This window comes from Enterobacter cloacae complex sp. P2B (assembly GCF_014895985.1).
Classification (GTDB): Bacteria; Pseudomonadota; Gammaproteobacteria; order Enterobacterales; family Enterobacteriaceae; genus Enterobacter; species Enterobacter bugandensis.
This window is the reverse complement of record NZ_JADBQQ010000003.1, coordinates 113865-168115: the sequence shown is the minus strand read 5'-3', so window position 1 is coordinate 168115 and position 54251 is coordinate 113865. Positions and strand designations below refer to the sequence as shown.

Genomic DNA, 54251 nt, shown 5'->3' with positions numbered 1-54251 from the left:
CTTTAGCGCGGTGGTCCCAGCTGACCGCATGCCGAACTCAGAAGTGAAACGCCGTAGCGCCGATGGTAGTGTGGGGTCTCCCCATGTGAGAGTAGGGAACTGCCAGGCATCAAATAAGTGAAGAGGCCATCCGAAAGGATGGCCTTTTTGCGTTTCTGCGCTGCACAAACTAATCCCCCAACGCCCTGCTTATACGGTAAACTACCTGCGTTTTTGCATCAGGATAGCGTCTATGAACCACTCCCTTAAGCCCTGGAATACCTTTGGCATTCAACGTAATGCTAATCAAATTGTACGTGCCGATACTGCACAGCAGCTGCTGGATGCATGGCAAAGCGCAACAGAAAATAACGAACCCGTACTGATTCTGGGCGAAGGAAGCAATGTCCTGTTTCTCGACGATTTCGCGGGAACGGTGATCGTTAACCGCATCATGGGCATTGGTGTGGAACAGCATGCCGATAGCTGGCATCTGCACGTGGGGGCCGGAGAAAACTGGCATCAGCTGGTGCAATTTACCCTCGAAAAAGGGATGCCGGGTCTGGAAAACCTGGCGCTTATACCAGGCTGCGCCGGATCGTCACCCATCCAAAACATCGGTGCCTACGGCATCGAACTGAAACATGTCTGTGAATATGTCGACTGCATCGAACTGGCGACCGGAACGGCTAAGCGCTTAACGGCAGAACAGTGTCGGTTTGGCTATCGTGACAGTATCTTCAAGCATGAATATCAGGATCGCTACGTGATTGTCGCCGTGGGCCTGCGTCTGCCAAAGAACTGGCAGCCGGTGCTGACCTATGGCGATTTAACGCGTCTCGATCCGGCAACCGTCACTCCCCGCGACGTATTTGACTCAGTTTGCCATATGCGAATGACCAAACTTCCCGATCCGAAAGTAAATGGAAATGCAGGAAGCTTCTTCAAAAATCCGGTTATTAGCAGCGAAAATGCAAAAGCCTTTCTTGAAGGATGGCCCACTGCGCCACATTATCCTCAGGCAGATGGCAGCGTGAAGCTGGCCGCTGGCTGGCTGATCGATCAATGCCAGTTAAAAGGCACGTCCGTAGGTGGCGCTGCCGTTCACCAGCAGCAGGCTCTGGTACTGATTAATCAATGCGATGCGACCAGCGATGATGTTGTCCAGCTGGCGCATTATGTTCGTCAACGTGTGGGCGAAAAGTTTAGCGTCTGGCTGGAGCCAGAAGTCCGCTTCATTGGCCGCACAGGTGAAGTGAATGCCGTGGAGACCATTGCGTGAAGGACAATACCATTCCGTTAACCCTGATTAGCATCCTTGCTGACGGGGAGTTTCACTCTGGCGAACAGCTGGGCGAGCAGCTGGGCATGAGCCGTGCCGGCATTAACAAGCATATCCAGACGCTTCGCGACTGGGGCGTCGATGTGTTCACGGTGCCGGGAAAAGGCTACAGCCTGCCGGAGCCAATTCAATTGCTGAATGAAGACGTCATCCGCAGCCAGCTTGGACACGGCAACGTTGCGGTGCTGCCGGTGATTGATTCGACGAACCAGTACCTTATGGATCGGCTGAGCGAACTCTCATCCGGCGATGCCTGTGTTGCTGAATACCAGCAGGCCGGTCGTGGCCGTCGCGGTCGCAAATGGTTCTCGCCATTTGGCGCCAATCTCTATCTGTCCATGTACTGGCGTCTGGAGCAGGGGCCTGCCGCAGCCATTGGCCTGAGTCTGGTCATTGGTATCGTCATGGCGGAAGTGCTGCACGATCTGGGTGCCGATCGGGTCCGCGTTAAGTGGCCAAACGATCTGTACCTTAACGATCGTAAACTTGCCGGTATTCTGGTCGAACTGACGGGTAAAACCGGTGATGCGGCGCAAATTGTTATTGGCGCGGGCCTCAATATGGTGATGCGTACTGTCCAGGATGACGTGGTGAATCAGGCCTGGACCAATCTCCAGGAGGCGGGGATCGTCATCGATCGTAACACCCTTGCCGTGCGCATGATTAAAGAGCTGCGCAGCTCACTCACGCTTTTTGAACAGGAAGGCCTGGCACCGTTCCTGTCTCGTTGGGAAAAGCTGGATAACTTCATCAACCGTCCGGTGAAGCTGCTGATTGGTGATAAAGAGATTTACGGCATTTCCCGCGGTATTGACGCACAGGGCGCGCTGCTTCTGGAGCAGGATGGCGCGATCAAGCCCTGGGTGGGCGGTGAGATTTCCCTGCGAAGCGCCGAATAACCGGATGGAGTAAACGATGCGAAAATCCGTCTGCGCTACCCTGGCATTTAACGATGGGGCAGCCTTCCGGAGAGCCCGAAATCACCTCTAAAGACGACGACTATTCGGCAAGTCTGAAAATGCGGATGTGGATTTCAGCGCAATAATGACGCACTGACTACCCCCTCTCCCCTGTGGGAAGAGGGGGAAATCAGTTACTGCGGATACGGTACCCAGTCCCCGCCGTTCAGGCGAACGTACGGTTTGTTCTGATACTGAATCACTACCGCGTTGGCGTTCTCGGAGACTTCAGCCGTTTGCGGCAGGTTGCTGGTGAGCTGATCCCAGTTAACGCTATCTTCCACAAACAGCTTCCCGTCAACGGCGCGGGCAACCAGTTCTGAAATCGCCAGATAGCTGCTTGGCTGGGTAATCTCAATTGGTGCGCCCTGGTGCGGTGCCTTCATACCAAAGAATTTAATGCCTGCAGGCACGTTGGTAATGGACGGGCTTGGGATATCGCGCAGACCGGATACCTGCATTCTGTCGCCTTTCAGCGCGCCACCGTGCTCAGGTACCACGACCACCATCACTTTACGGCCAGATTTTTCCAGCTCCGTGAAGAACGCGTCCAGCTCGTCGAAGAATTTCTGCGCCCGCACTTTGTAATCCGCCGTTTTACTCACCCCCGGGAAGTGGTTACCGTCGTGAAGCGGCAGGGTGTTATAGAACGTTGCACTGCGCGGATTACTGTCTTTTTCGATGGTCTGCAGCCAGCGCTGCAGCACGGCGGTATCGTCATAAACCGGCGAGCCATCGAAGCCCAGCAGCGTAACGGGAAGACCGGTTTGATCCATCAGTGGCGCCTGCATGCCACCCTGTTCACGTACCTCTTTCAGGAAGTTACCGAACTGACCGTTATGCCCCAGCATCAGGTGCTGCGTAAAGCCCAGCTTCGCGAGATTATCGAACAAATAACACTGGTTGCCAGCGGGTTGATACAGGTTTTTATGCGATGCCTGACCGCAGCTTGCTCGCAGCAGGCGGATTGCCGCCGGGCCGCTGTATGAGGTGGCAGAGTTAAAATCTTTAAACTGGATGTCGAAATGGGACCACAGCGGGTGAGACATCAAACCGGCGGCATCCACGTCGGCCCAGGAGAGGGAACAGATGTTAATCACCAGCAGCTCAAACGGCTGCGCATCGGCTGGCAGCGCATCCGGGAATTTCGTCTGTCGCTTATCTTCAGCGGTATAGAAGCTGGAGAGCCAGGCATTAAGATTGGTGGAGGTCGGCGGTGCAGTCTGCGTTGGAATATCGCCCACCACCGGCGTATCGCCTGCCGTTGTAACGGTAGCCGCTGCGCTTCCTCCCGTCGTGGTCACCGTTGTCGTCGGCTGGCCGGCAGGCCACAGCGAAAAGCTTGGCCCCGCCAGCGTCAGCACGTTAAGCCAGATCATAATGGCGACGACAAACACCGTGACGCGGATCCACTGAGACAGGAACAGCCAGGCAACCAGCAGGACAAAGACGGCGCCAATCATCTGCCAGTTAATGAAACGCTCAGCCAGGTCAAGCATATAGTCTGCGCTGAAGCCCGCGACCTGCGATCCCTGGCTCATTATGCTTTCCGGACCAGGCAGCCAGGTATCGTGCCAGAACAGCGCAAAGCCGATGGGGATGGCCACCCAATGGCGTAAACGATGCAGCCTGATGTTCGGCAGAGGCATCAGCAGGAAGGCCATAAACACCAGGTTAAGCAGGGGATGGAAATTCAGATAACCTGCCCAAAGCAGGCCAAACTTCACCAGAAAGTAGAAGTTCCAGCCGGAAAGGCCGCGCCAGTATTGCCAGAGCGGCGAGGGTGACGAAGCGGTATAGGAAGAATTAGTCATGTTTACGGTCTGCCTTGACGTGTGATGCCCGTGTCAGTGTTCCGGCTGGTTTTACATAGCGAGGTTTTACAAACATCACTCTGGCCGTATCACGGATACGGCGTATGGAATGGCGTGCATAGTAGCCAAGCGGGAAAAAGATCAGCGCGCAGAATACGACCAGTTGGATGATATCGCTGATATTCATGATGGTGCGTTCTCCCCGTTCTCAGTTAATAAGCGAAGGGGTTCCGGAACCCGACGCCAGACATGTCCGTCATGTCTGGCATTGAGGAGCGGTTTAACATCGCTCGTGATTGCGAGCGGTTTAACCCATTGTTCAGGCTGGAGAGCGCGCATTTGCACCAGCTCTGCGCTGATAGCATTATCTTCGAACCAAATCATACGGTTCGAGAAAATATCCCCGGTAGGCAGGGGGAAGATGTGGTTAAGCGCGGTATCAAGATCGTTGACCCGGCAAAACGACAAAAACAGCACCAGGCGATTGTCGCCAATGGTCATGATGTCCCCTGTACGGTTCGGGCGACACAGGGTGAGCGCCTGCTCAACGCGAATGCCCGGGACCGGCCGCAGGGCAACCATAACCCCTTTCCCGTCCGCCGGAAGTAACGTGTTGCTCATCATGTTGCCGACGGCATCGCAGAACGTATCCCATTTCTGGTAGCCACGCAGCTTCATCGGCTGGGTCATGGAGAGCAGCGTGGAGATATCTTCCGGTACATGGCGACTGAACTGCTGACCCTGAACGCTTTCAATAAGCGTCAGGCAGCGTGACAGTGGCGCATTCCAGGGGATAACCATATTTGCCCCGCAGCCCAGAAGCAGACGCTCATCGGTAGCGCGCAGGCTGGTATTATTTTCGCGTACCACAATTTTTAACGCGCTGCCGCGCTGGCGGCGCAGGGTGTGAATTTGTCTCGCCAGCGTTTCAATCTGATTATTCTGCATCAACGAGAAAACGAGGGTGGCTGCCTGGGTGGTGCGGGCTTCATGAAAAAGCGCTTCGTTAGACTCAAACAGTGACCAGTTTTCCGAAAGCGCGGGCGCGCCCTCTAAAACCGCAATATGGCTCAGGATGCGCTTTTCATCGCTGCGCGGCTGCACCACGGTTTCTTCCTGCTGTGCCAGGTGCCATTTCCCCTCAATATGTTTAAGAGTCAGCTGTTGCCTGGCGCTCACGCCCTTTTCATTGCACCAGAAGGCAATATCGTAGAGATAGCTGCCTGCCTGGTCACGAAGACTTGCCAGCCCGAACAGGGAGCGATATTCGCCCATCAAAAGTGAGAACAGCTTGTCGTTATTACTGCCGGGGTTGACGACCAATAGCGTGCAATTTTGAAACTTTGCCCATTTATTGATTTTTTCCAGCCACGACAGCAGTTTTTCCGCAGGAATATTTTGCAGTATGTTATTTGCACATTTAAGAATCACTAAATAGTGATCCGGATCTATAGAGCACTGAACGTCGCGGGACAAAAAGTATAGACTATCCGCTTCCGCTGACATAGAAAACAAACGTACTTTCTGGGGGCCGCTGTCGCTTTCCAGCGTAATTATTTTCTTCGGCTCTTCGCCCATGCTAATGACGGCCACGCGGGAATCCTTATCCTGAGCGGCAATTGTCTGGTTTACCAGGCTGATAGCGTCTTCATTACGATCCGTATTAATCCACCAGACTCCACCGACTGGCATGTGGCTCAATTCGTCCCATAATGACTGGATGCCAATAGAAAATATGGAGTCCACGATGTCCCTCTTTTCGTCTAATTTGCCTGTATCTCAGTTTACTAGCGAAAGCGTAGAAATAAACCTAACATTGAAATTAAAGAACATCAGATTTAGCATGTAAATGAAATTTGTCAGGGCAGGATGCCCCGCAACTTCCGAGCGTGCGATTTTCCTCAAAGGGATGGAATAAGAATGGATAATAACGAACCTGCAACCCCAGTCGACTCGACTCTGGGTTACACATTCCAAAACGATTTTCTGGCGCTGGCGCAGGCCTTTTCTCTACCTGAAATAGATTACACCGATATTTCCCAGCGGGAACAGTTGGCTGCTGCTATTAAACGCTGGCCGTTATTAGCTGAATTCGCCCATCAACATTAAGGGAGCCATTGATGGCCATACTCGGATTACAGGGCGTCCGTGGCGGTGTGGGTACCACATCTGTTACCGCGGCGCTGGCGTGGTCATTACAGCTTTTAGGTGAATCGGTGCTTGTGATTGACGCCTGCGCCGATAATTTGCTGCGTATGTCGTTCAACGTCGATTTCACTCGCGAAGAGGGCTGGGCCCGCGCGCTGCTTGATGACAAAGACTGGCGGGATGCGGGGCTACGCTATACCTCCCAGCTGGATTTACTGCCTTTTGGCCAACTGACCACCACAGAACGCGAGAATGAAGCCGCCTATCAGCGTCTGTTTTCGCAGTTCACGCTTGCGCTGCAGAGCCTGAAAGAAAAGGGGTACTACCAGTGGATCCTGCTGGATCTGCCGCACGGCGCCGGAACGCTGACCCGGCAGCTCATCGCCCAGTGCGATCATGTACTTTCCGTGGTGAACGTCGATGCGAACTGCCATATTCGCCTGCATCAGCAGGGGCTGCCTCAGAACGCACATCTCCTGATTAACGATTTACGTATCGGTAGCCAAATCCAGGACGACCTCTATCAGGTGTGGCTGCAAAGCCAGCGCCGCCTGCTTCCCATTGTGATTCATCGGGATGAGGGGATGGCGGAATGCCTCGCCTCCAAGCAGCCGCTGGGCGAATACCGCAGCGACTCGTTGGCAGCAGAAGAGATCCTGACGCTGGCGAACTGGTGTCTGCTGAACTTCGCCAGCAAGGCGGAGCCTGCCGGGAGTTCGGTATGAGTCGACTCGCCAGCTGGCTTCTCATCCCGCCGGTCAGTTCGCGTTTGAGCGATCATTACCGGCACTTTCGCCGGCATGGTGCTCTGGCATTCAGCGCCGCGCTCGGCTGTTTCTGGCTGATTCTGGCCTGGACGTTCATTCCACTCGAGCACCCGCGCTGGCAGCGCATCCGTGCGCGTCACGGCGAATTATACCCACACATTAACCCCGACCGACCACGGCCTTTGGACCCGGCGCGCTATCTTATTCAGGCCGTCTGGCTGGCAATATCGTCATCCCGAACGGAGAAAATAACGCCGCACTGGCGCAGCTATTCCCGCGTACAGCAGTTACGTGAACGCTATCACCAGTGGCTGGATAAACTGCCCGCTAGCGTCAGCGATAAGACCAGCCATCTGGATAACCATAAAGAGCTTGGGCATCTCCAACCAGGCTTGCGGCGTTTTATTCTCGGCGTGATTGTCGTGTTCTCGCTCATTCTGGCGCTGGTTTGTATTACGCAACCTTTCAACCCCCTGGCGCAGTTCATCTTCCTGATCCTGCTGTGGGGCGTTGCGTTGCTGGTTCGTCGTATTCCGGGCCGTTTCTCGGCGCTGATGCTGATTGTGCTGTCGCTGACAGTTTCCTGCCGCTACATCTGGTGGCGTTACACCTCAACGCTGAACTGGGACGACCCGGTCAGCCTGGTGTGCGGTCTGGTGCTGCTGTTTGCTGAGACCTACGCGTGGATTGTGCTGGTGCTAGGCTATTTCCAGGTGATCTGGCCGCTCAACCGCCAGCCGGTTCCGCTGCCTAAAGACACCACGCAGTGGCCGACCGTCGATCTCTTCGTCCCGACCTACAACGAAGACCTGAGCGTGGTTAAAAACACCATCTATGCCGCGCTGGGCATCGACTGGCCGAAAGATAAGCTCAAAGTCTGGATCCTGGATGACGGCAACCGTCCGGCGTTTCGCCAGTTTGCGGAGGAGGTCGGCGTCGAATACATCGCCCGCCCGACTCACGAGCACGCGAAGGCCGGGAATATCAACAACGCCCTGAAGTATGCCTCCGGGGAGTTCGTCTCGATTTTTGACTGTGACCACGTGCCGACGCGCTCGTTCCTGCAGATGACCATGGGCTGGTTCCTGAAAGAGAAAGAGCTGGCGATGATGCAGACGCCGCACCACTTCTTCTCGCCGGACCCGTTTGAACGTAACCTTGGCCGCTTCCGCAAAACCCCGAACGAAGGCACGCTGTTCTATGGGCTGGTGCAGGACGGGAACGACATGTGGGATGCCACCTTCTTCTGCGGCTCCTGCGCGGTTATCCGCCGTAAGCCGCTGGATGAAATTGGCGGAATAGCCGTTGAAACGGTAACGGAAGATGCGCATACCTCGCTGCGCCTGCACCGCCGCGGCTATACCTCTGCGTATATGCGTATCCCTCAGGCCGCTGGTCTGGCGACGGAATCACTCTCCGCGCACATTGGTCAGCGTATTCGCTGGGCGCGCGGCATGGTGCAGATTTTCCGCCTCGATAACCCGCTGATAGGCAAAGGGCTCAAGCTGGCGCAACGTCTCTGCTACGTCAACGCCATGTTCCACTTCTTGTCCGGCATCCCGCGGCTGATCTTCCTGACCGCGCCGCTGGCGTTCCTGCTCCTTCACGCCTATATCATTTACGCCCCCGCGCTGATGATTGCGCTGTTCGTTCTGCCGCACATGATCCACGCGAGCCTGACGAACTCGAAGATTCAGGGCAAATACCGGCACTCCTTCTGGAGTGAAATCTACGAAACGGTGCTGGCGTGGTACATCGCGCCGCCGACGATGGTCGCGCTGATTAACCCGCACAAAGGGAAATTCAACGTCACCGCGAAGGGCGGTCTGGTGGAAGAAGAGTACGTCGACTGGGTGATCTCCCGCCCGTATATCTTCCTCGTGCTGCTGAATATTGTCGGCGTGATCGCCGGTATCTGGCGCTACTTCTACGGCCCGGAAAACGAAATCCTGACCGTCTTTGTAAGTATGGCCTGGGTGTTCTACAACCTGATTATCCTCGGCGGCGCGGTGGCGGTGTCGGTAGAGAGTAAACAGGTTCGTCGCGCGCATCGCGTTGAAATCTGCATGCCTGCGGCAATCGCCCGTGAAGATGGTCACCTCTTCTCCTGCACGGTGCACGACTTCTCTGACGGTGGCCTGGGGATCAAAATCAACGGCCAGGCGAAAGTGCTGGAAGGGCAGAAGGTTAACCTGCTGCTTAAGCGCGGTCAGCAGGAGTATGTCTTCCCGACGCAGGTTGTGCGTGTGGCAGGCAGTGAAGTGGGTCTGCAGCTGATGCCGTTGACCAAAAAGCAACACATTGATTTTGTGCAGTGTACGTTTGCCCGTGCGGATACATGGGCTCTCTGGCAGGACAGCTTCCCGGAAGATAAACCTCTGGAAAGCCTGCTGGATATTCTGAAGCTGGGGTTCCGTGGCTATCGTCACCTTGCAGAATTTGCCCCGTCGTCGGTGAAATTAATTTTCCGGTCACTTACTTCGCTGGTTTCCTGGGTCGTGTCGTTCATTCCTCGTCGTCCCGAGCGGGATGAGACGAAGCAGGCGGACCCGGTTATGGCTCAACAATGATGATAACGCGATGAAAACAAAACTTTCCTGGTTATGTGCAGTGGCAGTGGGAGTGAGTGCACTTCCCGCAACAATGGCTAACGCAGCACCCGGTAACGCAGCGGCGACGCCTGCGCCGACGGTCCCTGTCGTCGCGCAGGCAACCGATCCGGTTGTTACGGCGGCACCCGGTCAAACAGAAAACATCATTCCGAACCAGCCAACGGAGGGGAACACCCTGCCGGTCGAGAATCCGGTCATCGGGCAGGTGATGCCGGGCGTGCGGGGGGCTAACGCGCCCGTTGTCGCGGATAATGTGCCGTCGCGGGACGTGAAGCTGACCTTCGCGCAAATCGCGCCGCCGCCGGGCAGCATGGTGCTGCGCGGCGTCAACCCTAACGGCAGCATTGAATTTGGTATGCGCAGCGATGAGGTTGTTTCAAATGCGGTACTGAACCTTGAATACACCCCGTCGCCATCCCTGCTGCCGACGCAGTCTCAGCTGAAGGTCTACCTGAACGATGAACTGATGGACGTTCTGCCGGTGACCAAAGAGCAGCTGGGTAAGAAAACACAGGCGCAGGTGCCGATTAACCCGCTCTTCATCACCGACTTTAACCGTATCCGTCTGGAGTTTGTTGGTCACTACCGCGATGTCTGCGAAAACCCCGCCAGCAACACGCTGTGGCTGGACGTCGGGCGTAACTCCTCGCTGCAGATGACCTACCAGCCGCTGGCGCTGAAAAACGATCTGTCGGCGTTCCCGGTTCCGTTCTTCGACCCGCGTGATAACCGTCCGCTCACGCTGCCGATGGTGTTTGCATCGTCCCCTGACGTGACCGAGCAGCTGGCGGCGACCATTGTGGCCTCCTGGTTTGGCTCCCGCTCCGGCTGGCGCGGTCAGAACTTCCCGGTGATGTATGACAAAATGCCGGACAGGAACGCGATTGTCTTTGCAACCAACGCGAAGCGTCCGGGCTTCCTGCGCGACCACCCGGAAGTCAAAGCGCCAACCATTGAGATGGTAAGCCACCCGGATAACCCGTACGTGAAGCTGCTGGTGGTCTTTGGTCGTGATGATAAAGATCTGGTCCAGGCCGCGAAGGCGATTGCTCAGGGCAACGTCCTTTTCCGCGGCAACAGCGTGGTGGTGGACGAAGTTAAGCCGCTGCTGGCGCGTAAACCTTATGACGCGCCAAACTGGGTGCGTACCGACCGCGCCGTGACGTTTGGTGAACTGAAAACCTATGAAGAGCAGCTGCAGGCCTCCGGCCTTGAGCCATCGCCGATTAGCCTGTCGCTGAACCTGCCGCCGGATCTGTACCTGCTGCGCACCAACGGCATTGATATCAATCTCAACTACCGCTATACCGCGCCGGCGACGAAAGACAGCTCGCGCATGGATATCAGCCTGAACAACCAGTTCCTGCAATCGTTCAGCCTGCAAAGTACCCAGGACACCAACCGTCTGATGCTCCGCCTGCCGGTGCTGCAGGGGCTGCTGGACGGAAAAACGGACGTCTCTATTCCGGCGCTGAAGCTTGGCGCGATCAACCAGCTGCGTTTTGATTTCCAGTACATGAACCCGATGCCTGGCGGTTCGGTGGATAACTGCATCACCTTCCAGCCGGTACAAAACCACGTTGTGATCGGCGATGAGTCGACCATCGACTTCTCGAAGTACTACCATTTCCTGGCGATGCCGGATCTGCGTGCCTTTGCTAACGCGGGCTTCCCGTTCAGCCGCATGGCCGATCTCTCTGAATCCATTGTGGTGATGCCAAAAGCGCCAAACGAAGGTCAGGTGACGACCCTGCTCGACACCATGGCAACCGTAGGCGCGCAAACCGGATTACCGGCAGTTAACGTCACGTTGACGGACGATGGCAGTCAGATTCAGAACAAAGATGCGGATATCATGGTGATCGGCACCATCCCGGACAAGCTGAAGGATGAAAAACGTATCGACCTGCTGGTGAAAGCCACCGAGTCGTGGGTTAACACGCCGCTTCGCCAGACCGAGTTCCCAAGCATTATGCCGGACGTGAACGACCGTAAGGCCAGCGCGCAGACGGCCGTAACCTCTCAGGGGGCGATGGCTGCGGTGGTGGGCTTCCAGTCTCCTTACAACGATCAGCGTAGCGTGATAGCCCTGCTGGCGGACAGCCCGCGCGGCTATGAACTGCTGAATACCGCGATGAACGACAGCGGCAAACGTGCCGCGATGTTTGGTTCTGTGTCGGTGATCCGCGAGTCCGGCGTCAACAGCCTGCGCGTGGGTGATGTGTATTACGTCGGCCATCTGCCGTGGTTCGAGCGCCTGTGGTATGCGCTGTCGAACCATCCGGTTCTGCTCGCCATCCTGGCTGCAGTCAGCGTGGTCTTGCTGGCATGGGTGCTGTGGCGTCTGCTGCGCATCATCAGCCGTCGTCGCCTTAACCCGGATGAGTAAGACGTGATGAAAGCCTTTCGCTGGTGTGTAGTCGCAGCGTTGATGCTGGCGGCGATCCCTCTTCGCGCCGCCTGTACCTGGCCTGCCTGGGAACAGTTTAAAAAGGATTACATCAGCGAAGGCGGGCGCGTCATCGATCCGAGCGACACGCGCAAAATTACAACGTCGGAAGGGCAAAGCTATGCGTTGTTCTTTGCCCTGGCCGCTAACGATCGCAAGGCGTTTGACCAGCTGCTGGCGTGGACGCGCGATAACCTCGCCAGCGGCAATCTCAACGATCGTCTGCCCGCCTGGCTCTGGGGACAGAAAGACAAAGAAAACTGGGGGGTGATTGATACCAACTCCGCCTCAGATGCCGATGTCTGGATTGCCTGGTCGCTGCTCGAAGCGGGCCGGTTATGGAAAGACCCGGACTATACCCAAACGGGCAAGGCACTGCTAAAACACATTGCCAGCGAGGAAGTGGTGAAAGTGCCGGGCCTCGGCTCAATGCTGCTTCCCGGTAAAGTCGGTTTTGCCGAAGAAAACGCCTGGCGCTTTAACCCCAGCTACCTTCCTCCACAGTTAGCGAGCTATTTCACCCGCTACGGTGCCCCGTGGACCACGCTGCGTGAAACCAATCTGCGGCTGCTGCTGGAAAGTGCGCCGAAGGGATTCTCGCCGAACTGGGTGCAGTATCAGAAAAACAAAGGCTGGCAGCTACAGCAGGATAAAACGCTGGAAGGGGGCTATGACGCCATCCGTGTCTATCTTTGGGTGGGCATGATGAGCGATAAAGATCCTCAAAAAGCCCGGCTGCTGACGCGCTTCCAGCCGATGGCGGCAAAGACAATTAAACAGGGCGTGCCGCCGGAGAAAGTGGATGTGGCGACGGGGAAACACACCGGCAATGGCCCGGTCGGGTTCTCTGCCGCGATGCTGCCGTTTTTACAGCAGCGCGATGCCCAGGCGGTTCAGCGCCAGCGCGTGGCAGATCATTTTCCCGATAACAATGCCTACTACAGCTATGTATTGACTCTTTTTGGTCAGGGATGGGATCAGCATCGTTTTCGCTTCACCGCTAAGGGTGAATTAATACCGGATTGGGGCCAGGAATGCGCAAGTTCACAGTAAATCTACTCACTCTATCGCTTGGGCTGGCACTGATGCCGCTGGCGCAGGCCGTTAACTCTCCGCAGCAGAAACAGCTGCTGGAGCAGGTTCGGCTGGGCGAATCGACCCATCGCGAGGATTTGGTTCGTCAGTCGCTCTACCGTCTTGAGCTGATCGATCCGAACAACCCTGACGTCATTGCCGCCCGCTTTCGCTACCTGCTGCGCCAGGGCGATAACGCCGGAGCGCAAAAAGAGCTGGACCGCCTGAAGGGGATCGCCCCTGACTCCGGCGCGTACCAGTCCTCACGCAATACCATGCTGCTTTCCACCCCGGATGGTCGCCAGCAGCTTCAGCAGGCGCGCTTACTCGCTACGACAGGGCACACGCAGGAGGCGATTGCCGCCTATAACAAGCTCTTTGACGGCAACCCGCCGGGCGGCGACGTGGCGACGGAATACTGGAATGTGGTGGCGAAAGATCCTGCCCGTCGCGCTTCGGCCATCAACCAACTGAAAAAAATAAACAGCAGCAGCCCCGGGAATACCCAGCTCCAGACGACGCTGGCCCAGCTTCTGTTCCAGAGCGGACGCCGTGATGAAGGCTTTGCGGTGCTGCAGGAGATGGCTAAATCCACCGGCGGCCGCGGCCAGGCCTCTGACATGTGGTATGAGCAGATCAAAGACCAGCCTGCCAGCAGCGCCAGCGTCACCGCACTGCAAAAATACCTGACCGTCTTCAGCGACGGCGATAGCGTCGCGGCGGCGCGCGCCCAGCTTGAGGCGCAGCAAAAGCAGCTCGCTGACCCGGCGTTCCGCGCGAAAGCGGAAGGGCTGGCGGCGGTGGATGCCGGGCAGGGGAGTAAGGCGGTGGCGGAGCTGCAAAAAGCCGTCAGCGCCAACCATGCCGACAGTGAAGCGGTGGGGGCTTTGGGGCAGGCCTATTCCCAGAAAGGCGACCGCGCCCGCGCGGTGGCACAGTTTGAAAAAGCGATTGCCCTCGATCCGCAGAGCGATAACCGCGGGAAATGGGACAGCTTGCTGAAGGTTAACCGCTACTGGCTGCTGATCCAGCAGGGGGATGCGGCGCTGAAGGCGAATAACCCGGCGCAGGCGGAGCGTTACTATCAGCAGGCGCGCAACGTCGACAATACCGACAGCTATGCGGTGCTGGGGCTGGGAGATGCTGCCGCCGCGCGTAAAGATAACGACGCGGCGGAGCGTTATTACCGCCAGGCGTTACGTATGGACAGCAGCAACAGCAATGCGGTTCGCGGCCTTGCCAATGTTTACCGTGCGCAGTCCCCGGAGAAAGCCTCGCAGTTTATCCAGTCGCTCTCTGCCAGCCAGCGCCGGAGTATTGATGATATTGAGCGTAGCCTGACTAACGAGCAGCTTTCCGCCCAGGCAGAACAGCTGGAGAGTCAGGGGAAATACGCTCAGGCGGCAGACATTCAGCGTCGCCGTCTGGCACTCTCGCCCGGTGACGTCTGGATAACCTATCGTCTCTCGCGCGATCTCTACAGCGCGGGCCAGCGCAGCCAGGCGGATACCCTGATGCGCCAGCTTGCCAGCCAGAAACCGTCTGACCCGGAGCAGGTGTATGCCAACGGGCTCTACCTGTCCGGAAACGATCAGGACCGGGCCGCGCTGGCGCATCTGAATACCCTGCCGCGCAGCCAGTGGAACGGCAACATTCAGGAACTTGCCGACCGTCTGCAAAGCAATCAGGTGCTGGAAACCGCCAACCGCCTGCGCGACAGCGGCAAAGAGCAGGAGGCGGAAAATCTTCTGCGTCAGCAGCCTGCCTCCACCCGCATCGACCTGACGCTGGCGGACTGGGCGCAGCAGCGTGGAGATCTGAACGCGGCGAAAACGACGTACAGCGCCGTCCTGCAGCGTGAGCCGCAGAACGAAGACGCGATCCTCGGTCTGACCGAAATTTACAGCGCGGAAGGTAACAAAGATGCCGCCCGTGCGGAGCTCGCGAAACTGCCCGCCGCGCAAAACGGCCAGCCGCTGTCGCTCAATATGCAGCGCCGGATCGCGATGGCGCAGGCAGGACTGGGCGATTCCGCTGCTGCAGAACAGACCTTCAGCAAAATCATTCCGCAGGCCAAATCGCAGCCCGCCTCCATGGAAAGCGCGCTGGTGCTGCGTGATGCTGCCCGCTTCCAGACGCAAAACGGCCAGCCGCAGCAGGCGCTGGAGGCGTATAAAGATGCGATGGTGTCGTCCGGCATCACCACGACGCGTCCGGTGGACAATGACAGTTTCACCCGTCTGACGCGAAACGATGAAAAAGATGACTGGCTGAAGCGCGGCGTGCGCAGTGACGCCGGTGATTTGTACCGTCAGCAGGATGTTAACGTCACGCTGCAGCACGACTACTGGGGCTCCAGCGGCACGGGCGGCTATTCTGACCTGAAAGCGCATACCACCATGCTCCAGGTGGACGCCCCACTCTCTGACGGGCGCATGTTCTTCAGAAGCGATCTGGTCAACATGGACGCCGGCACCTTTGATAACAATAACGGAACCTACGACCCTAAATGGGGGACCTGCTACGACACGCCGTGTAGCGGCAACACCAGCCAGAGCGACAGCGGCGCCAGCGTCGCCGTTGGCTGGCAGAATAAAACCTGGGCGATGGATATTGGTACCACGCCAATGGGCTTTGACGTCGTCGACGTGGTGGGCGGTATCAGCTACAGCAGCGATTTAGGCCCCATCGGCTACACCGTCAACGCCCATCGTCGGCCTATCTCCAGCTCTCTGCTGGCGTTCGCCGGGCAAAAAGATACCAATACCGGCACCACCTGGGGCGGCGTGCGCGCGACGGGCGGCGGGGTAAGCATCAGCTATGACAAAGGCGAGGCGAACGGCGTCTGGTCAAGCCTGAACGCGGAAACGCTGACCGGTAAAAATGTGGAAGATAACTGGCGCGTCCGCTGGATGACGGGTTATTACTACAAGCTCATTAATAAAAACAACGAGCGCCTGACGGTCGGTGTCTCCAATATGCTCTGGCACTACGATAAGGATCTGAGCGGCTATTCCCTCGGCCAGGGCGGCTACTACAGCCCGCAGGAGTATGTCTCCTTTGCGCTGCCGGTGACCTGGCGTAAGCGTACGGAAAACTGGTCCTGGGAGCTGGGTGGCTCGGTGTCCTGGTCCCACTCCAAAACCAAAGACGAGCTGCGTTACCCGATCCAGAGCCTGATCCCGACCGATGAGCCAGGCCGCTATACCGACCGTGGCGCGATGGAAACCGGCAGCTCCTCCTCCGGGACGGGTTATACCGCGCGGGCAATTATCGAACGCCGGGTCACCTCCAACTGGTTTGTGGGCATGGGCGTAGATATTCAGGAAGCGAAAGATTACACCCCAAGCCATGCGCTAATTTATGTGCGCTACTCTGCTGCAGGCTGGCAGGGCGATATGGACTTACCGCCGCAGCCGCTTATTCCTTATGCGGACTGGTAATCGGATTTTCCTTAATCCATTTGTAAGTCTCTCTTAATAGCGCGGCAATCGGGTATACTCAGGCGCGCCAGGTTTACACCCTGGCGCGCCCTGCGCTTCGAGTTTTGTGGAGAGTCATTTTGCGTGTCAGCCGTTCCTTAACGATCAAACAAATGGCGATGGTCTCTGCCGTCACTATGCTGTTTGTACTGCTCTTCTGCGTAATTTTGCTGTTTCATTCCGTACAGCAGAATCGCTATAACACGGCTTCGCAGTTAGAAAGTATCGCCCGCTCGGTGCGCGGCCCGCTCTCCGCCTCGATCCTGAAAGGGGACATTCCCGAAGCGGAAACCATCTTAAAGCGCATTCAGCCTGCCGGCGTCGTTAGCCGCGCCGATGTCGTCTTACCCAACCAGTTCCAGGCGTTGCGGATGAGTTTTATCCCGGAGCGTCCCGTCCCGATGATGGTGATGCGCCTGTTTGAGCTGCCGGTGCAAATTTCTCTGCCTCTCTATTCGCTGGAACGTCCTGCCAATCCGCAGCCATTGGCCTACCTGGTTCTGCAGGCGGACTCGTACAGGATGTATAAATTCGTCATGAGTTGGGTGGTTACGTTAGTGACCACTTGCTTACTTATGACCCTGATCATCAGCGTAGCGCTGACGTGGTGTATAAACCGCCTCATTGTTCACCCGCTGCGCCGTATCGCCCGCGAGCTGAACGGGCTTTCGCCGCAGGATCAACTGGGGCACCAGCTTGAGCTGCCGCGTCTGCACCAGGACGATGAGATCGGTATGCTGGTGCGCAGCTACAACCTCAACCAGCAGCGCATCCAGCGTCATCAGGATGAGCTAAACAACAGCGCCACGCGCTTCCCGGTGTCGGAGCTACCTAATAAAGCGTTTCTGATGGCAATGCTGGAGCAGACCGTTGCGCGGCAGCAAACCACGGCGCTGATGGTGATTGCCTGTGAAACCCTGCAGGACACGGCGGGCGTGCTCAAGGAGAGCCAGCGTGAAATGCTGCTGCTGACGCTGGTGGAAAAGGTGAAGTCTGTCCTTGCCCCGCGCATGGTGCTGACCCAGGTCAGCGGTTACGACCTGGTGGTGATTGCCAACGGCGTGAAAGAGCCGTGGCACGCCATCACATTAGGTCAGCAAGTACTCACTGTCATAAATGAGCGGCTGCCCGTGCAGGGCATCCAGCTTCGTCCGAGCGCCAGTATCGGTATCGCCATGTACTACGGTGATTTAACGGCGGAGCAGCTGTACCGCCGCGCGTTCTCGGCGGCGTTTACCGCCCGGCGCAAAGGGAAAAATCAGATCCAGTTCTTCGACCCGGAGCAGATGGAAAAGGCGCAGCAGCGCCTGACGGAAGAGAGCGATATCCTGACCGCGCTGGATAACCGTCAGTTCGCCCTCTGGCTACAGCCGCAGGTGAATTTACAGACGAGGGAAGTGAAAAGCGCCGAGGCGCTGCTCCGCCTGCAGCAGCCGGATGGCTCCTGGGAGCTGCCGGAGGGGCTGATTGAGCGCATCGAATCCTGCGGCCTGATGGTCACCGTTGGCTATTGGGTACTGGAGGAGTCCTGCCGCCAGCTTGCCGCCTGGCAGGAGCGCGGCGTAACGCTGCCGCTGTCGGTCAACTTGTCTGCCCTGCAGCTTATGCATCCGACGATGGTCTCCGAGATGCTGGAGCTGATCCACCGCTACCGGATAAAGCCTGATACGCTGACGCTGGAAGTGACGGAGAGCCGGCGCATTGACGATCCTAACGACGCGGTGGCCATCCTGAAGCCGCTGCGCAATGCCGGCATTCGCATCGCGCTGGACGATTTTGGTATGGGGTACGCCGGGCTGCGCCAGCTTCAGCACATGAAAGCCCTGCCGGTGGACGTGCTCAAAATCGATAAATCGTTTGTCGACGGGCTGCCGGAGGACAGCAGCATGGTGCAGGCCATCGTCCAGATGGCGCGCAGCCTCAAGGTGCACCTTATTGCCGAGGGGATTGAAACCGAAGCGCAACGCGTCTGGCTGGCAGAGGCGGGCGTCGAGAGCGGCCAGGGCTACCTTTTTGCCCCCGCAGTGCCGCCGGATGTCTTCGAGCAGCGATACCTTTCTGGCGCTGACCATAACGCAAAAGTGTAATTTTGTTGCTGGCTTGTGCGAGCCAGTTCAAAGTTCTTAACATTTGTGTTTCAAATTTGAACCGGGTTTATTTCTGTCCTGTTATACGGGTGTTATTTTAGAGCCGCAGGTTAACCATAACCTTACAAAGCCTGTGGTTTTTCTTCCCAAGGACACCCTATGAAAACCTCACTCTTCAAAAGTCTTTATTTCCAGGTCCTGACAGCCATCGCCATCGGTATTCTGCTGGGTCACTATTACCCGGAGCTGGGCGCGCAAATGAAACCGCTTGGCGACGCGTTCGTTAAGCTCATTAAAATGGTCATCGCCCCGGTGATCTTCTGTACGGTGGTAACGGGCATCGCTGGTATGGAAAGCATGAAGGCGGTGGGCCGTACCGGTGCAGTGGCGCTTCTCTACTTTGAAGTGGTCAGTACCCTTGCGCTGATTATTGGTCTGATCATCGTCAACGTGGTACAGCCTGGCGCGGGTATGAACGTTGATCCCTCTACGCTGGATGCCAAAGCGGTCGCGGTCTATGCCGAACAGGCGAAGGATCAGGGCGTGGTCGCCTTCCTGCTGGACGTCATCCCTGGCAGCGTCATCGGCGCCTTCGCCAGCGGAAACATTCTGCAGGTGCTGCTGTTTGCCGTGATGTTTGGCTTCGCCCTGCACCGTCTGGGCAGCAAAGGCCAGCTTATCTTCAACGTGATTGAAAGCTTCTCGCAGGTCATCTTTGGCATCATCAATATGATCATGCGCCTGGCGCCGATCGGTGCCTTCGGTGCGATGGCCTTCACCATCGGCAAGTATGGCGTTGGTACGCTGGTGCAACTGGGTCAGCTGATCATCTGCTTCTACATCACCTGTATTCTTTTCGTGGTGGTGGTGCTGGGCTCCATCGCCCGTGCGACAGGCTTCAGCATTTTCAAATTCATCCGCTACATCCGTGAAGAGCTGCTGATTGTTCTGGGGACCTCCTCTTCAGAATCGGCGCTGCCGCGTATGCTCGACAAGATGGAAAAGCTCGGGTGCCGTAAATCGGTGGTCGGCCTGGTGATCCCGACGGGGTACTCCTTTAACCTGGACGGTACCTCGATATACCTGACGATGGCGGCCGTGTTTATCGCCCAGGCGACCAACAGCCATATGGATATTTTCCATCAGATCACCCTGCTGGTGGTGCTCTTGCTGTCGTCTAAAGGGGCTGCGGGCGTGACGGGCAGCGGCTTTATCGTGCTGGCGGCCACCATTTCTGCGGTGGGGCATCTGCCGGTGGCGGGTCTGGCACTCATTCTTGGTATTGACCGCTTTATGTCTGAGGCGCGTGCCCTTACCAACCTGGTGGGTAACGGCGTGGCCACGGTGGTGGTCGCGAAATGGGTGAAAGAGCTGGATCACAAGAAGCTCAACGATACGCTGAATAATCGCGCGTCTGATAGCAAAAATCCTGGTTTAACCTCCTAATCTTGTCACAATTGCCCGCATTCCCTTGTCGGGATGCGGGCTCCTGCGCATAATAACTGTTCATACCTGTCATAATTCGACAAGATTTTTTTTGGGTATATTTCACTTCGGACCGTGACGTTTTGCCGAACGCGCGGTCTAATCGACGTGTTTTCATCGTCATCTTTTAGAGTGCAGCGCGTCGCGAGACACTCTTTTTTAACCAGGAATGTTGATCAGGGGTTCACATGCAGGGCACAAAAATTCGACTCTTAACCGGCGGTTTGCTGATGATGGCAGCAGCCAGTTATGTGCAGGCAGATGCGCTCCAGCCAGACCCGGCCTGGCAACAAGGCACGCTAGCGAACGGTTTTCAGTGGCAGGTGTTATCTACTCCACAGCGTCCCAGCGATCGTATTGAAATCCGTCTGTCCGTAAATACCGGCTCCCTTACGGAAAGCACTCAGCAAACCGGTTTTAGCCATTTTATTCCCCGTCTGGCGCTCACGCAGAGCGGCAGCTTGCAGGCAGTACAGGTGCGTTCGCTGTGGCAACAGGCCATCGATCCGAAACGCCCCCTTCCTCCGGCTGTGGTCTCCTATGACTACACCATGTTTAACCTGAGCCTGCCAAATAACCGTAACGACCTGCTTAAAGAAGCCCTTACCTATCTCTCCGATGCCTCTGGCAACCTGGCGATTACGCCGGACACCGTGAACTATGCGTTGAGCAACGGCGACATGGTGGCGACCTGGCCTGCGGATACCAAAGAGGGCTGGTGGCGCTACCGTCTGAAAGGCTCAACGTTGCTGGGGCACGATCCGGCAGAGCCGCTGAAGCAGCCGGTGGACGTCGAACAGGTAAAATCGTTCTACCAGAAATGGTACACCCCGGACGCGATGACGCTGATCGTCGTCGGCAATGTGGATAGCCGCGCGGTGGTTGAGCAGATCAACAAAGCGTTTGGCGATCTGAAGGGCAAACGCGAAACGCCAGCCCCTGTCCCGACGCTCTCTCCGCTGCGCGCCGAGCCTGTCAGCATTATGACGGACACCGTGCGCCAGGACAGGCTCTCCGTGATGTGGGATAACGCCTGGCAGCCTATTCGCGAGTCTGCGGCGCTGCTGCGCTACTGGCGTGCCGATCTGGCGCGTGAAGCGTTGTTCTGGCACGTTCAGCAGACGCTCAGCAAAAACAACGTGAAGAACATTGGCCTTGGCTTTGACTGCCGCGTGCTGTTCCAGCGTGCGCAATGTGCCATTAACGTTGAATCGCCGGGCGATAAACTGAATGCGAACCTGGGTGTGGTGGCGAAAGAGCTGGCAAAAGTGCGTAAAGAGGGGCTCTCTGAAGAGGAGTTCAACGCGCTGCTGGCCCAGAAAAAACTGGAGCTGCAGAAGCTGTTTGCCACCTACGCTCGCGCCGATACCGACATTCTGATCAGCCAGCGGATTCGCTCCCTGCAGAATCAGGTTGTCGACATTGCGCCTGAGCAGTACCAGAAGCTGCGTCAGGACTTCCTGAACGGTCTGACTGTGAATATGCTGAATCAGGATTTACGTCAGCAGCTGTCTCAGGATATGGCGTTGATCCTTCTGCAGCCGAAAGGCGAGCCGGAATATGACATGAAGGAACTTCAGAAGACCTGGGATTCCATTATGGCCACCGCGTCGCAGCCGGCGCAGGCTGCAACAGCTGATGATCTACACCAGGACGCGTCGGATATTCCGCAGGGGCAGTAACCCCCTCACGCTAACCCTCTCCCCTTTGGGGAGAGGGTTAGGGGAAACTAAACAGGCATCGCCTCGCGCGGAATAATTGCCCCGCGATACTGAATCACGGTGCTGGCCGTCAGGTGCCCACGCTGTGCCGCCGCTTCCGGCGTTCCCCCCGTCAGGCGTACCGCCAGGTAGCCCGCGCTGAAGGAATCCCCCGCCGCGGTGGTATCAATCACTTTCTCTTTGGCCAGCTTCACCGCAGGGACCTCAACCACCGCTTCACCCGCAATCGCGACCAGGCACGACTCCGCGCCGCGCTTAATCACCACTTCGCTCACGCCTGCCGCCTGCGTGCGGGCAATCACATCCTCAACCGGCTTTTCACCCCACAGGGCGTCTTCATCATCGAGCGTCAGGAAGGCGATATCCGTGCACTGCAGCATCTGCTGATAAACCTGCTGCGTCTCTTCGCGGCTGGCCCACAGGCGCGGGCGGTAGTTGTTATCAAAAATCACCTTCCCGCCGTTGGCGCGGCATTCGCGCAGCAGCGAGAGCAGCTTTTCGCGGCTGGTCGGGCTTAAAATCGCCAGGCTAATGCCGCTCAGATAGAGATAGTCAAACGTCGCCAGCTCTTCGCAGATGGCCGCAGCTGCGTCGCTCTCCAGCCAGAATTTGGCCGCGGCTTCGTTACGCCAGTAATAAAACGTGCGTTCGCCGGTGCTGTCAGTTTCGATGTAGTACAGTCCAGGCAGGCGGTTTTCCATACGCTGTATAAGCGAGGTGTCAACATGTTCACTTTGCCAGGCTTCCAGCATCTGCTGGCTGAAGCTGTCCGTACCAAGGGCGGTGACGTAGTTCACGGCGAGTGCCTCAGGCGCAACCTGACGGGCAATGTAAACCGAGGTGTTTAACGTATCGCCACCAAATCCGCGGCTGACTTCCGCGCCTTTTTGTGACAGCTCAATCATGCATTCGCCAATCACGGCAATTTTTTTGGACATAGTCGTGAACCTGAACAGAAGAATTTTCAGCAGTGTGCGCCGAGTGAATTAGATGGTCAACTATATTAAAACGGTGTTCCATTATTTTATTTGAGCCAGCGCGTGTTCCGGCAAATTTCTGTCATCTTAATTTCATTTTCACGGTGAATTGAACATAAAGTTCTCAATTATCGCGCCGATAATCCTGTGACGAGTCCAGAAAGGCTATCCCAACAACAGGACATCTGAAATGAAGTCAGAGCAGGTTATCCAGCGGCTGAGCACTACGCCTGAGGCAAGTATTGAGAACTTGCAGGAGCATCGCTACTGGCTGCAATGTGAGCGCGCGTACACCTGGCAGCCGATCTATCGAACGGACGGTCGGCTGATGGCAATTGAAATTTTGACCGTCGTTACGCATCCCTCAAACCCTACTCAGCGCATCGCGCCGGATCGCTATTTTGCCGAAGTTGCCGTTCGCCAGCGTCTGGACGTGCTGGAAGAGCAGCTCCGTATGCTGGCGACGAAACAGGCCTTTTTCGAGCAGCATACGATCCTCGCCTCGGTGAACGTGGATGGCCCAACTCTGCTGGCGCTGCGTCAGAACGCGAAGCTGCAGGAGCTGATCGCCACCCTGCCGTGGCTGCGCTTTGAGCTGGTGGAGCACGTGCGCCTGCCGCAGGATTCCTCGTTTGCGTCAATGTGTGAATTTGGCCCGCTGTGGCTGGATGACTTTGGCACCGGTATGGCGAACTTCTCGGCCCTCAGCGAAGTGCGCTACGACTACATCAAGGTGGCCCGCGATCTGTTCATCATGCTGCGCCAGACCTCGGAAGGGCGGAATCTGTTTACACTGTTATTGCAGTTGATGAATCGCTATTGCCAGGGGGTGATCGTTGAAGGCGTGGAAACGCTGGAAGAGTGGCGTGATGTGCAAAACTCTCCCGCAGCGGCGGCGCAAGGCTATTTCCTCTCTCGCCCTGTGCCGATGGATCTCCTCGAAAGCGCCAGAACGACCCTCTGATAGCCCCGTTTCCCTTTGTCTGGACTATAGTTTTACAGGACAGGTCATCAGGAAAGGGGATAACAATGACAAAAACAACCAGGGTCATTTCCTGGATTACAGGGATTTTCTTGTTGTTGATCGCGATCGTCGTCATCATTATCGCGACGTTTGACTGGAACCGCCTTAAGCCGACCATCAACCAGAAAGTCTCAACTGAGCTGAACCGTCCCTTCGCCATTCGTGGCGATCTGGGTGTGGTATGGGAGCGTCAGAAAGAGGAGACCGGCTGGCGAAGCTGGATCCCCTGGCCGCACGTCCACGCCGACGACATTATTCTCGGCAACCCGCCAGATATCCCCGAAGTGACCATGGTGCATCTGCCGCGCGTGGAAGCCACGCTGGCGCCGCTAGCGCTCCTGACCAAAACCGTCTATCTGCCGTGGATCAAGCTCCAGCAGCCCGATGCGCGCCTGATCCGCCTCTCTGAAAAAAACAATAACTGGTCGTTTAACCTTGCCAGCGACGGCGAAAAAGATCCGAATGCCCAGCCCTCTTCGTGGTCATTCCGTCTGGACAATATTCTTTTCGATCGCGGGCGGATCGCCATCGACGATAAGGTCAGCAAGGCAGACGTGGAGATCCTGGTCGATCCGCTGGGTAAACCGCTGCCGTTTAGCGAAGTCACGGGCAATAAAGCGAAAGGCGATAGCGCCAAAGCGGGTGATTATGTCTTCGGCCTGACGGCAAAAGGGCGCTACAACGGTCAGCCGCTTAACGGGAAAGGGAAAATCGGCGGCATGCTGGCGCTCCGGAGCGAAGGCACGCCGTTCCCGGTACAGGCGGATTTCCGCTCGGGGAATACGCGCGTGGCGTTTGTGGGGACGGTCAACGACCCGATGAACATGGGGGGCGTCGACCTGCAGCTCAAGTTCGCCGGTGACTCGCTTGGCGAACTGTATGAACTGACCGGCGTACTGCTGCCGGATACCCCGCCGTTCGAAACGGACGGGCATTTGGTTGCCAAAATTGATACCGAAAAATCGTCCGTTTTCGACTACCGGGATTTCAACGGCCGCATCGGCGACAGCGATATTCACGGCACGCTGACCTACACCACCGGAAAACCACGGCCAAAACTGGAAGGGGATGTCGAATCCCGCCAGCTGCGTCTGGCCGATCTTGGCCCGCTGATAGGCGTGGATTCGGGCAAAGGGACAAAGTCAAAAGAGGTTAAGAAGGACGTTCAGCCTGCGGGAAAAGTGCTGCCTTACGATCGCTTTGAAACCGATAAGTGGGACGTGATGGATGCAGATGTGCGCTTCAAAGGGCGCAAGATTGAGCATGGCAGCACGCTGCCGCTGAGCGATCTCTCGACGCATATCATCCTGAAAAATGCCGACCTGCGCCTGCAGCCGCTGAAGTTTGGCATGGCGGGCGGGACGATTTCCTCTAACATTCACCTGGAAGGCGATAAAAAGCCGATGCAGGGGCGGGCGGAGATCCAGGCGCGTCGATTGAAGCTGAAAGAGCTGATGCCGAACGTGGAGCTGATGCAGAAAACCCTCGGTGAAATGAACGGCGATGCGGACATTCGCGGGGTGGGGAATTCCGTGGCGGCACTGCTGGGCAGCGGCAACGGTAACCTGAAACTGCTAATGAACGACGGTCTGGTCAGCCGCAACCTGATGGAGATCCTGGGGCTGAACGTCGGTAACTTTATCATCGGGCAAATCTTTGGCGATGACGAGGTGCGGGTGAACTGCGCGGCGGCGAATGTGGATCTGGTTAACGGCGTGGCGCGTCCGCAGATTTTTGCCTTCGACACGGAAAACGCGGTGATTAACGTGACCGGTACCGCCAGCATGGCCTCCGAACAGCTGGATTTGACCATCGATCCGGAAAGTAAGGGGATTCGTATTATTACCCTGCGCTCGCCGCTTTACGTGCGTGGGACCTTCAAAAATCCGCAGGCGGGCGTCAAGCCCGGGCCGCTGATTGCGCGTGGCGCGGTGGCCGCAGCCCTCGCGACGTTGGTCACCCCGGCCGCTGCGCTGCTGGCGTTGATTTCGCCGTCAGAAGGCGAGGCGAATCAATGCCGGACGATTTTGTCGCAGATGAAGAAGTAACGCCTTTCTCCCTCTCCCTGTGGGAGAGGGCCGGGGTGAGGGCATCAGGCCGCAATGAATTACAGCGCCTGATGCTTAGTCTCATGCGTCAGCAGCAGCGCAATCAACGTCAGCGCCGCCATGGCCGCCAGATAAACGCCCACGTAGAACAGACCATAATTTGCCTGCAGCCAGGTGGCGATATACGGTGCCACGGACGCGCCCAGAATAGACGAGACGTTATAGGAGAACGACGCGCCGGTATAACGCACTTCCGTCGGGAACAGCTCCGGCAGCAGCGCGCCCATCGGGCCGAAGGTCAGCCCCATCAGGCTCAGGCCAATCAGCAGGTACGCCATCACCAGCGCCGGGCTACCTGAACTCAGCAGCGGCGGGAAGACGAACAGAGCAAACAGAATGATCAGCGTGGTGATCGTAATCATGCTCGCACGACGACCAAACTTATCCGCCAGCAGGCCGGCAATCGGTACCATCACGCCAAACCCAATCACCGCCATCATCAGCATCCACAGCACTTCGTTACGCGGCAGGCCCAGCCCAACCGGCGCGGCGGCGGTACTGTAGGTCATGGAGTACACCGTCATGATGTAGAACAGCGTGTAGGTCGCCAGCATGATAAACGTGCCCAGCACGGTCACGCGCACGTGTTTGGTCAGCAGGGTGCCCAGCGGCACTTTTACCTGTTTTTTCGCCGCGGCTACTTTTGCGAACACCGGCGTCTCATGCAGGGAAACACGCACATACAGGCCAATCAGCACCAGCACGGCCGAGAAGACAAACGGGATACGCCAGCCCCAGCTCATGAACTGTTCATCCGTCAGCAGCCAGGAGAGCAGCAGGAAGGTCCCGTTGGCAAAGAAGAAGCCAATCGGCGCGCCAAGCTGCGGGAATGAACCGTACAGCGCGCGTTTACGCGGCGGGGCGTTCTCGGTCGCCAGCAGCGCCGCGCCACCCCATTCACCGCCCAGCCCCAGACCCTGACCAAAACGCGCCAGCGCCAGCAGGACCGGCGCCAGAATGCCGATGGTTTCGTAGGTCGGCAGCAGGCCGATCGCCACGGTGGAGATGCCCATCGTCAGCAGCGAGGCCACCAGGGTGACCTTGCGCCCAATACGATCGCCGAAGTGTCCAAACAGCGCGGAGCCAATCGGACGCGCCACAAACGCGATAGCAAAGGTCGCCAGGGACTGTAGCGTCGCCGCCGTCGGGTCTCCCTGCGGGAAGAAAATATGCGGGAAAACGATGACCGCTGCGGTGGCGTAAATGTAAAAGTCGAAGAACTCAATGGCGGTGCCAATCAGCGATGCGACGACAACTTTATTGCGCGAGTTTACCGGGACGTTTTCCGCACCAGAGTCGAGTGTTGTGGCTGTTGATTGCATAATATTTTCTTATTTTTTGTCGAACGAAAGGCCATATTACGCACAGCAAAAGCGACATTTCAATCTGTAACAAAATAGCTTCCTGATTATAAAATCAACAAAAAGCGGATAATGTTCAGGCTAGCCAAAATGCTTCCATGAAATGCTTCACGTTTTTTAAATATTGGTGGATAAAACTGGTTTTCGGTTAAATAAAAGTTACGGACTGGATTTATATGCTGAAATGATGAGTCGGGCTGAAATATCAGCCCGAGAGCGGAATTAACGGTGTGTTTTTCCGGGCATTCGCGTGTCGCCTTTGTACTCGGCGGTGGCAATCCACGCCGCGCAGAACAAGGTTAAACGCGCGAAGAAGTAGAAGAACGCCATCAGCCCCAGCACCGAGCCAAATGCCGCGCCGGATGGGGATTTCACCAGCGACGGCAGGGTGTAGGTCATCACGATCTTAATCACTTCAAAGCCGATCGCCGCAATCAATGTGCCGCGGAGCAGCGCCTTCTTACGCGGACGATGCCGAGGCAAGCGCCAGAAAATCCAGAAGAACAGCAGGTAGTTGGCGAAGATGGAAATCGCCAGCCCGATGCCGCGCCAGGCGGGCTTCAGCCATTCGATGTAATCAAGATAGAGCGCAGAAATAATCATCTGCTGCGCGGAGCCCGCCACGGAGGTAATGGAGAGTGTGACGACGAGCGCGATAAGCAGGCCAATCAGCGAAATAAAGTCGCGGAAATATTTAACCCAAATTTTCTCCTGATCCTGCGGTTTACGCTCCCACACCTCGCGCGACTGGGCGCGAATAGCTTCGCGGAGGTTGCCCATCCAGTTAACGCCGGAGTAAAGGGCGATGAGCAAACCGACGATCCCGACGGTGGTGCGCTGCTGAACGGCGGTGTTAATCGTGCTTTTTAGCGTGGTGGCGAGGGTTGGGTCACTGACGTTATTCAGGATCTTATTGAAAATATCCTGCAGCAGCGTTGGATGCGACGCGAGTACAAAACCGGCCGCAGCAAACGACACCATCAGGATGGGGATCATCGACAGGAACGAAAAATAGGTGATCGCGGCACCGAACTGGTTCCCCATGCGGTCATTAAAGCGCTCGGTCGCACGTATAAGATGCGCAACCATGGGAAACTGCTGAATTTTCTCCGCCAGGCTGGTGACGGTGCCCAGCGCCTTGCTGGCGGTACCAGGGGCTTTAGCCTCTTCCGGCTCGGTTTCCATCTTCTTGATGGGTTCATAATCTAAATGTTGGGTGGGTCGTTGCGGGTTATTTTCCGGCGTCACGCGTCTTTTCCTTTTTCGTTTGGCTGGATGTTACTGAATTATAGCTTGCGACTAGTCCACGTAAGCTTTTGTGAGTTCGGTTAGCCACTCCATAAACAGGTGAACCCGGCGAGAGAGGTTGCGCCGGTGGGGGTAAATCAGGGAGACAGGCATCGGTTCCGCGCGATACTGCGGGAGGATCTCAATCAGTTTCTTTGCGCGCAGCAGGTCGCGCACCCCAACGCGCGGGGCCTGAATGATCCCCAGCCCGGCAAGGCAGGCGGCCTGGTAAGTTTCCGTGCTGTTGACGGTTAGCACCCCGCCCGTTTTTATCCACTGCGTCGTGCTTCCGTTATAAAATTCAAAGCCCTGAGGGCGGCTTCCCAGCATCGCGGCATAATGAATCACGGCGTGCGAGCCCAAATCGTCCAGCGTGTCAGGGTAGCCAAAACGCGCCAGATAATCCGGGCTGGCGCAGTTGATCACCGACAGCTTGCCCAGCGGACGGGCTATCAGCCCTGAGTCCTTCAGGGAACCCACGCGGACCACGCAATCAAACCCTTCCCGGACCACATCCACCAGACGATCGCTGCTGCTGAGCTCCAGTTCGATACCCGGATACTGCTGTAAAAACGCAGGCAGTTTGGGGATGACGACATTTCGAGCAACGCCAACGGGCATATCCACGCGCAGCCTTCCGCTGATGCTGGAGGGATCGTGCTGAAACATACCGTCCAGCTCATCCAGGTTCGCCAGCAGATCTTTTGCCCGTTCATAATAGACCATGCCGTCCTGCGTCAGGCTGACGCGGCGCGTGGTGCGGTGCAGTAGCTGAGTGCCAAGCCGGTTTTCCAGTGCCTGAATTTGCCGGGAAACGCTGCCTTTCGGCAGCGTTAATGTCTCTGCCGCGCGGGAAAAACTCTCCAGTTCCGCGACGCGAACAAACAGCTGCATTGCGTGAATTTTATCCATAGATGAAGCTCATTGTTGTTTGTACTGAAACAGTGAAGCGTTATTACCCATCTTTATTGATCTTCTATCACCTAATAAGCTCTTTCTCAATCTCCATAACAGCCAAAACGAGGTTTATGATGACTGAACGTATCGCATTAGTGACGGGTGGTAGCCGCGGCTTAGGTAAAAACGCTGCGTTAAAGCTGGCTGCAGACGGCACGGGAATTATCCTGACCTACAATCGTAGCCAGCAGGAAGCGCTGGAAGTTGTGCGCGAAATTCAGGAAAAAGGCGTCAAGGCGGCGGCATTAAAGCTCAATGTCGGGGATATCGCCAGTTTCGAAAATTTTGCTCAACAGCTTCAGGAGATCCTGAAGAGCGTCTGGCAGCGCGAAACATTTGATTATTTATTGAACAATGCCGGAACGGGTTTATACGCACCCTATACCGAAACGACGGAAGCCCAGTTTGATGAGGCGCTGAACATTCACTTCAAAGGGCCTTTCTTCCTGACGCAGCGCCTGCTGCCTCTGCTTAACGACGGGGGGCGGATCCTCAATGTCTCCAGCGGACTGGCCCGCTTCACCCAGCCAGGCTCAGGAACCTACGCGGCCATGAAAGGGGCGATGGAAGTGCTCACCCGCTATCAGGCGAAGGAGCTTGGAGCGCGCGGTATCTCCGTCAATATTATCGCACCAGGCGCGATCGAAACCGACTTTGGCGGTGGGCGCGTGCGCGACAACGCGCAGCTTAACCAGATGCTGGCGTCGCAGACGGCGCTGGGGCGGGTAGGTTTGCCGGACGATATCGGGGATGCCATTGCGGCGCTGCTTAGCGATAAGCTTGGCTGGATGAACGCGCAACGTATTGAAGTGTCAGGCGGTATGTTCCTGTGATGTCTGATGTTAAGGGGAGGGAACCCCTTAAGGAAATCCTTAATATGGATGTGTCAAAATGCGGGTAAATATAAAAACCACTCGCGGATTTGTAACCTCTCCATTCATTGAGTTTTTTCTTAAATAGCGCCTATGTAGAATCCCCCTTCGCTATTCTCAGAGGGAGAAATACGATGCGAGTAATCATGTTTGACAGGCAGTCGATATTTATTCATGGAGCGATACACGGTTTGCAGAAATTAATTCCTGAAATAAATATAACGGGGGCTTGTCAGGCAGACGATTTATGGACGCAAATATCCGCGTCACCGTCTGCTATCGTCATGATTGACGGCAATTTAATTCAGGATGAGGGGAGTTCTTTCCTGGATGAAATTATGCATCGCTTCCCGTCGGTACGGGTGATGATGGTTCTGGCAAAAAAAGAGACCCGATGGGTTGAACAACTCATGCAGCGAAACGTGATGGCTATTATCCCCCGTAACGCTAACCCTGAGCGGTTTGCCGCCGTGCTGGATTCCGTGTCCAGAGGGATGGTCTGCTTTCCCGCTGAGTGGGTCAGCCAGCAATCGTCAGCGCAGGCGTTACTTTCCTTAAGCGAGCGTCAGCGTGAGGTGCTGAAGCTGCTGGCGGCGGGCGAATCAAACAAAGAAATTGGTCGCAATCTCAACATCAGTGCGGCCACGGTAAAAGCGCATCTGGAAGCGCTTTTTCGCCGGCTGGAGGTAAAAAACCGAACCCAGGCAGCCATGTACTACACCCGGGCGACGGCCTGAAGCAGCGCTTTCGGGAGTGAAGACGTCACGCCGAAACTCAGTATCATCAGTACCAGCGCGTCATGCTGCTGCTGGGTTAATGGATGTATACACTTTTCCCGCAGCAGCGTTTCACAAAGCTGAATATCTTCATGGAGTAAATATTCCGCCTGAAGAGGCGTGATAAGGCCGTGAAAATTTTCCCGTTCGCGGATCACATGCCCATAGCCGATAACCCATACACCCTTTTCATCACGATATTTCTCCAGTGAAAGCCCTTGATGTTTCTTTATTAATTCTATGGCGGCAGAAGATATATTTAGCGCATGACCGTTCATATTCGTTTCCTCTTAATGGCGATACTGTAGAGGAATCGCGGTACGAGCAATATCCGCCAAATGGCTGTTGATCAGGAATTATTGTTCAGGTATTCCTGCCGTAATAACCCAAATAACCAGTCATTTTGCCAGCGACCGGAAAGGTAATAGCTTTCACGTAGCTCGCCTTCCAGCTGGAAGCGGGCTTTTTCCAGCAGGCGCCTGGAGGCGACGTTTCCCGCGGTGACGGTGGCGGTGAGCCGACGAATACCGCCCTGATGAAAGGCGTAATCGCAAAGCGCCTGCAGGGATTCGAAGCCGTAACCTTTGCCCTGCGCCTCGGGGGCAAAAAGAAAGCCCACTTCGGCGCAATCTTCTTCCCGATGAATATACCCGGTAACGCCCAGCGGGGCCTGTGAGAGGGCATCACGTACGACGAGGCACAGCCAGTGCGCGCTGCCTGGCGTCCAGGGCGTCAGGCGCGAATCAAACGCCTCCCGGATCGCTGCGACGGGGCGGTTCTCCGCCACAAAGCGCATGACTTCGGGGTGTTGCTGCAACGCCAGAAAAAAGGGCCAGTCTTGTTCCTGCAGGGGCGAGCAGTTCAGGCGTGAGGTCATTAAAACTGGCATTAAGATTCTCCCGAAGCATTTTAAATGATTTTAGGGTTGTCACTTTATTTCAACAGAAAGTCAGGTATGGTTAAGCGCGTATAAATAAAAAGAAAAACGGCCGTTAGTGCCCATTCCGGATGTCTTCGCTGTCGCTTAAGGAAAACAATGACTCTCAGCACATCACATCATATCCGCGAACAGTTTGAACACTGTCTGGCGGTCATTCGCCAGGCGTCGGTGGAAATCTTGCTTCTTCTGAATGTACATGTTTCTGAGGGAAAAGATCCACGCTGGTTTCTGGAACAGCTGGACAGCGCGCGTTTAGGCCTCGGGGGATGGGCTACGGTTGCGAAGAAGCTTAACCTGAATGATGCCGAGATGTCGGAATTTACGCTGCAGCTGCGCCTGCTGCAGCAGCGCGTCCCGCAGTACGAAAGCGGGCAGGATGTCAGTGAAAACCAGCTCATTGCGGCGATGCGGTTTGTGACTACGCTGGAACATCTTCGTCTGCAGCAGCCGCTTCTGACCTACAGCACCGAGCTGGCCCCGGGAAGCGAACTCCAGCAACAGCAGGCGCACAAGCAGGTACGCGCAATTGAGTTAATGATTAAAGGCCTCATTCAGCAGGCCTGGCCCGATCAGGTGCGGCTCAATAATCATCTTAAAACCTTATTTAACGCTGACCGCGTACGGCGCTGGCTGAAGCATGGCGAAATCAACGATGTCCTGAGCGGCATGATGTTCAGTGAACTGGCGCAAATGCTGGTGGATAAAAAAGAGTTCAGCCGTTATTACGCCTCGCTGTTTAACGACCCGTCCATGCTGACGCTCCTGGTGGAGCCGCGCAAAACGCTGCAAACCTTCCTTGACGACATCCGGCAAATCCGCAACAGCATTACGGTGCAGAAAACGTTAAGTTCGGCGCAAATTCAGCTGCTGGATAACTACTACATGCAGATCTCCCGTCCGGTTCAACGCGCGTTTGAAGAGGGGAGAACGCGCGTCAACCCGGCCGGATTCATGGCGGTGGATGCCAGCGAGCTGCACGCGTTCTGGGAAAAGGCGCAAAAAATGGATCGGGTTACCGGTGGGGATCTGTTTGAAGTCCGCGACACGATTGAAAAGCCGACCCAGCGCGCCCCGCGCACGCCCGAACAGCGTGAGCAGCTTATCTCCGGTGCGCTATGGGGAGCGGTCGGCGTGATGGTGATTGCCATCGTGGTAGGCGGCTTCTGGCTGGTGACCAGCAGCAAACCGCAGCCTGCGGCCGAAAATACGGCGCAAGCGGCGGCTCCGCCGCAGGAGATGCGCGAAACCCCTTCCTCGCGCGAGACGCTGACGCGCATGGGGGTGACATGGGACGAGAGTAATTTCCGTTCGGCGATTAACCGCAACGATACCCGCGTGGCGCTGCTCTTTTTGCAGGGTGGGATGGACTGGAAGCTGTCATGGACCGAAGAGGCGATGTCGGCAGGCTATGACGACGTTCTGGAGCTTATGCTGCGCTATCGGCAGAACATGGCAGAAGAGAAGCCGTGTCGTCGTTTCATCAATACGCTCAGCCACGCCATGTCAAACGGCGAGTCCCTGACGTCAATACGTAAAGAGTATCTGAAAGCGTTCTGCACCGTGCCGGCCGTGGTGAAGCGCCAGAAGCACGATCTTGAGATGGCAACGCGACGCGCGCAGTCACAGCCGGATGCCACCACGAAAAAATGGCAGTCTATTCAGACCGCCATTTATGAGGTGATTCGCTAAAGTTTTCCCCCTCTCCCCGGAGGGGAGAGGGGCCAGATCGCACCCCTCTCAAGGCTCCCCATACAACCCAATCAACCGTCGCACCACGCCGTTCGTCCAGCCGAAGCCATCCTGTAGCGGATACTCCCCGCCGCCCCCTTCGCGCGGCGTACTGCTGGCGATGTGGTACTTCTCAATCAGCTTGTGGTGCGTCTTGTAGAAGTGGTTCACCGTATGCAGCCAGCTCCAGGCGATTTCATCCCCCAGCGAGTCGTTGCCGTACTGCTTGAACCCCTGGATCGCCATCCACTGCAGCGGCGCCCAGCCGTTGGGTTTATCCCACTGCTCGCCGGTTTCGTATTCGGTTGCCAGAATCCCACCCGGCGTCAGCAGACGCGCTTTTACCGCGTCAGATAAACGTTCTGCCTGCTCGTGCGTCGCCATTCCAACATACAGCGGCACAATGCTGGCGGCAGAAAACAGCGCCATCTGCTCGCGTCGCCAGTCGTAATCGCGGTAACAGCCACTCTCCTCGTCCCACAGATAGCGGTTCACCGCCGCGCGGCGATCGGTGGCCTTCTGGCGGAACAGCTCGGCCGTCTCTTTATCCCCTTTCGACGCCGAGATATTGGCAATCGCGCTCTCCAGCTTAAACAGGAAGGCGTTCAAATCGATGGGGATAAACTGCGTCGTGCGGATGCTGGCGAGCCGTGCCGGATCGCGAAGCCAGCGGGAGGAGTAATCCCAGCCAGACGCTGCACCCGCACGCAGATCGCGATAGACCTCATTCGGCGGACGACCCGAGTGGCGGGCGGTTTCCACGTCCTCAATCCACGATTCGTCGCGCGGGGTGTCACGGTCGTCCCAGTAGCGGTTCAGCAATGAACCGTCCGGCATGCGCACCGCGCTGCGGTAGGCCTGATTAAGCAGGAGCGACTCCGCGCCGTCCATCCAGAAGGCATGCTCCATTTTGAGATGGTCGAGGTAACGCTTCGCGCCGCGCACGCCGTCCTCTTCAAACAGCTCCACCATCAGGGCAAAGACCGGCGGCTGCGAGCGGCTGAGATAATAGGTGCGGTTGCCGTTAGGGATATGGCCGTAGCGTTCGATCAGCCACGCAAAGTTATCCGCCATGCACTTCAGCAGATCGTTACGGCCACTTTCCGCCAGCCCCAGCATGGAGAAGTACGAATCCCAGTAGTAGGTCTCGCTGAATCGCCCGCCGGGCACGATATAGGCCTGCGGCAGCGCCAGCAGGGACGACCAGGGAATATGGTCCTGCGGTTCGCGCGTCAGGACGGGCCACAGGCTATCAATGTGCTCTTTCAGCGACAGTCCGGGGTCGGAGACATATTCCGTGCTGTAGGTTTCAGGCAGCCAGAAGTGGTTCTCAACGAACTGGCGCAGGTCGAAATCCCGGTGCCGTCTGACCTTACGGTAGCGGATCAGAATATCCAGCGGATCCATCTTCGGCGCGCAGTCGGGGAAGGTTTTGCTGTCCGCAAATAGCCGCGTCGACTGGACGTGTTCGAACAGTTCAAGGTAGCGATCGGCGGGCGTCAGGGCATCTGAGGCGGGTAGCCCCTCGATCATTTCGGGTTCCGGCTCCGCCTCAATCATCTCATCCAGTTTTAACTCGCAGGGATCGGTCTCGTAGCGCAGCTCTTCTGCAATCTCGAATTCGATGTTCTCGGTAGCCTGTAGTTTCTGGTTGAACATGGTGATAGGGACCTCCGGTTATGTGTTCTGAAGACAGGTTTCTCCGGGCGTCCTATAAGCGTAGACATTCGCTTCGGTAGATGTGGAGGGATATGTGCGGTAGATCACTCTTTTCGGAGCATTCGTTTTGCAACGATTTATGTATGTGAATAAAAAAAGCCCCTCCGGAGAGGGGCTTCTGCATTATCGCATGGTGACAAACTCTTCCGCCGCCGTCGGGTGGATCGCCACGGTGTTGTCGAAGTCTTTCTTGGTCGCACCCATCTTCAGCGCCACCGCAAAGCCCTGCAGGATCTCATCCATGCCGAAGCCGATGCCGTGGATACCGACAATCTTCTCTTCCGGGCCCACGCAGACCAGCTTCATGCGGCACGGCTGACGGTGAGAGGTGACGGCGGTATACATCGCGGTGAATGCGGATTTATACACTTTCACCTGGTCGTCGCCGTACTGCTCACGGGCCTGCGGCTCGGTTAAGCCGACGGTGCCGATTGGCGGGTGACTAAAGACCACGGTCGGGATGTTGCTGTAGTCCAGATGCTCGTCCGGCTTGTTGTTGAACAGACGCTCGGAGAGACGACGGCCTGCCGCAACGGCCACCGGCGTCAGCTCAACCGCACCGGTGTTATCACCGACGGCGTAAATGCCCGGTACGCTGGTATTCTGGAACTTATCGACGACGATGTAGCCTTTTTCGTCGGTTTTCACGCCGGTCACCGCCAGGTTAAAGCTGTCGTTCGCCGGTTCACGGCCAATCGCCCAGATCAGGCAATCAACGGTCTGGCTGCGGCCATCTTCCAGCTCAAGGGTCAGGCTGCCGTCCGTGTTTTTAACGACCGCTTTTGGCACGGCGTTGGTGTGCAGGGTTGGGCCTTCGGTGTTCATCACTTCAACCAGCGTATCGACGATCAGCGGGTCAAAGCTGCGCAGCGGTGCGTGTTTACGCACGAACAGGTGCGCTTCTGCACCCAGGCCGTTAATCACGCCAGCCAGCTCAACCGCGATGTAGCCCGCGCCCACCACGGCAACGCGCTCAGGCAAGGCAGGCAGCTCGAAGAAGCCGTCGGAGTCGATACCGTATTCCGCGCCCGGAATATTCGGGTGGCTCGGACGGCCGCCGGTGGCGATCAGGATATGATCGGCGGTGATCGTCTCGCCGTTCACTTCGATCGTTTTCGCGTCCACAAAGCGGGCGAAGCCGTGAATCACGTCGACGTTATTTTTGCCCAGCACGTTGTCGTACGAGGTGTGAATGCGGTCGATGTAGGCGGTACGGCTGGCGATCAGCTTGTCCCAGTCGAAATTGTTGATGGTGGTGTCAAAGCCGTAGTCCGGACCGTACATATGGATCGCTTCACGAATTTGCGCCGCGTGCCACATCACCTTTTTCGGTACACAACCCACGTTCACGCAGGTGCCGCCCAGCGCTTTGGCTTCAATCAGCGCACATTTCTGGCCGTACATGGCCGCGCGGTTGATGGAGGCGATGCCGCCGCTGCCGCCGCCGATTGCGATGTAGTCATAATGCTTAGTCATAGCTTTTGTCCTTAATCGTGAATTGCCGCGATTGTATACCTGAAATCAATAGTTTCCACCGATGGCTGCAATTACTCCGGCACGATCCAGCTGACGGTGGCGTGGCCCGTTCCGGCTGGCACCAGCGTTTTGTGCAGCCACGGCAGCACGTTGTTCATCTGCGCTTCGAGCTTCCACGGCGGGTTAATGACGATCATGCCCGAAGCGGTCATGCCGCGCTGGTCGCTGTCCGGGCGTACCGCCAGCTCGATCTGCAGAATTTTGCGGATGCCGGTCGCCTCAAGGTCTTTGATCATGCGCTTGATCTGCGCGCGCAGCACCACCGGATACCACAGGGCGTATGTCCCGGTGGCGAAGCGTTTGTAGCCTTCGTGGATACCGGTCACCACCTCCTGATAGTCGGTTTTGATTTCGTACGGTGGGTCGATCAGCACCAGGCCGCGACGGGAAACCGGCGGCAGCTTGGCTTTCAGTTGCTGGTAGCCGTCGGCTTTGTCGACGCGGGCGCGGCTGTCTTTCTGAAATTCCGAACGCAGCAGCGGGAAGTCGCTCGGGTGCAGTTCGGTCAGCTGGAGGCTGTCCTGCTCGCGCAGCAGCTGGCGGGCAATCAGCGGTGAGCCAGGGTAGTAGCGCAGCTGGCCGTTGCGGTTGAAGTGATTCACCACGCCAATGTAAGGCTCCAGCTCGGCGGGCAGGTCGTCCTGCTGCCAGATGCGGGCGATGCCCTCAAGGTATTCGCCGGTACGCTCGGCATGCTCGCCGCTCAGCTGATAACGGCCCGCGCCCGCATGGGTGTCCAGATAGAGAAACGGCTTCTCTTTCTCTTTAAGCGATACAATGATCAGGCTCTGAACGGTGTGTTTGAGGACGTCGGCATGGTTGCCAGCGTGGAAGCTGTGGCGATAACTGAGCATGGGTAATGGTATTCCGCTGAATTGACGATTTGCCACAGTTTACAGCAGAACGGCACAGATTACCCGCAGGCCCGGTAAGCGCAGCTATTGAAATCCTCTACACTTAACCCCATTACTGAAAACAATATGCACAGCGCCGGATGCGCGCTTCATTCACCTATTTCAACAGGACAGCGTTTATGACCAATCCATTACTGACGCCTTTTTCGTTGCCACCGTTTTCTAAAATCCTCCCTGAGCATGTGGTTCCAGCCGTTACCCAGTCGCTGGACAACTGCCGCGCGGCGGTAGAAAGCGTGGTTGCGCAGGGCGCGCCGTACACCTGGGAGAATCTGTGTCAGCCGCTGGCCGAAGTGGACGACGTGCTGGGGCGTATCTTCTCTCCGGTAAGCCACCTGAACTCGGTGAAAAACAGCCCGGAGCTGCGTGAAGCCTACGAACAAACCCTGCCGCTGCTCTCTGAGTACAGCACCTGGGTCGGCCAGCACGAAGGGCTGTACAAAGCCTACCGCGACCTGCGCGACGGCGACCATTATGCCGAACTGAACACGGCGCAGAAAAAATCGGTTGATAACGCCCTGCGTGATTTCGAACTGTCCGGTATCGGTCTGCCAAAAGAGAAGCAGGTTCGCTACGGTGAAATCGCTGCGCGCCTGTCCGAACTGGGCAACCAGTACAGCAATAACGTCCTTGACGCCACCATGGGCTGGACGAAGCTGATTACCGACGAAGCAGAGCTGGCGGGTATGCCGGAAAGCGCACTGGCGGCGGCGAAAGCCCAGGCCGAAGCGAAAGAGCAGGAAGGCTTCCTGTTAACGCTGGATATCCCGAGCTATCTGCCGGTGATGACCTACTGCGACAACCAGGCCCTGCGTGAAGAGATGTACCGCGCCTACAGCACCCGCGCCTCCGATCAGGGGCCGAATGCCGGTAAATGGGACAACAGTCCGGTGATGGCGGAAATCCTCGCCCTCCGTCACGAGCTGGCTCAGCTGCTGGGCTTCGACAGCTACGCGGATAAATCCCTCGCCACCAAAATGGCCGAGAACCCGCAGCAGGTGCTCGACTTCCTGACCGATCTGGCGAAACGCGCCCGTCCTCAGGGTGAGAAAGAGCTGGCCCAGCTGCGCGCCTTCGCGAAAGCGGAGTTTGGCGTGGACGAGCTGCAGCCGTGGGATATCGCGTACTACAGCGAAAAACAGAAGCAGCACCTCTACAGCATCAGCGACGAGCAGCTGCGCCCGTACTTCCCGGAAAACAAAGCCGTCAACGGCCTGTTTGAAGTGGTTAAACGCATTTACGGCATTACCGCTAAAGAGCGTACTGATATTGACGTCTGGCATCCGGACGTGCGCTTCTTTGAACTGTATGACGAGAAAAACGAACTGCGCGGCAGCTTCTACCTCGATCTCTACGCGCGTGAGAACAAGCGCGGCGGGGCGTGGATGGACGACTGCGTGGGCCAGATGCGTAAAGCAGACGGTTCTCTGCAGAAGCCGGTCGCCTATCTGACCTGTAACTTCAACCGTCCGGTAAGCGGCAAACCTGCGCTGTTCACCCACGACGAAGTGATCACCCTGTTCCACGAGTTCGGTCACGGCCTGCACCACATGCTGACCCGCATCGAAACCGCCGGCGTCGCCGGTATCAGCGGGGTGCCATGGGATGCGGTCGAGCTGCCAAGCCAGTTTATGGAAAACTGGTGCTGGGAGCCGAACGCGCTGGCGTTTATCTCCGGCCACTATGAGACCGGCGAACCGCTGCCCAAAGAGCTGCTGGATAAAATGCTGGCGGCGAAAAACTACCAGGCGGCGATGTTCATTCTGCGTCAACTGGAGTTCGGCCTGTTCGATTTCCGTCTGCACGCCGAGTTCAGCCCGGAGCAGGGGGCGAAAATCCTCGAAACGCTGGCCGAGATTAAAAAGCAGGTTGCCGTTATTCCAGGGCCAACCTGGGGCCGATTCCCGCACGCGTTCAGCCACATTTTCGCGGGCGGCTACGCGGCGGGCTATTACAGCTACCTGTGGGCCGACGTGCTGGCGGCGGATGCCTTCTCTCGCTTCGAGGAAGAGGGGATCTTCAACCGCGAAACCGGCCAGTCGTTCCTTGACAACATCCTGACCCGCGGCGGTTCTGAAGAGCCAATGGTGCTGTTCAAACGCTTCCGTGGCCGCGAGCCGCAGCTGGATGCGATGCTTGAGCATTACGGGATCAAAGGCTGATTGTTACGTGAAGATCTGCTTAGTGGATGAAACGGGCGCCGGAGACGGCGCCTTATCTGTTCTGGCGGCCCGCTGGGGACTGGAGCACGATGAAGAGAACCTGATGGCGCTGGTGATGACGCCGGAACATCTGGAGCTTCGCAAGCGCGACGAGCCGAAGCTCGGCGGGATTTTTGTCGATTTTGTCGGTGGCGCGATGGCGCACCGGCGTAAGTTCGGCGGCGGTCGCGGCGAAGCGGTGGCCAAAGCGGTCGGCATTAAGGGGAGCTATCTCCCGGACGTGGTGGACGCCACGGCGGGGCTGGGACGCGATGCGTTTGTGCTGGCGTCGGTGGGCTGCCGGGTGCGGATGCTGGAGCGTAATCCGGTTGTTGCCGCGCTGCTCGACGACGGGCTGACGCGAGGCTATGCGGACCCGGAAATCGGCCCGTGGCTGCAGGAGCGTTTGCAGCTTATCCACGCGTCAAGCCTGACGGCGCTGACGGACATCACCCCGCGTCCGCAGGTTGTCTACCTCGACCCGATGTTCCCGCATAAGCAGAAAAGCGCGCTGGTGAAGAAAGAGATGCGGGTATTTCAGTCGCTGGTGGGGCCGGATTTAGACGCAGACGGCCTGCTGGAGCCGGCTCGTCAGCTCGCGACGAAGCGGGTGGTGGTGAAGCGTCCGGATTACGCGCCGCCGCTGGCGGACGTTGCTACGACCAACGCGGTGACCACGAAAGGGCATCGGTTTGATATTTATTCGGGGACGCCGGAATAAAAAAAGCCGGGTGGCGGCTTCGCCTTACCCGGCCTACTTTCAGTGCCGCTTTTTTTGCACTTACTCGTCTTCTTCGTCGCGCAGCGGAACAATCAGCATGTCCACGTGAACGGTGTTAATCAGCTGGCGTGCTGAAGACATCAGCTTGCTCCAGAAGTCCTGATGATGACCGCATACCACCAGGTCCATATCGTATTTCTTAATCGCATCAACCAGCACCTGACCCAGGTCGCCGCTGCCGCTCAGGGTTTCGGTGATCGGATAGCCCGCGTTGGTGGAGAGCTCGCTCAGCGCGTGATGCGTTTCTTCAGAGATGCGTTTCTGCATATCGCCCAGATTGACGTCGATCAGACCGGTGTAGAGGTCGGAGTAATTCACATCAACGTGAATCAGGGAGACTTTCGCGTTGTAGGGACGTGCCATAGATACCGCTTTATCAACCAGCACTTTGCTCTCCGGGGAGAGATCTACCGCGATAAGAATGTGTTTGTAAGCCATAGTGTTACTCCTTCCTTAAGTTATCGATGACTAAATGGGAAAGCCGTCGTCTGATGCTTTCATTACGGCCCAGTTAAACATATTTTTCAAGCTTTGGTGTTGATAACGATTAACCTTGTGGCAAAAAAATTAACGGATCTCCTACACTATTTAATGAGCCGTTCGGATATTAAAACGCGAACCGGATCGACTTTTAGTCATTCTTTCACTGAACTGTCTGTCAGGGCATTGGGGTGCGGTAGCTCAGGAGCCTTGCTTCGTGGGCGGACGCCGGGGAGGATGTATGATTAGCACCGTCGCATTGTTTTGGGCGTTATGCGTAGTTTGCATAGTGAATATGGCGCGCTACTTCTCATCGTTACGTGCGCTGTTAGTGGTACTTCGTGGTTGCGATCCGTTGCTGTATCAGTATGTGGACGGTGGAGGGTTCTTCACCTCGCATGGACAGCCCAGCAAGCAGATGCGTCTGGTGGGGTATATCTACTACCAGCGCTACCGCGATCATCACGATGAAGAGTTTATCCGTCGCTGCGAGCGTCTGCGTCGTCAGTTCATTTTAACCAGCGCCCTGTGTGGGCTGGTCGTGGTCAGTATGATTGCGTTGATGATTTGGCACTGAGCATAAAAAAAGCGGGTCAGTTTCCTGACCCGCTTTTTGTCGCCTTCAGCCAATTAAATCAGCTTCAGCGAAATCCAGTACAACCCGCCTGACAGCAGGATAGAAGCCGGAAGCGTAAACACCCAGGCCATCAGAATGTTGGTCACGGTTTTGCGCTGCAGACCGCCGCCGTCAACAATCATGGTACCTGCCACGGACGAGGAGAGTACGTGGGTGGTGGATACCGGCATACCGGTGTAGCTCGCCAGACCGATAGACACTGCCGCCGTCATCTGCGCGGACATACCCTGCGCATAGGTCATGCCTTTCTTACCGATCTTCTCGCCGATGGTGGTCGCCACACGGCGCCAGCCAATCATCGTACCGATACCCAGCGCCAGCGCGACGGCCATGATGATCCAGATTGGCGCGTACTCAATGGTATTGAGCATATCGCTTTTCAGTTTCTTCAGCAGACGCTTGTCGTCACCATTCACCTCTGGCAGCTTCGCGACTTTATCGGTCACGTCGGAGATACAGAGCATGATACGACGCAGCTGACCACGCTGTTCAACGGCCAGTTTATCGTAGCTTTCGATGTTGCCCAGCATACCTTTGGCACGTTCCAGCGCGTTAATCGCGTTAGCCGGATGGCAGTGGAATTCGCCAGGCGCGGTGGTGGCACCGGCATCCGGAGAAGGGATCAGCTGGTCAACGCCGGTCGCTTTTTTCAGCAGCTCAGGGTGCTGCTGGAAATAGGTTTCAACGTTGTTGACCGCATCACGGGTACGGGTGATTTCGTAACCCGAGGCGTTCATATTCACCACGAAGCCCGCCGGTGCGACACCGATCAGAACCAGCATCACCAGACCAATGCCTTTCTGCCCGTCGTTCGCGCCATGAGAGAAGGCCACGCCGATAGCGGAAATGATCAGGGCGATACGCGTCCAGAACGGCGGCTTTTTCTTGCCGTCTTTCTTCTCACGCTCTGCTGGCGTCAGGTGGATACGCGCACGTTTCTTCGTGTTGCTCCAGTAGCGACGCAGGATGAAAATCAATCCACCCGCAACCACCAGACCCACGATAGGGGAGACGATGAGAGAAGCGAAAATGCCCAGTACTTTAGGCAGATTCAGCGCATCAACAACCGATGTCCCGGTCATCAGGGCGTTGGTTAACCCGATACCGATAATCGCGCCGATGAGGGTGTGAGAACTGGATGCAGGCAGGCCAAAGTACCAGGTACCGAGGTTCCAGATAATGGCAGCAAGCAGCATTGAGAACACCATGGCGAGGCCATGACCGGAACTCACGTTAAGCAGCAGATCCGTTGGCAGCATATGCACGATCGCATACGCAACGCTCAGTCCGCCCAGGAGGACACCAAAAAAGTTAAATACCGCCGCCATAACAACCGCAAGCTGCGATCGCATTGCGCGAGTGTAGATAACCGTTGCTACTGCGTTTGCAGTGTCGTGGAAGCCGTTGATCGCTTCGTAAAACAGTACAAAAACCAGAGCAAGCAATAGTAAAAGCCCGGTATGTAAATCCAGGCCGGCAAACAAATGTAGCATAGGACGTTACGCCATTTTGAGGACATGAACGCGGCGCATTATCCAGGACAAATGCGCAACGGGCAAAGTGAAATATAGACTTTTTTTGACATACCACCTGATTTGGGAAAAGTGCCTGAAAGGATAATCGTTAAATTTCAATGGAATGGCTTTGTAATATCTTTTTACGCTGGTGTGACCACAGAGGAAACTTTACAATCCGCGGCAGTTAACGAAGAGGGTTTTGACGTGGAAAGGTTTGATGCCGTGGTTATTGGCGCCGGTGCGGCGGGTATGTTTTGTGCGGCGATGGCCGGACAGGCGGGTCGTCGCGTGCTGTTGCTGGACAACGGGAAAAAGCCAGGCCGCAAGATCCTGATGTCAGGCGGCGGGCGCTGCAACTTCACCAATCTTTATGTCGAACCCGCGGCCTATTTGAGCCAGAACCGCCATTTTTGTAAATCTGCGCTGGCGCGTTACACCCAGTGGGACTTTATCGACCTGGTGGGTAAGCATGGCATCGCGTGGCATGAAAAAACTCTGGGGCAGCTGTTCTGCGACGACTCCGCGCAGCAGATTGTCGATATGCTGGTGGCCGAGTGCGAGAAGGGCGGCGTGGTCATGCGCCTGCGCACTGAAGTGCTGGAGGTGGCCCGCGACGAACAGGGGTACACGCTGCAGTTGAACGGTGACACCGTCAGCGCCGATAACCTGGTGATCGCCAGCGGCGGCCTCTCGATGCCCGGGCTGGGCGCGTCACCGTTCGGCTACAAGATTGCCGAGCAGTTTGGCCTGAAGGTGCTGCCCACCCGCGCCGGGCTGGTGCCGTTCACGCTGCATAAGCCGCTGCTGGAGCAGCTACAGACGCTGTCCGGCGTCTCTGTTCCTTCCGTTATTACTGCCGAAGACGGGACGGTGTTCCGCGAAAACCTGCTCTTTACCCACCGCGGTCTCTCCGGCCCGGCGGTCCTGCAAATCTCCAGCTACTGGCAGCCGGGGGAATTTGTCTCGGTGAATCTGGTACCGGACAGCGATCTGGACGCGTTCCTCAACGAACAGCGTACCGCGCACCCGAATCAGAGCCTGAAAAATACCCTGGCGATGCAGCTGCCGAAGCGTCTGGTGGAGTGTTTGCAGGGGCTGGGGCAAATCCCGGATGTGTCGCTCAAGCAGCTTAACAGCCGCGAGCAGGAAGCGTTGGTAGAGACGCTAACGAACTGGCGCGTTCAGCCAAACGGTACCGAGGGGTATCGCACGGCGGAAGTGACGCTGGGCGGTGTCGACACGAATGAGCTTTCTTCACGCACGATGGAAGCGCGTAACGTACCGGGGCTCTACTTTATCGGCGAAGTGATGGACGTAACCGGCTGGCTCGGCGGGTACAATTTCCAGTGGGCGTGGTCGAGCGCCTGGGCGTGCGCGCAGGCGCTGCAAAATGCGCAATAAATTGCCGGGGAGTCTCCTCCCCGGCGGTGTTGCCCATTCAGATGATGTAAGCATTAATCCGGTATAGCGTAATCCGCAATGCGGAAGGTGACCTTACCTGTCCAGGTGTTATCACGGTAAGAACCAATGGCGAGACTGTCCTGAGTGAAGCCATTGAAGCTCCCGGCCGCAATGGAAGCGCCGAATTTTTCATACTGATTTTTACCCCAGTAGACTTTCGCAACGCCTTCTCTCACCAGCGTATTAATATTGATCATGCCTTCTTCATCGTCAGCGTAGTCATCCAGGCTTTTACCGCCGTTGATGACATACACGGCGCCCACCTGCGTGCCGCTGCCGTTTACCGCATTCGGATCGCCGATCACCAGGTCTTTTTTACCGTCGCCGTTCAAGTCCACATTACCGAGAATGCTGTTCCCGAACCCTGCCAGCTTGCTGCCAGGCCTGTCGGCGTAAATAGCATAGCCATCGTGTACGCTAAATGTTTTGTTGTAGTTCAGCCGGGTGTGCGCCGCATCGAGGAACAGAGACGATGGTAGCTTACTGCCGTCGGCCTTACCTTTAATAATCCAGACCAGCCCGGAACGTTTTTTATCAATACCCATGTCGGCAGGGGCGCTAATCGCAAAAGCGTTAGCGTGAGCATTCAGGAAGTTACCTAATGGCGTAATGGTGCCGTTATTGGGCTTATCCTGCGTATACGCGCTATGATCGTTACTTCCTTCACCTCCGCCGGACTGACCACCCAGGAAAGCCGCCCCCATACCGTGAATGCGGGTTGCCTGCGTCGAGTTTAGCGAGGCGATGTCGAGATTCCCCTGGTTGAAGCTGCTGCCGTAGACGAGATAGGCCGTGCCGCGTCCATCAGTGCCGCTGTTCTCTGATTTACGGCCTTCATTGACCGATTCCGGGTCGACGATCAGGTAATCACTGAAGCCGTCGCCGTTAATATCCCCGACATCGCTGATCTGCTGCCCAAGGTTGTAGTTAAGGGGTTTATCCGGACCGTTGGTGGCGGTCATTTGCGGACGAATATAGGCACCGGTCGCGGCAGGGATCTCCCAGTCGCCCAGGTTGTTGCGCTTAATATCAATATTCTGCCACTGATCGCCTGGCTTTTGAGCGCCGTAGATAATGATGGCGCCGCCGCGTCCGCCCGTGCCTTCGATATCGCCGATAGCAAGATCGACCATCTTGTTAGCCACGGCAGAATTTTTATATTTAATTGGGCCTACCGCGGCGCCAAACCAGCCGCCGGTATTCGCATTGCCTGAAGAATTCACCGTACGGATGCGAATACCCAGGCGAGCGTCGCCGTTGTCGATATCATTGAGGTCAATCTGATTAGAAAGACGCGCGCCGGTACGGTGATGCGGTCCGCCCCAGATAATATAGACCTGATCATGCCAGTGGGAGGCGATGACTAAATCATCATATCCATCGCCGTTAATATCACCTATTTTACGTACCGCGACGCCCATCCATTTTGTCGTCACTGAGCCAGGCTTATTCGCTTTATTGCTGTGGATAATTTTAAGCGCGTTTTGCGGATCGAATTCACCTACGTTATTGACTTGCTGCATGGGTTTCCCACCGGAAGTCCCGAAAATGACGTACGCGATCCCTTTTGCGCCATCCCCCCAGGGGGCCGTAATGACAATATCTTCACCCGCGATATGCGAACCATTGTCCTTATCGGAAAACTTACCGATCGTGGTCATCGTCATACCGAAATAGTCTTTTTGTTTTTCACCCTTAATAGATACAGGGACAGAATAAGGCTCGATATCGCTGGCGATAACCTGTGATGCCGTGATGCCAGTACCTGATAAAGCTGCAACGCAAAGCGCTACACGCGTTTTCGTTTTGAGTTTCATAGTATATATCCTTATACAAATCCATTTTTCATACCCGGCAACTCATTTGTATAGCGCTATGTGTTGCCGGGAAATAAGAGGTTTCTACGCTGTATTAAGTTTTTTCTTTATTTAAACTCGAAATCCAGCGTGGATGTGGCTTCAAATTTTCCCGGTTGTGGAGACTTTTCTCCTTGTTGGACAGGTGTTGCTATAATAGTGACATTCCCCTCCTGCGTTGGTACGGCCGAACTGCTGCCATCAATTTTATTCCCGTTGTGTTCAAGTTTTATCCCTAAATCATTGCGCTCACCTTCATCATTATGGGTCTTGATAAAACCAGAGCCATTAAAATCGGACGCGCGGAACTTAATACTCACCTTGCTTTCATCTTCAGGATTTTTGCAAGTCACACGAATATCCACGCTTTTTTGCTTACCGGTGGCCTCGGGCTTAAATTCATTCGCGGTAATACTGCCAAACGGGACCTTGATGGTTTGCCCGTCATTAATCATGCATTGTGGTGGAATATCAATTGACAGTTGGAAATTAAGTGTGACAAAAGGTCTGGAGGTGTCATAACTCCCCGTCTGTTTTTTGGCAAAAATGGTCACTAATTCCTGCATAGGAATATCAATGCGGCCTGAAGGAAGCGGTTTAGTTAATTCCAGAGAGACAGTCCCGCTGGAGCCGGTTGCGAACAGAGTATGGTCGTTTTTATCATCACAGTTATTTGTCGCAGGACGTCCATTATCAACACCGGCGGTATTACTCAAATCAACCGGGATATACCGCAATTCATCCTCGCCACCAAGAACGACATTTATACCGATATTAATACCCTTTTCCGCATCCAGAGGATAATAGATAAAGTCTGCGTTACGTTTGCCGCCTCCTGTGCCCAGTTTCGTACTGGTAAATCGAAATAAGATACTTTCTGGCACGCTGGAGTCCTGACAGAGGCAGATACCATTAAAATTACCTTTATTATTCCATGTGGATTGGGTTGTGCCGGGTACGTCGTCGGCAGTAAGGTTTTCGATAATATCAAACTTGTGCGCCTGGCCAGATACGGTTGATGTTGGCCAGCAGCTTCCTACAACATCAGCATAAGCTGGCGCGCCCATCAATCCCCCTGCTGCCAGGCACGCGAGTAACGTTAATTTTTTCATTTTTAATTCCTTTATTTATTAACGGATGATTTGCAGGTCTGCGTTAACTGCACAATTCCGCTAATCGTGGGTTCCTGGCCAGAAAGCTGATAGTGAACCTGGCAACGCTGATCGGGTTTCTTACCCCAGCTCACGTCTAACGTCCCTTTTTCCGCCATCCCGGTGAGGAATACGCTGCCTTCATCACCCACAATGCTGCTGGTGGTATTCTGAGAAACAATGGCACCGAACGGAACGGGTTTGCCCTGCGCATCTTTCAGCGTCATCATCAGGCGTTTACCCACCGCCGTGGTGAAACGTGCCCGAACGATAGCCCCCCGGGTGGGAACGACTTTATGGCTGTTACTTTCCAGCTCGACATCGTCAGGTAATGTATCGGGACGCAGCTGGATATTGCTCTCCTGATAAGGTGTCAGGTAAGGCACCACCGCATAGCCCCAGGGGTCGGTGCGCACGCCAGTGTGGTTACGGACGCTGACACCTGCGGCATCCGGCGCTTCAACCAGAGCGACCGTTTCACCCAGCGACTGCGCCAGCGTGACGCCATGAGGATGAACCAGCACGCCCCCGCGCAGGCTGTAATTCAGCCGCTGCGCGTCCCGGCTATAGCCATACCCGGCGCCAACCTGCGCATAGCGTCCGTTATAGCTAAGCGAGGCATCGCTGCTGTTTGCCTGGCTCCCTGGGTTGATATTCTGCTGTACGCTCCAGTTCAGGTTATTGTCCTCAAGGGCGCTGCCGCTCAGGGAAACACTGTGGCCTGGCGAGCGTTTTTCCGCCGCAGAGAAGGTGTAACCGGCACGTGTGGAGCGGAGCCATTTGTCCAGAGGGACGCTCACGCTCAGGCTGAACAGATTGTCCTGGTTATAGAGACGCTGGTTATCCTCTTTTGTCACGTTCAGATAGTGGTTGTAATTCAGGCTATAGCTGATCCCGTTCCAGCTGTTGCCATAGCCCAGCGTGGCGGAGGTCGTGCGTTTTTGGCTCGTGTGGTAGTCCTCGCTGACCAGCATGGCGGAGAGATAGCCGAGGTTTTCTCCCAGGTTTTGGTTTAGCGTCAGTTCTGTACGGCTACGGCGTCGATCCAGGCGCGAGGGTTGCGAGTGATAGCTGCTCAGGGTTTCACCGAGCGTGTAGAAATCGGACGTCGAGTAGCGATAGCCCGCAATCGCAACGTTAGTGCCGGTAGACAGCAAATTTTTGTTATAGCGCAGGCGTAGCGACTGTCCCCGGTTTTTCTCTGCCTGTTTAGTGGTGGCCCAGGCCTGGGTAATATCAAATGACAGTGCGCCAAAATCGCCCATGTTTTTACCCATGCCAAAAAGCAGGGACTGATATTGACTGGCGGCCTGCATGCCTCCGTATATCGAGGTTTCCCACGGCAGACCGTAAATCAGGCTCCCTTGTGAAAACAGGGCATTCTCAGCATCGCTGCTGCTGGAACGATAGCTGCCGCTAATGACTTCATATTTGTATTGCCCTTCCCGCTGCATAACCGCTAACGACGCGTAAGGCACTAAAGAGACTTGTTCGCTGCCATCCGCCTCTTTCACCACAACTTTCAGCTCGCCGCTGCTGCCGAGGTAAAGATCGTTGATGACAAATTCACCGGGCGGGACATAGCTTTGATAAATGCTGTAGCCGTTCTGAAAAATAGTGATCTGGGCATTAGTACGAGCAATACCGCGGATCACCGGCGCATAGCCTCGCAGGCTGCCCGGAAGCATCTGTTCATCCGAGTAAAGCTGAACGCCGCGAAACGGGGTGCTATCAAAGACTTCTGTGGTAGAACTGTTATCCCCGACAATCAGCTGGCTATTCAGGGCGCTGATATCACGCTGCAGATAGGTATAAACCGATTCCCAGCGCCCAGCTTGTCCCTGGCTGTTACTCCAGGTCGAGAAATTGCGTAAACGCCAGGGTCCAACGTTCAGTCCCGGACGCAGGCTGAGGTACTGGCTATCGGTTCCCGTCCCGTTGTGCGAGGTCCACGTGGCGCCGCTGTAGTTGTAGCTGAGCATCAGGCCCGGAATACCCTGTTCCCGACGCGCAGGATCGATGTAGCCGTGAGCGTGGCTGTCCAGGGCCGCCTGGGGAATGCTGAGCCTTAACGCCTGCTCGCTGAAGTCAAATTCGCTGCTTGCGAGAGGGATCGCCGACAGATTCGCGCAGCCCTGGGTATCGTCCCGGAGCAACGGGAATGCCGCCGTTTTAACACCAAACGACTGGAGCGTCTCCTCGCTGAGGCACGGTGCGAGGATATTTTTATGCTGCGCGTTCTCTTCGAGTCGAAACGTGATATCGCGCGTGTCGAACATTTTATTGTTAAGAAACAGGTCAACACGATAAACGCCGGGTGTCTGGCTCTCTTTGTTCTCAAAGAGAGAAAGATCGACGGCGGTACGCGGCGCGCCACCCGTTTCCAGAAAGGCCGGGTCGAAGTAATCACTGGCGTATAATGCGCTGGGTAATATCCAGGCAAAGCAAAGCGCTGGACGAATGCCCCAAAATATAGTCATGAAAAAATACCCCTGTGAGGTTATTGTTTTAAAATCGTTATTCTATTTTTTGTGTGATTAACTGGCTGTTGCCGCCATAATCATTGATATATTTCCATTGCACGGTGGCATTGTTTTTCAAAAGCGTGTTCCTGAGCGTGAATGTTGTGCTGCTTTTAGGCGCGAGCATGTCAATCTCTGACCATGCTTTGTTATTGATCTTCACCTCCGCAAAGGAAATGTAATAAGACGAGTTGTTGCGTACAATGAGTTCGTTATTTTTAACAGACCATTGCACATTCTTACTAATATCCGTGGGTTCATCCATTAAATTTGACGGACGATAAAATAATTTGATCCGGGTATTTACCGCTATCTGCAGTTTATTAATATCCTCTCTGGAAGAGGAGGGGATCGATTTTACGTTGATCCAGAAAAGCGACTCGCGATCCTGCGGTAAAGGCGCGCCGTTATAGATAATACGGAGCGCGTTGGACTTACCTGCATCCATGCGAAAAAGCGGTGGCGTCACAATAAACGGGGCTTTGGTGCCCTGTGAATCTTTGCCCTGTACCCAGCTCTGTACCAGGAACGGGCTGGCAGTATTATTTCTGACTGTAATATTGCTCTCTTTCTTGTCCGCATGATATACCACCCGCGTATTGGATAAGGTCACACTGGCGTGTGACATACAAGAGCCAAAGAGCAGAGCCAGCAGCGTCAGATAGCGTTTCCTTAACATAAAACGTCCTTGCGTTCCGGGCTGTTATTCATTGCCCGGAACTGAGTTGAATGATTTATTTATAGATAATGGTGTAATCCGCAACCGCATCTGCCTTACCGGCGGTCACAGCATCCAGGGATGATTTATAACGGGCTGAATACAGCAGGGTGGCTGCCCCCGCGGTGCCATCACCGGTAATAGGAACAAATTTATTCGGGTTGTCGCCCAGTTTTAACGATGTTCCATCTTCATTCAGGAATTCAATACCCAAACCCGTTGCGGCGTCGCCACCGGTTTTAAGCGCGAGCAGATTATTATCATTAGCATCATAGGCACCGCCAAATCGTGCTCCGGCTGATTTAAGGACGGCGGTATCGCAGTTAGACAGTTCTATCTGGATACGGTGAATACCCGCAACGTCACCTTTTTCTTTAAATGCTGAAGACGAGATGGTACCCATATCGATCGTTGGGTTCCCCCCCTGACCGTTAATATCGACATCACAGGTGCTCGCGGTAATCATACCCGTGAATTCAATGGTCCCTGCGCCTTTACCTGGCGCTGCATGGCTGGAAGGACTGGCAATTGCAGCCAATAAAAATCCCATGGTAATAACGGATTTATTCATTTTTTAAAATATTCCTCAGTGTGTAAAAGGTAGAACAGTATTATTTCGGGTTAGTCACTCGAAAGCGTTGTTGTGGTCACGGGATGTGGATATTCCGCTAATATGAAACATTAAGGTGGATATTCATCATCGCTTACCAGTCCATGTGAAAAACTTCCATTACAAGAAGTCTGAATATTTTTCTGGGTCAGGTTAACAAGCGTTTAAAAAAAATAAAGTGAGAACGTCATGATTTGTCTTTGGTGGCTTTAAAATCAATGAGTTAAGTTGTTTTTATCAGGGTTTTATCAGCAATTCAGTGTGAGAATTTTACGGCTTATTTACTACTTACCGAATGTCAGGGTCAGCTCAGATAATAAAACTTTCATAATAATGAAAGAATAATCTCCGGAAGAACACGTTGCCTTCCCGGAAGACGTAAGAGAAATCCTGGCACTTTTAACATCACATTTACATTGCCGGGCTGGCGTCAAGAAGTGTTATTATTATTCTCTTGCCCGGTGATACGGGCGTTTTCTTTTTTTTGTTGCAAACGTTGCCTCTGCCAGCGCGCAGATGAAGGTTAAGGATAGATTCATGGCTTCTGCTCATCTCGGTTTCCCGACTGAAACCGTTGTTGTCTTTGTGGTGATGGCCGTTGGGGCGATGTTTATCGACCTCTTCATGCACCGTCACGATAAACCTGTTTCGCTGAAAAGTGCGGCCATGTGGTCCGTTTTCTGGTTCTCGATGGCGATGGCCTTCGCCGGTTTTCTGTACATCCACCACGGCGCCGAGATGGCGAGCCTGTTCCTCACCGGTTACGCGCTGGAAGAGGTGCTCTCCATCGATAACCTGTTCGTGATGATGGCGATCTTTGCCTGGTTCGGCGTGCCGGATAAGTACCGTCACCGTGTGCTCTACTGGGGCGTGCTGGGGGCGATTGTCTTCCGCGGTATTTTCGTGGCGATCGGCACCAGCCTGCTGAGCCTGGGGCCTTACGTGGAGGTTATTTTTGCGCTGGTCGTCGGCTGGACGGCGGTGATGATGCTCAAGCGCAATGAAGAGAGTGACGAAGTGGAAGATTACTCGGGTCACCTTGCCTATCGCCTGGTGAAACGCTTCTATCCCGTCTGGCCCAAAATCAGCAGCAACGCGTTTATCCTGACGCAGAAAGAGGTCGATGCGGAGCTTGAAAAGCCGGAAAACCAGGACGTAACGGTTGGCCGCGTGAAGAAGGCGAAGCGCTACGCAACGCCGCTGCTGCTCTGCGTGGCGGTGGTGGAACTCTCTGACGTGATGTTCGCGTTTGACTCCGTACCGGCGATTATTGCGGTAAGCCGCGAGCCGCTGATTATCTACAGCGCCATGATGTTCGCCATTCTCGGCTTGCGTACCCTCTACTTTGTGCTGGAAGCGCTTAAGCAGTATCTGGTGCACCTGGAGAAAGCGGTGGTGCTGCTGCTGTTCTTCGTGGCGTTCAAGCTGGGTCTGAATGCGACCGATCACTTCTGGCACCACGGTTACAGCATTGGCGCGACGGCCAGCCTGTTTGTGGTGTTAGGTGTGCTGGCGCTGGGGATTATTGCGAGCGTATTGTTCCCGGGGAAACGTGAGGCCTGATGCACCGCTTTTCTCCCTCTCCCTGTGGGAGAGGGCTGGGGTGAGGGCAACAGACCGCACCTAACCCTTAATCGGTGAATTCCGGCGCTTGCGTGGGTGATGGAAGTGCCGCCAGTGAGGATCCTGCGCCGCGGCCAGCAGTTCGTGGTCGCCGCGGGTGTCGCCCCAGGCTCGCAGATGATAGTCGTTCAGATCGCCATACACCTTCTCCAGCCTCGCCACTTTCTGGGCGCAGCGGCAGTTATTGCCCGTAATGCGTCCCGTCAGCTTGCCGTCCTTCACTTCCAGCTGCGTGCCAATCAGCTTAATGCCGAGCCTGTCCGCCCACGGCTGGAGCACCAGCGCCGGCGACGCAGAGCAGATCGTCACTTCCGCGCCGGAATTCACCTCAGCCGCCACCGCCAGAACCCCTTCGGGGCGCATCAGCTTGTTCCAGTATTTTTCGCAAAAGGCTTCCGCCTGCTGGCGTAGCCAGTGTTCGTCCACGCCTGTCAGGAACGTTTTAATCAGCACTTCCTTCAGCTCATCACGCGTCAGCTTGCGGCGCACGCAGTGGAGCGTGGGCAGCGCCATGCGCACCAGACGACCCGCAAAGTAGCGTTTCCCAAAGGCAAAACGCAGGAAAGGGATAAAGCT

General features: G+C 55.9%; 41 protein-coding genes and 1 rRNA gene (1 of these 42 only partly in view). 22 read left to right on the top strand and 20 right to left on the bottom strand.

Going from position 1 to position 54251, the window contains the following annotated elements; genetic code table 11:
- From rrf to birA, 3 genes are all read left to right on the top strand, one after another.
- A 5S ribosomal RNA gene (gene rrf, locus IM313_RS02695) occupies positions 1-108 on the top strand; the annotation flags it as partial.
- Positions 109-232: 124 nt separating this feature from the next.
- Complete coding sequence (gene murB / locus IM313_RS02690; RefSeq protein ID WP_192971967.1) at positions 233-1261, top strand: UDP-N-acetylmuramate dehydrogenase; 1029 nt, start codon at positions 233-235, stop codon at positions 1259-1261.
- Positions 1258-2220, top strand: coding sequence for a bifunctional biotin--[acetyl-CoA-carboxylase] ligase/biotin operon repressor BirA (birA, locus tag IM313_RS02685; protein ID WP_047363553.1), 963 nt, complete (start codon positions 1258-1260; stop codon positions 2218-2220). Before murB ends, birA begins: the two co-directional genes overlap by 4 nt.
- 194 nt (positions 2221-2414) lie before the next feature.
- Here the strand turns inward: birA and bcsG are convergent, their stop codons facing one another.
- Genes bcsG through bcsE form a run of 3 tightly spaced genes read right to left on the bottom strand, consistent with a single transcriptional unit; the run spans position 2415 to position 5840 of the window.
- A complete protein-coding gene (bcsG, locus tag IM313_RS02680; RefSeq protein WP_153657380.1) occupies positions 2415-4094 on the bottom strand; it encodes a cellulose biosynthesis protein BcsG in 1680 nt (559 codons plus the stop codon).
- Positions 4087-4281 (bottom strand): cellulose biosynthesis protein BcsF, encoded by a 195-nt coding sequence (bcsF, locus tag IM313_RS02675; RefSeq protein ID WP_072201618.1) that lies wholly within the window; start codon positions 4279-4281, stop codon positions 4087-4089. The genes bcsG and bcsF overlap by 8 nt, the downstream gene beginning before the upstream one ends.
- Complete coding sequence (gene bcsE, locus IM313_RS02670; RefSeq protein WP_048960024.1) at positions 4278-5840, bottom strand: cellulose biosynthesis c-di-GMP-binding protein BcsE; 1563 nt, start codon at positions 5838-5840, stop codon at positions 4278-4280. Before bcsE ends, bcsF begins: the two co-directional genes overlap by 4 nt.
- A 174-nt stretch (positions 5841-6014) precedes the next feature.
- Here bcsE and bcsR point away from each other — a divergent pair, with 174 nt between their 5' ends.
- From bcsR to IM313_RS02625, 9 genes are all read left to right on the top strand, one after another.
- Positions 6015-6203, top strand: a complete 189-nt coding sequence (bcsR, locus tag IM313_RS02665; RefSeq protein ID WP_028014761.1) for a cellulose biosynthesis protein BcsR — start codon at positions 6015-6017, stop codon at positions 6201-6203.
- An 11-nt stretch (positions 6204-6214) separates the two neighbouring features.
- Complete coding sequence (gene bcsQ / locus IM313_RS02660; RefSeq protein ID WP_049000465.1) at positions 6215-6967, top strand: cellulose biosynthesis protein BcsQ; 753 nt, start codon at positions 6215-6217, stop codon at positions 6965-6967.
- Positions 6964-9579 (top strand): UDP-forming cellulose synthase catalytic subunit, encoded by a 2616-nt coding sequence (bcsA, locus tag IM313_RS02655; protein WP_192971966.1) that lies wholly within the window; start codon positions 6964-6966, stop codon positions 9577-9579. The genes bcsQ and bcsA overlap by 4 nt, the downstream gene beginning before the upstream one ends.
- 10 nt (positions 9580-9589) lie before the next feature.
- Positions 9590-12010, top strand: a complete 2421-nt coding sequence (gene bcsB / locus IM313_RS02650; protein ID WP_192971965.1) for a cellulose biosynthesis cyclic di-GMP-binding regulatory protein BcsB — start codon at positions 9590-9592, stop codon at positions 12008-12010.
- Positions 12011-12016: 6 nt separating this feature from the next.
- Positions 12017-13123: a cellulose synthase complex periplasmic endoglucanase BcsZ gene (gene bcsZ, locus IM313_RS02645; protein ID WP_192971968.1), complete on the top strand. Its 1107-nt coding sequence runs from the start codon at positions 12017-12019 to the stop codon at positions 13121-13123.
- Complete coding sequence (gene bcsC, locus IM313_RS02640) at positions 13105-16587, top strand: cellulose synthase complex outer membrane protein BcsC (RefSeq protein ID WP_192971964.1); 3483 nt, start codon at positions 13105-13107, stop codon at positions 16585-16587. Before bcsZ ends, bcsC begins: the two co-directional genes overlap by 19 nt.
- 119 nt (positions 16588-16706) lie before the next feature.
- A complete protein-coding gene (hmsP, locus tag IM313_RS02635; protein WP_192971963.1) occupies positions 16707-18713 on the top strand; it encodes a biofilm formation regulator HmsP in 2007 nt (668 codons plus the stop codon).
- A gap of 159 nt (positions 18714-18872) precedes the next feature.
- The gene (locus IM313_RS02630) at positions 18873-20159 is read left to right on the top strand and encodes a dicarboxylate/amino acid:cation symporter (RefSeq protein ID WP_136484768.1); all 1287 of its coding nucleotides are present in this window, start codon (positions 18873-18875) and stop codon (positions 20157-20159) included.
- A 227-nt stretch (positions 20160-20386) separates the two neighbouring features.
- A complete protein-coding gene (locus IM313_RS02625) occupies positions 20387-21880 on the top strand; it encodes a pitrilysin family protein (protein WP_041911852.1) in 1494 nt (497 codons plus the stop codon).
- Positions 21881-21927: 47 nt separating this feature from the next.
- Here IM313_RS02625 and IM313_RS02620 read toward each other — a convergent pair whose 3' ends face one another.
- The gene (locus tag IM313_RS02620; protein WP_192971962.1) at positions 21928-22857 is read right to left on the bottom strand and encodes a sugar kinase; all 930 of its coding nucleotides are present in this window, start codon (positions 22855-22857) and stop codon (positions 21928-21930) included.
- Between the two features lie 229 nt (positions 22858-23086).
- On the opposite strand from IM313_RS02620, the gene pdeH reads away from it, so the two are divergent.
- Together pdeH and IM313_RS02610 are read left to right on the top strand one after the other, a co-directional pair.
- On the top strand, positions 23087-23860 hold the full coding sequence (gene pdeH / locus IM313_RS02615; protein ID WP_192971961.1) for a cyclic-guanylate-specific phosphodiesterase: 774 nt from the start codon (positions 23087-23089) through the stop codon (positions 23858-23860).
- 65 nt (positions 23861-23925) lie between these two features.
- Positions 23926-25968 carry an AsmA family protein gene (locus tag IM313_RS02610; RefSeq protein WP_192971960.1) on the top strand — a complete coding sequence of 681 codons (2043 nt, stop codon included), beginning with the start codon at positions 23926-23928 and terminating at the stop codon, positions 25966-25968.
- A 59-nt stretch (positions 25969-26027) separates the two neighbouring features.
- Here IM313_RS02610 and IM313_RS02605 read toward each other — a convergent pair whose 3' ends face one another.
- The 3 genes from IM313_RS02605 to IM313_RS02595 form a co-directional block, all read right to left on the bottom strand.
- The gene (locus IM313_RS02605; RefSeq protein WP_028014749.1) at positions 26028-27350 is read right to left on the bottom strand and encodes an MFS transporter; all 1323 of its coding nucleotides are present in this window, start codon (positions 27348-27350) and stop codon (positions 26028-26030) included.
- 261 nt (positions 27351-27611) lie between these two features.
- Positions 27612-28637 (bottom strand): inner membrane protein YhjD, encoded by a 1026-nt coding sequence (gene yhjD / locus IM313_RS02600; RefSeq protein WP_192971959.1) that lies wholly within the window; start codon positions 28635-28637, stop codon positions 27612-27614.
- A gap of 51 nt (positions 28638-28688) precedes the next feature.
- On the bottom strand, positions 28689-29588 hold the full coding sequence (locus tag IM313_RS02595) for a LysR family transcriptional regulator (protein ID WP_028014747.1): 900 nt from the start codon (positions 29586-29588) through the stop codon (positions 28689-28691).
- A 119-nt stretch (positions 29589-29707) separates the two neighbouring features.
- Here IM313_RS02595 and IM313_RS02590 point away from each other — a divergent pair, with 119 nt between their 5' ends.
- Both IM313_RS02590 and IM313_RS02585 read left to right on the top strand, forming a co-directional pair.
- Entirely contained in the window at positions 29708-30466 is a 759-nt protein-coding gene (locus IM313_RS02590) for an SDR family NAD(P)-dependent oxidoreductase (RefSeq protein WP_028014746.1), read from the top strand.
- 173 nt (positions 30467-30639) lie between these two features.
- On the top strand, positions 30640-31242 hold the full coding sequence (locus IM313_RS02585) for a response regulator transcription factor (RefSeq protein ID WP_045259401.1): 603 nt from the start codon (positions 30640-30642) through the stop codon (positions 31240-31242).
- On the opposite strand, the gene IM313_RS02580 is transcribed toward IM313_RS02585, so the two are convergent.
- Together IM313_RS02580 and IM313_RS02575 are read right to left on the bottom strand one after the other, a co-directional pair.
- Positions 31221-31559 carry a lysozyme gene (locus IM313_RS02580; RefSeq protein WP_028014744.1) on the bottom strand — a complete coding sequence of 113 codons (339 nt, stop codon included), beginning with the start codon at positions 31557-31559 and terminating at the stop codon, positions 31221-31223. The genes IM313_RS02585 and IM313_RS02580 overlap by 22 nt on opposite strands.
- A gap of 71 nt (positions 31560-31630) precedes the next feature.
- Positions 31631-32170, bottom strand: a complete 540-nt coding sequence (locus IM313_RS02575) for a GNAT family N-acetyltransferase (RefSeq protein ID WP_028014743.1) — start codon at positions 32168-32170, stop codon at positions 31631-31633.
- Positions 32171-32317: 147 nt separating this feature from the next.
- On the opposite strand from IM313_RS02575, the gene IM313_RS02570 reads away from it, so the two are divergent.
- On the top strand, positions 32318-33910 hold the full coding sequence (locus IM313_RS02570) for an STY4199 family HEPN domain-containing protein (RefSeq protein WP_041911859.1): 1593 nt from the start codon (positions 32318-32320) through the stop codon (positions 33908-33910).
- Between the two features lie 48 nt (positions 33911-33958).
- Here IM313_RS02570 and IM313_RS02565 read toward each other — a convergent pair whose 3' ends face one another.
- The 3 genes from IM313_RS02565 to IM313_RS02555 form a co-directional block, all read right to left on the bottom strand.
- Positions 33959-35608 carry an alpha,alpha-trehalase gene (locus tag IM313_RS02565; protein WP_028014741.1) on the bottom strand — a complete coding sequence of 550 codons (1650 nt, stop codon included), beginning with the start codon at positions 35606-35608 and terminating at the stop codon, positions 33959-33961.
- Between the two features lie 183 nt (positions 35609-35791).
- On the bottom strand, positions 35792-37144 hold the full coding sequence (gorA, locus tag IM313_RS02560; RefSeq protein WP_049000476.1) for a glutathione-disulfide reductase: 1353 nt from the start codon (positions 37142-37144) through the stop codon (positions 35792-35794).
- Positions 37145-37215: 71 nt separating this feature from the next.
- Positions 37216-38058, bottom strand: a complete 843-nt coding sequence (locus IM313_RS02555; protein ID WP_192971958.1) for a 23S rRNA (adenine(2030)-N(6))-methyltransferase RlmJ — start codon at positions 38056-38058, stop codon at positions 37216-37218.
- A gap of 179 nt (positions 38059-38237) precedes the next feature.
- Between IM313_RS02555 and prlC the strand changes: the two genes are divergently transcribed.
- Positions 38238-40280, top strand: a complete 2043-nt coding sequence (gene prlC, locus IM313_RS02550) for an oligopeptidase A (protein ID WP_192971957.1) — start codon at positions 38238-38240, stop codon at positions 40278-40280.
- A gap of 7 nt (positions 40281-40287) precedes the next feature.
- Entirely contained in the window at positions 40288-41040 is a 753-nt protein-coding gene (rsmJ, locus tag IM313_RS02545) for a 16S rRNA (guanine(1516)-N(2))-methyltransferase RsmJ (protein WP_032644932.1), read from the top strand.
- A 60-nt stretch (positions 41041-41100) separates the two neighbouring features.
- On the opposite strand, the gene uspA is transcribed toward rsmJ, so the two are convergent.
- Positions 41101-41538 (bottom strand): universal stress protein UspA, encoded by a 438-nt coding sequence (uspA, locus tag IM313_RS02540; protein ID WP_003861223.1) that lies wholly within the window; start codon positions 41536-41538, stop codon positions 41101-41103.
- 283 nt (positions 41539-41821) lie between these two features.
- Here uspA and uspB point away from each other — a divergent pair, with 283 nt between their 5' ends.
- Complete coding sequence (gene uspB, locus IM313_RS02535) at positions 41822-42157, top strand: universal stress protein UspB (RefSeq protein ID WP_003861224.1); 336 nt, start codon at positions 41822-41824, stop codon at positions 42155-42157.
- Between the two features lie 53 nt (positions 42158-42210).
- Here uspB and pitA read toward each other — a convergent pair whose 3' ends face one another.
- Positions 42211-43710: an inorganic phosphate transporter PitA gene (gene pitA / locus IM313_RS02530; protein WP_063155483.1), complete on the bottom strand. Its 1500-nt coding sequence runs from the start codon at positions 43708-43710 to the stop codon at positions 42211-42213.
- A 228-nt stretch (positions 43711-43938) separates the two neighbouring features.
- Between pitA and IM313_RS02525 the strand changes: the two genes are divergently transcribed.
- Positions 43939-45135, top strand: coding sequence for an NAD(P)/FAD-dependent oxidoreductase (locus IM313_RS02525; RefSeq protein ID WP_192971956.1), 1197 nt, complete (start codon positions 43939-43941; stop codon positions 45133-45135).
- A 53-nt stretch (positions 45136-45188) separates the two neighbouring features.
- Here IM313_RS02525 and IM313_RS02520 read toward each other — a convergent pair whose 3' ends face one another.
- The 5 genes from IM313_RS02520 to IM313_RS02500 form a co-directional block, all read right to left on the bottom strand.
- Positions 45189-47012: an integrin alpha gene (locus IM313_RS02520; protein WP_136484783.1), complete on the bottom strand. Its 1824-nt coding sequence runs from the start codon at positions 47010-47012 to the stop codon at positions 45189-45191.
- A 107-nt stretch (positions 47013-47119) separates the two neighbouring features.
- Positions 47120-48163, bottom strand: coding sequence for a fimbrial protein (locus tag IM313_RS02515; RefSeq protein WP_047367220.1), 1044 nt, complete (start codon positions 48161-48163; stop codon positions 47120-47122).
- An 11-nt stretch (positions 48164-48174) separates the two neighbouring features.
- Positions 48175-50682 (bottom strand): fimbria/pilus outer membrane usher protein, encoded by a 2508-nt coding sequence (locus IM313_RS02510; RefSeq protein WP_049000480.1) that lies wholly within the window; start codon positions 50680-50682, stop codon positions 48175-48177.
- A 37-nt stretch (positions 50683-50719) separates the two neighbouring features.
- Positions 50720-51403 carry a molecular chaperone gene (locus IM313_RS02505; protein ID WP_041911869.1) on the bottom strand — a complete coding sequence of 228 codons (684 nt, stop codon included), beginning with the start codon at positions 51401-51403 and terminating at the stop codon, positions 50720-50722.
- A gap of 55 nt (positions 51404-51458) precedes the next feature.
- The gene (locus IM313_RS02500; protein ID WP_182034955.1) at positions 51459-52013 is read right to left on the bottom strand and encodes a fimbrial protein; all 555 of its coding nucleotides are present in this window, start codon (positions 52011-52013) and stop codon (positions 51459-51461) included.
- A gap of 576 nt (positions 52014-52589) precedes the next feature.
- Here IM313_RS02500 and IM313_RS02495 point away from each other — a divergent pair.
- On the top strand, positions 52590-53615 hold the full coding sequence (locus IM313_RS02495; RefSeq protein WP_045259396.1) for a TerC/Alx family metal homeostasis membrane protein: 1026 nt from the start codon (positions 52590-52592) through the stop codon (positions 53613-53615).
- Positions 53616-53675: 60 nt separating this feature from the next.
- Here IM313_RS02495 and IM313_RS02490 read toward each other — a convergent pair whose 3' ends face one another.
- Positions 53676-54251 carry the 3' portion of an HAD family hydrolase gene (locus IM313_RS02490; RefSeq protein WP_028014726.1) on the bottom strand. Its footprint extends 87 nt past the window's final position, so 576 of the gene's 663 nt are visible here — the last part of the coding sequence; its start codon lies off the right edge, out of view; the stop codon is at positions 53676-53678.

Excerpts from the sequence above, each read along its gene's own strand:
- murB (WP_192971967.1), top strand. The coding sequence starts at position 233 with ATGAACCACTCCCTTAAGCCCTGGAATACCTTTGGCATTCAACGTAAT.
- bcsG (WP_153657380.1), bottom strand. The coding sequence starts at position 4,094 with ATGACTAATTCTTCCTATACCGCTTCGTCACCCTCGCCGCTCTGGCAA.
- bcsF (WP_072201618.1), bottom strand. The coding sequence starts at position 4,281 with ATGAATATCAGCGATATCATCCAACTGGTCGTATTCTGCGCGCTGATC.
- bcsR (WP_028014761.1), top strand. The coding sequence starts at position 6,015 with ATGGATAATAACGAACCTGCAACCCCAGTCGACTCGACTCTGGGTTAC.
- bcsQ (WP_049000465.1), top strand. The coding sequence starts at position 6,215 with ATGGCCATACTCGGATTACAGGGCGTCCGTGGCGGTGTGGGTACCACA.
- bcsA (WP_192971966.1), top strand. The coding sequence starts at position 6,964 with ATGAGTCGACTCGCCAGCTGGCTTCTCATCCCGCCGGTCAGTTCGCGT.
- bcsB (WP_192971965.1), top strand. The coding sequence starts at position 9,590 with ATGAAAACAAAACTTTCCTGGTTATGTGCAGTGGCAGTGGGAGTGAGT.
- bcsZ (WP_192971968.1), top strand. The coding sequence starts at position 12,017 with ATGAAAGCCTTTCGCTGGTGTGTAGTCGCAGCGTTGATGCTGGCGGCG.
- bcsC (WP_192971964.1), top strand. The coding sequence starts at position 13,105 with ATGCGCAAGTTCACAGTAAATCTACTCACTCTATCGCTTGGGCTGGCA.
- IM313_RS02630 (WP_136484768.1), top strand. The coding sequence starts at position 18,873 with ATGAAAACCTCACTCTTCAAAAGTCTTTATTTCCAGGTCCTGACAGCC.
- IM313_RS02625 (WP_041911852.1), top strand. The coding sequence starts at position 20,387 with ATGCAGGGCACAAAAATTCGACTCTTAACCGGCGGTTTGCTGATGATG.
- IM313_RS02620 (WP_192971962.1), bottom strand. The coding sequence starts at position 22,857 with ATGTCCAAAAAAATTGCCGTGATTGGCGAATGCATGATTGAGCTGTCA.
- pdeH (WP_192971961.1), top strand. The coding sequence starts at position 23,087 with ATGAAGTCAGAGCAGGTTATCCAGCGGCTGAGCACTACGCCTGAGGCA.
- IM313_RS02610 (WP_192971960.1), top strand. The coding sequence starts at position 23,926 with ATGACAAAAACAACCAGGGTCATTTCCTGGATTACAGGGATTTTCTTG.
- IM313_RS02605 (WP_028014749.1), bottom strand. The coding sequence starts at position 27,350 with ATGCAATCAACAGCCACAACACTCGACTCTGGTGCGGAAAACGTCCCG.
- IM313_RS02595 (WP_028014747.1), bottom strand. The coding sequence starts at position 29,588 with ATGGATAAAATTCACGCAATGCAGCTGTTTGTTCGCGTCGCGGAACTG.
- IM313_RS02590 (WP_028014746.1), top strand. The coding sequence starts at position 29,708 with ATGACTGAACGTATCGCATTAGTGACGGGTGGTAGCCGCGGCTTAGGT.
- IM313_RS02585 (WP_045259401.1), top strand. The coding sequence starts at position 30,640 with ATGCGAGTAATCATGTTTGACAGGCAGTCGATATTTATTCATGGAGCG.
- IM313_RS02580 (WP_028014744.1), bottom strand. The coding sequence starts at position 31,559 with ATGAACGGTCATGCGCTAAATATATCTTCTGCCGCCATAGAATTAATA.
- IM313_RS02575 (WP_028014743.1), bottom strand. The coding sequence starts at position 32,170 with ATGCCAGTTTTAATGACCTCACGCCTGAACTGCTCGCCCCTGCAGGAA.
- IM313_RS02570 (WP_041911859.1), top strand. The coding sequence starts at position 32,318 with ATGACTCTCAGCACATCACATCATATCCGCGAACAGTTTGAACACTGT.
- IM313_RS02565 (WP_028014741.1), bottom strand. The coding sequence starts at position 35,608 with ATGTTCAACCAGAAACTACAGGCTACCGAGAACATCGAATTCGAGATT.
- gorA (WP_049000476.1), bottom strand. The coding sequence starts at position 37,144 with ATGACTAAGCATTATGACTACATCGCAATCGGCGGCGGCAGCGGCGGC.
- IM313_RS02555 (WP_192971958.1), bottom strand. The coding sequence starts at position 38,058 with ATGCTCAGTTATCGCCACAGCTTCCACGCTGGCAACCATGCCGACGTC.
- prlC (WP_192971957.1), top strand. The coding sequence starts at position 38,238 with ATGACCAATCCATTACTGACGCCTTTTTCGTTGCCACCGTTTTCTAAA.
- uspA (WP_003861223.1), bottom strand. The coding sequence starts at position 41,538 with ATGGCTTACAAACACATTCTTATCGCGGTAGATCTCTCCCCGGAGAGC.
- uspB (WP_003861224.1), top strand. The coding sequence starts at position 41,822 with ATGATTAGCACCGTCGCATTGTTTTGGGCGTTATGCGTAGTTTGCATA.
- pitA (WP_063155483.1), bottom strand. The coding sequence starts at position 43,710 with ATGCTACATTTGTTTGCCGGCCTGGATTTACATACCGGGCTTTTACTA.
- IM313_RS02520 (WP_136484783.1), bottom strand. The coding sequence starts at position 47,012 with ATGAAACTCAAAACGAAAACGCGTGTAGCGCTTTGCGTTGCAGCTTTA.
- IM313_RS02515 (WP_047367220.1), bottom strand. The coding sequence starts at position 48,163 with ATGAAAAAATTAACGTTACTCGCGTGCCTGGCAGCAGGGGGATTGATG.
- IM313_RS02510 (WP_049000480.1), bottom strand. The coding sequence starts at position 50,682 with ATGACTATATTTTGGGGCATTCGTCCAGCGCTTTGCTTTGCCTGGATA.
- IM313_RS02505 (WP_041911869.1), bottom strand. The coding sequence starts at position 51,403 with ATGTTAAGGAAACGCTATCTGACGCTGCTGGCTCTGCTCTTTGGCTCT.
- IM313_RS02500 (WP_182034955.1), bottom strand. The coding sequence starts at position 52,013 with ATGAATAAATCCGTTATTACCATGGGATTTTTATTGGCTGCAATTGCC.
- IM313_RS02495 (WP_045259396.1), top strand. The coding sequence starts at position 52,590 with ATGGCTTCTGCTCATCTCGGTTTCCCGACTGAAACCGTTGTTGTCTTT.